The organism is Kitasatospora hibisci (assembly GCF_043950205.1).
Taxonomy (GTDB): domain Bacteria; phylum Actinomycetota; class Actinomycetes; order Streptomycetales; family Streptomycetaceae; genus Kitasatospora; species Kitasatospora hibisci.
The window spans coordinates 1,300,005-1,357,357 of record NZ_CP171642.1; the positions used below are offsets into that span (position 1 = coordinate 1,300,005).

42 protein-coding genes, 2 tRNA genes and 1 pseudogene (1 of these 45 only partly in view) are annotated in these 57,353 nt (G+C 74.8%); 24 read left to right on the top strand and 21 right to left on the bottom strand.

The window, feature by feature from the left end; all coding sequences use genetic code 11:
• Positions 1-792, top strand: partial view of an MFS transporter gene (locus ACF9IK_RS05555; protein ID WP_395293113.1) — the 3' portion only. Its footprint begins 681 nt before the window's first position; only the last 792 of its 1,473 coding nucleotides appear in the window; its start codon lies off the left edge, out of view; it ends in the stop codon at positions 790-792.
• A gap of 85 nt (positions 793-877) precedes the next feature.
• On the opposite strand, the gene ACF9IK_RS05560 is transcribed toward ACF9IK_RS05555, so the two are convergent.
• The 3 genes from ACF9IK_RS05560 to ACF9IK_RS05570 form a co-directional block, all read right to left on the bottom strand.
• Positions 878-3,100: an NADP-dependent isocitrate dehydrogenase gene (locus tag ACF9IK_RS05560; RefSeq protein ID WP_395293114.1), complete on the bottom strand. Its 2,223-nt coding sequence runs from the start codon at positions 3,098-3,100 to the stop codon at positions 878-880.
• A gap of 172 nt (positions 3,101-3,272) precedes the next feature.
• Complete coding sequence (locus ACF9IK_RS05565) at positions 3,273-3,677, bottom strand: DUF4180 domain-containing protein (RefSeq protein ID WP_395293115.1); 405 nt, start codon at positions 3,675-3,677, stop codon at positions 3,273-3,275.
• A complete protein-coding gene (locus ACF9IK_RS05570) occupies positions 3,670-4,104 on the bottom strand; it encodes a helix-turn-helix domain-containing protein (protein ID WP_395293116.1) in 435 nt (144 codons plus the stop codon). Before ACF9IK_RS05570 ends, ACF9IK_RS05565 begins: the two co-directional genes overlap by 8 nt.
• Positions 4,105-4,365: 261 nt before the next feature.
• Between ACF9IK_RS05570 and ACF9IK_RS05575 the strand changes: the two genes are divergently transcribed.
• Together ACF9IK_RS05575 and ACF9IK_RS05580 are read left to right on the top strand one after the other, a co-directional pair.
• Positions 4,366-4,665: an SAV_915 family protein gene (locus ACF9IK_RS05575; RefSeq protein ID WP_395293117.1), complete on the top strand. Its 300-nt coding sequence runs from the start codon at positions 4,366-4,368 to the stop codon at positions 4,663-4,665.
• Between the two features lie 243 nt (positions 4,666-4,908).
• On the top strand, positions 4,909-5,847 hold the full coding sequence (locus ACF9IK_RS05580) for a serine/threonine dehydratase (RefSeq protein WP_395293118.1): 939 nt from the start codon (positions 4,909-4,911) through the stop codon (positions 5,845-5,847).
• Positions 5,848-6,090: 243 nt separating this feature from the next.
• On the opposite strand, the gene ACF9IK_RS05585 is transcribed toward ACF9IK_RS05580, so the two are convergent.
• Positions 6,091-6,175 (bottom strand) — tRNA-Ser (locus ACF9IK_RS05585).
• Between the two features lie 10 nt (positions 6,176-6,185).
• A tRNA-Gln gene (locus ACF9IK_RS05590) sits at positions 6,186-6,258 on the bottom strand.
• A gap of 429 nt (positions 6,259-6,687) precedes the next feature.
• Between ACF9IK_RS05590 and ACF9IK_RS05595 the strand changes: the two genes are divergently transcribed.
• Entirely contained in the window at positions 6,688-8,403 is a 1,716-nt protein-coding gene (locus tag ACF9IK_RS05595) for a serine/threonine-protein kinase (RefSeq protein ID WP_395293119.1), read from the top strand.
• A 295-nt stretch (positions 8,404-8,698) separates the two neighbouring features.
• On the opposite strand, the gene ACF9IK_RS05600 is transcribed toward ACF9IK_RS05595, so the two are convergent.
• Positions 8,699-8,950, bottom strand: coding sequence for a hypothetical protein (locus ACF9IK_RS05600; RefSeq protein WP_395293120.1), 252 nt, complete (start codon positions 8,948-8,950; stop codon positions 8,699-8,701).
• Between the two features lie 122 nt (positions 8,951-9,072).
• Positions 9,073-10,398 carry a DUF2254 domain-containing protein gene (locus ACF9IK_RS05605; protein ID WP_395293121.1) on the bottom strand — a complete coding sequence of 442 codons (1,326 nt, stop codon included), beginning with the start codon at positions 10,396-10,398 and terminating at the stop codon, positions 9,073-9,075.
• A gap of 398 nt (positions 10,399-10,796) precedes the next feature.
• Between ACF9IK_RS05605 and ACF9IK_RS05610 the strand changes: the two genes are divergently transcribed.
• Positions 10,797-12,452 carry an APC family permease gene (locus tag ACF9IK_RS05610; protein WP_395293122.1) on the top strand — a complete coding sequence of 552 codons (1,656 nt, stop codon included), beginning with the start codon at positions 10,797-10,799 and terminating at the stop codon, positions 12,450-12,452.
• A 119-nt stretch (positions 12,453-12,571) separates the two neighbouring features.
• Here ACF9IK_RS05610 and ACF9IK_RS05615 read toward each other — a convergent pair whose 3' ends face one another.
• Entirely contained in the window at positions 12,572-14,197 is a 1,626-nt protein-coding gene (locus ACF9IK_RS05615) for an FAD-dependent oxidoreductase (protein WP_395293123.1), read from the bottom strand.
• A gap of 306 nt (positions 14,198-14,503) precedes the next feature.
• Here ACF9IK_RS05615 and ACF9IK_RS05620 point away from each other — a divergent pair, with 306 nt between their 5' ends.
• The 7 genes from ACF9IK_RS05620 to ACF9IK_RS05650 all read left to right on the top strand — a co-directional run bounded on the left by ACF9IK_RS05620 (position 14,504) and on the right by ACF9IK_RS05650 (position 19,793).
• Positions 14,504-15,670 carry a SchA/CurD-like domain-containing protein gene (locus ACF9IK_RS05620; protein WP_395293124.1) on the top strand — a complete coding sequence of 389 codons (1,167 nt, stop codon included), beginning with the start codon at positions 14,504-14,506 and terminating at the stop codon, positions 15,668-15,670.
• A 59-nt stretch (positions 15,671-15,729) separates the two neighbouring features.
• Complete coding sequence (locus ACF9IK_RS05625) at positions 15,730-16,164, top strand: cupin domain-containing protein (protein ID WP_395293125.1); 435 nt, start codon at positions 15,730-15,732, stop codon at positions 16,162-16,164.
• Entirely contained in the window at positions 16,161-17,417 is a 1,257-nt protein-coding gene (locus ACF9IK_RS05630) for a beta-ketoacyl-[acyl-carrier-protein] synthase family protein (RefSeq protein ID WP_395293126.1), read from the top strand. Before ACF9IK_RS05625 ends, ACF9IK_RS05630 begins: the two co-directional genes overlap by 4 nt.
• Before the next feature lie 5 nt (positions 17,418-17,422).
• Positions 17,423-18,664, top strand: a complete 1,242-nt coding sequence (locus ACF9IK_RS05635) for a beta-ketoacyl synthase N-terminal-like domain-containing protein (RefSeq protein WP_395293127.1) — start codon at positions 17,423-17,425, stop codon at positions 18,662-18,664.
• A gap of 70 nt (positions 18,665-18,734) precedes the next feature.
• Entirely contained in the window at positions 18,735-18,995 is a 261-nt protein-coding gene (locus ACF9IK_RS05640) for an acyl carrier protein (RefSeq protein WP_395293128.1), read from the top strand.
• A gap of 1 nt (position 18,996) precedes the next feature.
• Entirely contained in the window at positions 18,997-19,452 is a 456-nt protein-coding gene (locus ACF9IK_RS05645) for an SRPBCC family protein (protein ID WP_395293129.1), read from the top strand.
• Between the two features lie 5 nt (positions 19,453-19,457).
• Positions 19,458-19,793 carry a TcmI family type II polyketide cyclase gene (locus tag ACF9IK_RS05650; protein WP_395293130.1) on the top strand — a complete coding sequence of 112 codons (336 nt, stop codon included), beginning with the start codon at positions 19,458-19,460 and terminating at the stop codon, positions 19,791-19,793.
• Positions 19,794-19,936: 143 nt separating this feature from the next.
• Here ACF9IK_RS05650 and ACF9IK_RS05655 read toward each other — a convergent pair whose 3' ends face one another.
• From ACF9IK_RS05655 to ACF9IK_RS05690, 8 genes are all read right to left on the bottom strand, one after another.
• The gene (locus tag ACF9IK_RS05655) at positions 19,937-22,921 is read right to left on the bottom strand and encodes a condensation domain-containing protein (RefSeq protein WP_395293131.1); all 2,985 of its coding nucleotides are present in this window, start codon (positions 22,919-22,921) and stop codon (positions 19,937-19,939) included.
• Positions 22,918-24,882, bottom strand: a complete 1,965-nt coding sequence (locus ACF9IK_RS05660; RefSeq protein ID WP_395293132.1) for a non-ribosomal peptide synthetase — start codon at positions 24,880-24,882, stop codon at positions 22,918-22,920. The genes ACF9IK_RS05655 and ACF9IK_RS05660 overlap by 4 nt, the downstream gene beginning before the upstream one ends.
• 90 nt (positions 24,883-24,972) lie before the next feature.
• Positions 24,973-26,826: a non-ribosomal peptide synthetase gene (locus ACF9IK_RS05665; protein ID WP_395293133.1), complete on the bottom strand. Its 1,854-nt coding sequence runs from the start codon at positions 26,824-26,826 to the stop codon at positions 24,973-24,975.
• A 48-nt stretch (positions 26,827-26,874) separates the two neighbouring features.
• Positions 26,875-28,065 (bottom strand): acyl-CoA dehydrogenase family protein, encoded by a 1,191-nt coding sequence (locus tag ACF9IK_RS05670; protein WP_395293134.1) that lies wholly within the window; start codon positions 28,063-28,065, stop codon positions 26,875-26,877.
• Positions 28,062-31,241, bottom strand: a complete 3,180-nt coding sequence (locus ACF9IK_RS05675; protein WP_395293135.1) for a non-ribosomal peptide synthetase — start codon at positions 31,239-31,241, stop codon at positions 28,062-28,064. The genes ACF9IK_RS05670 and ACF9IK_RS05675 overlap by 4 nt, the downstream gene beginning before the upstream one ends.
• Positions 31,242-31,449: 208 nt before the next feature.
• On the bottom strand, positions 31,450-32,754 hold the full coding sequence (locus ACF9IK_RS05680; protein WP_395293136.1) for a condensation domain-containing protein: 1,305 nt from the start codon (positions 32,752-32,754) through the stop codon (positions 31,450-31,452).
• A 157-nt stretch (positions 32,755-32,911) separates the two neighbouring features.
• The gene (locus ACF9IK_RS05685; protein ID WP_395293137.1) at positions 32,912-34,297 is read right to left on the bottom strand and encodes an MFS transporter; all 1,386 of its coding nucleotides are present in this window, start codon (positions 34,295-34,297) and stop codon (positions 32,912-32,914) included.
• A gap of 469 nt (positions 34,298-34,766) precedes the next feature.
• Entirely contained in the window at positions 34,767-35,645 is an 879-nt protein-coding gene (locus ACF9IK_RS05690; RefSeq protein WP_395293138.1) for a hypothetical protein, read from the bottom strand.
• 427 nt (positions 35,646-36,072) lie between these two features.
• Between ACF9IK_RS05690 and ACF9IK_RS05695 the strand changes: the two genes are divergently transcribed.
• Together ACF9IK_RS05695 and ACF9IK_RS05700 are read left to right on the top strand one after the other, a co-directional pair.
• On the top strand, positions 36,073-36,468 hold the full coding sequence (locus tag ACF9IK_RS05695) for a hypothetical protein (RefSeq protein WP_395293139.1): 396 nt from the start codon (positions 36,073-36,075) through the stop codon (positions 36,466-36,468).
• Positions 36,469-36,730: 262 nt separating this feature from the next.
• Positions 36,731-37,432 carry a class F sortase gene (locus ACF9IK_RS05700; protein WP_395293140.1) on the top strand — a complete coding sequence of 234 codons (702 nt, stop codon included), beginning with the start codon at positions 36,731-36,733 and terminating at the stop codon, positions 37,430-37,432.
• Positions 37,433-37,591: 159 nt separating this feature from the next.
• Here ACF9IK_RS05700 and ACF9IK_RS05705 read toward each other — a convergent pair whose 3' ends face one another.
• Both ACF9IK_RS05705 and ACF9IK_RS05710 read right to left on the bottom strand, forming a co-directional pair.
• The gene (locus ACF9IK_RS05705; RefSeq protein WP_395293141.1) at positions 37,592-38,623 is read right to left on the bottom strand and encodes a methyltransferase; all 1,032 of its coding nucleotides are present in this window, start codon (positions 38,621-38,623) and stop codon (positions 37,592-37,594) included.
• A gap of 46 nt (positions 38,624-38,669) precedes the next feature.
• Positions 38,670-39,761 (bottom strand): right-handed parallel beta-helix repeat-containing protein, encoded by a 1,092-nt coding sequence (locus tag ACF9IK_RS05710; RefSeq protein WP_395293142.1) that lies wholly within the window; start codon positions 39,759-39,761, stop codon positions 38,670-38,672.
• Positions 39,762-40,036: 275 nt separating this feature from the next.
• Here ACF9IK_RS05710 and ACF9IK_RS05715 point away from each other — a divergent pair, with 275 nt between their 5' ends.
• The 3 genes from ACF9IK_RS05715 (at position 40,037) to sph (ending at position 44,335) form a co-directional block, all read left to right on the top strand.
• Positions 40,037-41,011: a deoxyribonuclease IV gene (locus ACF9IK_RS05715; protein WP_395293143.1), complete on the top strand. Its 975-nt coding sequence runs from the start codon at positions 40,037-40,039 to the stop codon at positions 41,009-41,011.
• A 156-nt stretch (positions 41,012-41,167) separates the two neighbouring features.
• Complete coding sequence (locus tag ACF9IK_RS05720; protein ID WP_395293144.1) at positions 41,168-43,264, top strand: MMPL family transporter; 2,097 nt, start codon at positions 41,168-41,170, stop codon at positions 43,262-43,264.
• 72 nt (positions 43,265-43,336) lie between these two features.
• Positions 43,337-44,335, top strand: coding sequence for a sphingomyelin phosphodiesterase (gene sph / locus ACF9IK_RS05725; protein WP_395293145.1), 999 nt, complete (start codon positions 43,337-43,339; stop codon positions 44,333-44,335).
• Between the two features lie 23 nt (positions 44,336-44,358).
• On the opposite strand, the gene ACF9IK_RS05730 is transcribed toward sph, so the two are convergent.
• The 3 genes from ACF9IK_RS05730 to ACF9IK_RS05740 form a co-directional block, all read right to left on the bottom strand.
• The gene (locus ACF9IK_RS05730) at positions 44,359-44,622 is read right to left on the bottom strand and encodes a hypothetical protein (protein WP_395293146.1); all 264 of its coding nucleotides are present in this window, start codon (positions 44,620-44,622) and stop codon (positions 44,359-44,361) included.
• A complete protein-coding gene (locus ACF9IK_RS05735) occupies positions 44,619-47,774 on the bottom strand; it encodes an SNF2-related protein (protein ID WP_395293147.1) in 3,156 nt (1,051 codons plus the stop codon). The genes ACF9IK_RS05730 and ACF9IK_RS05735 overlap by 4 nt, the downstream gene beginning before the upstream one ends.
• 101 nt (positions 47,775-47,875) lie before the next feature.
• Entirely contained in the window at positions 47,876-48,805 is a 930-nt protein-coding gene (locus ACF9IK_RS05740; protein WP_395293148.1) for a LysR family transcriptional regulator, read from the bottom strand.
• Between the two features lie 193 nt (positions 48,806-48,998).
• Here ACF9IK_RS05740 and ACF9IK_RS05745 point away from each other — a divergent pair, with 193 nt between their 5' ends.
• The 7 genes and pseudogenes from ACF9IK_RS05745 (at position 48,999) to ACF9IK_RS05775 (ending at position 57,136) form a co-directional block, all read left to right on the top strand.
• Positions 48,999-50,558 (top strand): class I adenylate-forming enzyme family protein, encoded by a 1,560-nt coding sequence (locus ACF9IK_RS05745; protein WP_395293149.1) that lies wholly within the window; start codon positions 48,999-49,001, stop codon positions 50,556-50,558.
• Between the two features lie 60 nt (positions 50,559-50,618).
• The gene (locus tag ACF9IK_RS05750; protein ID WP_395293150.1) at positions 50,619-51,962 is read left to right on the top strand and encodes an MFS transporter; all 1,344 of its coding nucleotides are present in this window, start codon (positions 50,619-50,621) and stop codon (positions 51,960-51,962) included.
• 446 nt (positions 51,963-52,408) lie between these two features.
• Positions 52,409-52,777 carry a hypothetical protein gene (locus ACF9IK_RS05755; protein ID WP_395293151.1) on the top strand — a complete coding sequence of 123 codons (369 nt, stop codon included), beginning with the start codon at positions 52,409-52,411 and terminating at the stop codon, positions 52,775-52,777.
• A 226-nt stretch (positions 52,778-53,003) separates the two neighbouring features.
• Positions 53,004-53,195, top strand: a complete 192-nt coding sequence (locus tag ACF9IK_RS05760; RefSeq protein WP_395293152.1) for a YegP family protein — start codon at positions 53,004-53,006, stop codon at positions 53,193-53,195.
• A gap of 145 nt (positions 53,196-53,340) precedes the next feature.
• Positions 53,341-54,489: pseudogene (locus ACF9IK_RS05765) on the top strand (glycosyltransferase family 4 protein); the annotation flags it as partial.
• 188 nt (positions 54,490-54,677) lie between these two features.
• On the top strand, positions 54,678-55,955 hold the full coding sequence (locus ACF9IK_RS05770; protein ID WP_395293153.1) for a glycosyltransferase: 1,278 nt from the start codon (positions 54,678-54,680) through the stop codon (positions 55,953-55,955).
• Between the two features lie 242 nt (positions 55,956-56,197).
• Complete coding sequence (locus ACF9IK_RS05775) at positions 56,198-57,136, top strand: SGNH/GDSL hydrolase family protein (RefSeq protein ID WP_395293154.1); 939 nt, start codon at positions 56,198-56,200, stop codon at positions 57,134-57,136.
• Positions 57,137-57,353: the final 217 nt, after the last annotated feature.

Below are 57,353 nucleotides of genomic sequence, written 5' to 3' on the forward strand. Positions count from 1 at the left end.
AGCGCCGCCGTCCTCCTCCTCGTCTACCCGCTGGTGCAGGGCCGCGAACTGGGCTGGCCGCTCTGGACGTACGCCGCCATGGCGGCATCGCTGCCGGTGCTCCGGCTCTTCACCGTCCACCAGCGGCGGGTGCTGCACCGCGGCGGCACCCCGCTGATCGAGCCCTCACTGTTCGCCAAGCGCGCCTTCACCTCGGCGCTCGCCACCGGGCTGGTCTTCTTCGCCGCCGTCTCCGGGCTGCTGCTGGTCTTCACCCTCTACCTGCAGCTCGGCCTCGGCTGGACCCCGCTCCACTCCGGCCTGAGCATGATCCCGCTCTCGCTCGGCATCGTGCTCGGCGCCGTCCTCTCCGGCGCCGTCCTCGGCCCGCGGTACGGCCGCAAGGTGCTGCACGCCGGCATGGCGGTCGCGGCGGCGGGCGTGCTCGGGCTCTGGGCCTCGGTCGAGCACTGGGCGACCGGCCTCACCAGCTGGGAGCTGGTCCCCGCACTGGCTGCGGCCGGCCTCGGGCTCGGCCTGATCATGGCGCCGTTCTTCGACATCGCCCTGGCCGGGGTGGAGGACTCCGAGACCGGTTCGGCGGCCGGCGTGCTGAACGCGCAGCAGCAGCTCGGCGGCTCGATCGGCGTCGCGCTGCTCGGCACCGCCTTCTTCGGCTGGGCGGGTTCGGACGGATTCCGCCACGCCGCCGGCTGGACGTACGGTCTCACCGCCGGCCTGTTCGCGGTGACCTTCGTGGTCGCCTTCCTGCTCCCCCGCCACGCCCGCCCGCAGGACGCCCCGGAGGCGTGAGCCCCGGCGGGCTGTCGCCCGACGCGGGGAGGCTCCCGGGTCCGTCAGGACCCGGGAGCCTCCCCGTGCTTCACCTCGGCCGTGCTCAGCCGAGGTCGGCGAGCGCCTCGTTGAAGGTCGCGGACGGACGCATCACGGCCGCGGCCTTGGCCGGGTCGGGCTGGTAGTAGCCGCCCAGGTCGACCGACGAGCCCTGCACCGCGACGAGCTCGGCGACGATGGTCTGCTCCTGCTCGGTCAGCGCCTTGGCCAGACCGGCGAACGCCTGCGCCAGCTCGGCGTCCTCGGTCTGCGCGGCCAGCTCCTGGGCCCAGAACATGGCCAGGTAGAAGTGGCTGCCGCGGTTGTCGATGCCACCGAGGCGACGGCTCGGCGACTTGTCCTCGTTGAGGAAGGTGCCGGTGGCGCGGTCCAGCGTGTCGGCCAGTACCTTGGCGCGGGCGTTGCCGGTGGACTGGGCCAGGTGCTCGAAGCTCGCGGCCAGCGCGAAGAACTCACCGAGGCTGTCCCAGCGCAGGTAGTTCTCCTTGACCAGCTGCTGGACGTGCTTCGGGGCGGAACCGCCGGCGCCCGTCTCGAACAGGCCGCCGCCGGCCATCAGCGGGACGACCGACAGCATCTTGGCGCTGGTGCCCAGCTCCAGGATCGGGAAGAGGTCGGTCAGGTAGTCGCGCAGCACGTTGCCGGTGACCGAGATGGCGTTCTCGCCGCGGCGGATGCGCTCCAGCGAGAACTTGGTGGCCTCGACCGGGGACTTGATCTCGATCTGCAGGCCGGTGGTGTCGTGCTGCGGCAGGTACGCCTTGACCTTCTCGATCAGGACGGCGTCGTGCGCACGGTTCTCGTCCAGCCAGAACACGGCCGGGTCGCCGGTGGCACGGGCGCGGGTGACGGCCAGCTTGACCCAGTCCTGGATCGGCAGGTCCTTGGTCTGGCAGGCGCGGAAGATGTCGCCGGGCTGGACGGCCTGCTCCAGGACGACGTTGCCCTCGGCGTCGACGAGCCGGACGGTGCCGGCGACGGCGATCTCGAAGGTCTTGTCGTGGCTGCCGTACTCCTCGGCCTTCTGCGCCATCAGGCCGACGTTGGGCACCGAGCCCATCGTCGCCGGGTCGAGGGCGCCGTGGGCGCGGCAGTCGTCGATGACGGCCTGGTACACACCGGAGTAGCTGCTGTCCGGCAGCACGGCCAGGGTGTCGGCCTCGTTGCCGTCCGGGCCCCACATGTGGCCGGAGGTGCGGATCATGGCCGGCATCGACGCGTCGACGATGACGTCGCTCGGGACGTGCAGGTTGGTGATGCCCTTGTCCGAGTCGACCATGGCCAGAGCCGGGCCGGCGGCCAGCTCGGCCTCGAACGAGGCCTTGATCTCGGCACCCAGCTGCGGCACGTTGTCCAGGCCGTTCAGGATGGTGCCGAGACCGTCGTTCGGGCTCAGACCGGCGGCGACCAGCGCCTCGCCGTACTTGGCGAAGGTCTGCGGGAAGAAGGCGCGGACCACGTGGCCGAAGACGATCGGGTCGGAGACCTTCATCATGGTGGCCTTGAGGTGCACCGAGAACAGCACGCCCTCGGCCTTGGCGCGGGCGACCTGGGCGGCCAGGAACTCGCGCAGCGCGGCGACGCGCATCACCGAGGCGTCGACGACCTCGCCGGCCAGCACCGGCACCTTCTCGCGCAGCACGGTGGTGGTGCCGTCCTCGGCCACCAGCTCGATGCGCAGCGCGCCGTCCGCGGCGATCACGGTCGACTTCTCGGTGGAGCGGAAGTCGTTCTCGCCCATGGTGGCGACATTGGTCTTGGAGTCGGCCGACCAGGCGCCCATGCGGTGCGGGTGGGTCTTGGCGTAGTTCTTGACGGAGCCGGGGGCGCGGCGGTCGGAGTTGCCCTCGCGCAGGACCGGGTTGACGGCGCTGCCCTTGACCTTGTCGTAACGGGCGCGGACGTCCTTGTCCTCGTCGGTCTGCGGGTCGTCCGGGTAGTCCGGCAGCGCGTAGCCCTGCGCCTGCAGCTCGGCGATCGCGGCCTTCAGCTGCGGGATGGAGGCCGAGATGTTCGGCAGCTTGATGATGTTGGCGCCCGGGGTCTTGGCGAGCTCGCCCAGCTCGGCGAGGGCGTCCTCGATCCGCTGGCCCTCCTCCAGACGCTCCGGGAAGCTCGCGATGATCCGCCCGGCCAGGGAGATGTCGCGAGTCTCCACCTGAACGCCCGCCGTCGAGGCATAGGCCTGGACCACCGGCAGGAACGAGTACGTTGCCAGGGCCGGCGCCTCGTCGGTGTGCGTATAGATGATGGTCGAGTCAGTCATCGGTACTCCGCTTCACGTCTCCAACGTCTTGACGTCAAGATATCTCGTCGATGCCCCCTCGCTCCACCTCCCCCTGCCGTGGAATGTGCGCGGGCGTCCGCCCCGGGGCGGACGGCGGTCAGCTCCACCGTGGTCCCGGGGCGGGCGCGGGGCAAGCGGAGGGCCCTCGGATTCAGGCGGAGGGCCGTCGGGCTGCGGCGGCCGCAGCCCCGGCCAGGCGGTCGGCGAGCTCCGCCTCGTCGGCCAGGAACCAGAGCTGCCGCCCGCGGTTGCTCTCCCGGACGAAGTCGCGCAGCGCGTCGCTCGCGGCGACGTGGTGGGCGATGTCGCCGAGCACGACCAGGCCGATCCGGTAGTTGACGAACTTCTGCACGATGCCGCCGGCCACCCTGGTGCCGAGCCGGAAGAAGTCGCCGTGCAGCCGGGCGACCGGGAGGACGACCCAGGTCGCGCCGTGGCCCAGGGCCTCGCCGATCAGGTCGGTCGCGTCGCGCTCCTCGCGGATCGGCACGCCCTCGGCAGGCACCCGCATCACCGTGCCTTCGGGGGCCTCAGCCGTTCCGGGGGTCTCAGCCATGCCGGTTCTCCTTGATCAATGTGTCGACGAGGGCGAGCACGGCCGCGGTGTCGGCCAGGCCTCCCAGGACGACCAGCCGCAGGGTCTCGCGGTCCTCCTCGTGGACGGCCTCGACCCGCAGCGGCGGGCCGCCGGCGTCCCGCGGGCCGGCGATCGCCGCCAGCACGGTGTTGGCCACCCGTCCGGCCTCGACACGGCCGATCGACTCGATCCGGACCACGACGGACGCCTCGGCGTACCGCCGCTCGGTGACGGGCGGCTCGGCGACCGGCGCGCCGGTGAAGGCCTCCAGGTCCTGGCGGGCGATCCGGTACTGCTTGCCGATCCTGGCCGCCCGCAACCGGCCGTCGCGGATGTAGCCGCGCACGGTGCGGACGTGCAGGGCCAGCAGTTCGGCGACCTGCTCCACCGAGTAGTACTGCGACACGGGCTCACCTCTCGCATACTTCCCTTATTGACCGCAACGTACCAGTAGACGCGGAGTGATAGGGAACTTTGAAGACTTCACACTCCGGCGGTGTGCGCCACCGCGAGGGGGGCCGCCGGAAGCGCACGGTGCGTCAGAAGTCCGTCAACACGGCGCCTCATTCGGTCAACGCCGCGTATGGACGGCGCCCGGGCGTCCGCGGCCGCCCTAGCGTCGAGAGAGCAGTTCCGGCAGGCCCCTCCACCACTCGGGAGCACCCGCATGGCCCGCGTCGTCTGGCACGTCCCGGTCACCGTCACCGGACGCACCACCGCCCTCCGCCTCTTCCGCCTGCGCGACGGCCGCCGGTGCGCGACCGGCTTCGCCTCGGCGGAGGCCCTCACCGCCCTGCTCGGCCCGCAGCAGGCCTCCGTGCAGCTCGCCGAACCGGCGCTGCGCGCCCTCGTCGCGCCGCTCGGCGTGGACACCCTGGTCCTGGATCCGCGCCTCGTGGCCCCGCCCGTCGCCAGGCCGGCCGTCCCGCTCTCCCCCGCCCCGGCCGCCCGGCTCCAGCCCAGGTGACCGTCCTTCACCTGCTCCCCGGCGGCGCACGCCCCGGGAGGCCAGCCGGCCGCTGCACGCGCCGGCCCGGCGGAGCTACGGGCGGTCACGGCCGCCCTGCAGCGCTCGGGCGCGGGCACCCTGCCCGGGCGAGAGCGATCTTCACGCCACCGCCCGCACGACATAGGGTCGGCGGCGGCGGCACGGCCGACCGACTGACCGACCGACCGACCGACCCGCGCCTATCGACGGAGGGCAGGCAGGATGGACCAGCTGACGTACGACCAGGTCAGGGCCGCCGGCCGGCGGATCGCCGGCCGGGTGCGGCCGGTCGCGGTGGCGCCCGGGGACTCCGCCGGGCGGGTCTGGCTGGCCCTGGAGTACCTGCAGCACACCGGGAGCTTCAAGGCGCGCGGCGCGCAGAACTTCCTGCTCGCGCACGCCGAGGCCGGCAACCTGCCGACCGCCGGCGTGACCATCGCCTCCGGCGGCAACGCGGGCCTGGCCTGCGCCTGGGCGGCGGCCGAACTCGGCGTCCGGGCCACGGTGTTCGTCCCCGAGACGGCCCCCGCCGTCAAGGTGGACCGGCTGCGCTCGTACGGCGCCGAGGTGCGGCCGGTCGGCCGCGAATACGCCGAGGCGCTGGCCGCCTGCGAGGAGTTCGCGGCGTCCGCCGGGGCCCTGGCCGCGCACGCCTACGACCACCCGCTGATCGCGGCCGGGGCGGGAACGGTCCTGGACGAGATCTGCGCCCGGCTTCCGTCCCTGGACACGGTGGTGGTGTCGGTCGGCGGCGGCGGGCTGTTCGCGGGGGTGGCCGCGGCGGCGCGCGAGCACGGCGTCCGCGTGGTGGCGGTGGAGCCGGAGCACAGCCGGGCGCTGAACGCCGCACTGGCGGCGGGCGGGCCGGTCGACGTACCGGTGGCCTCGGTGGCGGCCGACGCGCTGGGAGCCCGCCGGGCCACCGCACTTGCCGTCGACGCCGCCCGACACCACGGCGTGCGTTCGGTGCTGGTGTCCGACGAGGCCATCGTCCGGGCCCGGCAGGCCCTCTGGGACGGGCACCGGATCGCCGTCGAACACGCCGCCGCCACCGCGCACGCCGCGCTGGAACTGCTGGACGAGCTGGACGGCGAGTGCATCGCCGTCCTGCTCTGCGGCGCCAACACCGACCCGTCCGACCTGGTCAACGGTCACTGGTAGGGCTTGGTCGGGTTCGTATGGGCGTGGGTATGTCGCGGTGGCAGGTCGGGCAGTGGCCGGCCCAGGTGGCGAGGACCAACTGCAGCTCGCGGACGATCTGGTGGAGGCTCAGGCCGCTGCCGTTCCTTTGGGGGCCCGGGCCAGCCTCCGGAGGGTGCAGAAGGCGTGGGCGAGGGCGACGAGGGTGACGTGGCGGTGCCAGCCGGTGTCGGCTGGCTCCTCCATGAACTGCCTTGTACTGCGCGGAGAGTGCGCGGATCGAACACGCGCCGGCTTTCACCCGACTACGGCTTAGCAAGCTGCTGCCTTACCACTCGGCCAACTCTCCGGGTACTGCGCCGCCGGACGAGGATCCGAATCCCGAGACTCCTGATTCAAAGTCAGGCGTGCTGCCAGTTACACCATCCGGCACTGCGGGGCGGCAACGCGAAGGCCGCCCGGAAGGGGTGCTCCCCCTGGGCGGCCTGGCACGTGATGGGTGCCGGTCTACCGCGTGGAGGGATGCCCCTGGCTCTGCGGGGAACCCGAAGAACGCTGATACGCGCGCCTGTTGCTCATGACGTGCGTTCCTTCCCGCGGCGATGGTTCCGGGCTAATGCGCCTACTCTGCGGCACGACCGCGAGCGTGGGCAACGGGATTCCACACGCGCTGGTCGCCGGGGAGTCGGCGGCGAGCCCGAGAAGACCATCGAGTTCATGGATCGCGCCCGAGTTCTCGGTGATCTGTACGATGAACGCGGCCTCTTCGTACACTCCCAGCGTGAACGAATCCATCGGCTACGCCAAGTGTTCGCTCGGTCAGCAAGTCCGTACGGCCCAGCACGTGAATGCGGGCGTGCGATGAGCTCACCGGTCTGGCCGGAGCCGCTCCGGCAGGGTGATCCGCACTCGGTAGGGGACTATCGGTTGGAGGGGCGGCTGGGCGGTGGCGGGATGGGGCAGGTGTTCCTGGGCCGCTCTCCCAGTGGCCGTCCGGTCGCGGTCAAGGTGGTGCGGCCCGAGCTGGCAGGCGATCCCGGATTCCGACGCCGCTTCGCTATAGAGGTCGAGGCAGCGCGCCGAGTCGGCGGGTTCTACACCGCCCAGGTGGTTGAGGCCGATCCCGATGCTGACCCGCCGTGGCTGGTCACCGCATACATTCCCGGGCCGTCGCTGCACCAAGCTGTCGAGACGAACGGCCCGCTGCCGCCGGAGGCGACCGCAGTGCTCGGCGCGGGACTGGCCGAAGGGCTCCGGGCGATCCACGCCTGCAACCTGGTGCACCGCGACCTCAAGCCCTCCAACGTGATCCTCGCCGACAACGGCCCCCACGTCATCGACTTCGGCATCACCCGCGCACTCGACGCCACCTCCCACACCCTCTCCCGCTCCGTCGTCGGCACCCCGTCTTTCATGTCCCCCGAGCAGGCGCGCGGCCACGAGATCGGCCCTCCCAGTGACGTGTTCTCCCTCGGACTTGTCCTGGCGTTCGCCGCCACCGGACGTAGTCCGTTCGGTACAGGCTCGGCCGAAGCGATCGTCTACCGCATCGTCCACGACGAACCCGACCTGACCGGCCTGCCGGCCTACCTGGCTGACCTGGTGCACCGCTGCCTGGCCAAGAGCCCTGAGCACCGCCCCGAGGTGGCCGACATCCTCAGGGAACTTGCCAGCCCCACCCAGACGACCGCCCAATGGCTTCCCGCGCCGGTCACGACAATGATCACCGAACGGCAAGTGCAGACCCTCTCGGCCCAGTTACCGTCTTCTCCTTCTGGTTCAGGTCCCCGAGAGAGGAGGACACCGGGCGGGCCCGGCAGCGGCCGTTCCGACGGATCTCCCCCTCAGCGGAAGCGATTCGGCTCCAACCTCGCATGGATCGGCGGCGCGTGCGTTGTCCTCATCCTCGGCCTGCTCGGCACCGCTGCCTTCGGCGGCCTGCCCTCCTTCTCGCACCGGCAGGCTTCCCCCACGTCGAGCGCCATGACCACGCTCAGTCCCACCCCCAGCCCCAGTCCCACCCTCACCCCGAGTCCCAGTCCCACCCCGAGTCCCAGCCCGACGCCCAAGCCCAGCCCCACCCCGGACGCCATTGGTCAGGTATTCGCAGCAGCCCGGGTCGGTGACTGCTTCCACGTAGGAGACGGACACCCGAGTGACTTCGCCCTCAGCCAGCCGGCCGACGAGTACAAGCCGGATATGGTGCCCTGCGACGCGTGGAACGCGTACTACCGAATCACGAAGGTACTGCCTACTGGCACTGAGTGCCCAGGGCCTCCCAAGGGAGGCAGTACGCAGTGGGTCCACTCTGGCGGCCCCCCTGACATCACCCTGTGCATCGACCGTCAATTCCGCGCCGGTGACTGCGTCCTTGGCTGGGGCAATGGCACTGGCAGGCTGGACACTGTCCGCCTGCTGGACGGTTGGTTCTGCGCCGACCGCCGCATTCCTTCCGGTGCTGACTATCTAGTGGAGATCTCACAGGTCCTCGGCCCAAACGAGGGCGAACAGTGCAATAACGCTAGCGCCCTCCAAGCCCTTCACGGCACCGTAACCTTGTGCCTCAGGGCGATCTGAATCGCTGTGGAGTAGGGCTGTCGGCGGTCTGGTCGGTGCCGAAGTCCGCAGCTGGATGAAGCCGTCCGATGGTAGGTCTTCTCCGGCCCGCGGGAGTAGTCGATCTCGTTCTTGATGCGGTGCCCGTCCGGTGACCGGCCCGGCACCGGCGGGAAGGTGCGCGGGATCACCGGCCCGAGCCCGTCGGCGCACACGACCGTCGCGCCGTCGGGCGGGCAGGTGTACAGGCCGGTGATCCGCGTTCCCTTCCCTCGAAGTCCCGGTCCTTCGAGCGGGTCCACGAGCGGGTACGGCGTCACCGCACGCCCTCGGCCAGACGAATCCACCGCACCTGCGAGCGGCCGACCTCGATCCCCAGCCGCCGGGCCTCCTCGGGCAGAGCGTCCGGCGTCCACTCCGGCGGCCCTGCCTCGTCGGCAGGGGCCAGTTCCCCGTCCGCCTGCCGGGTCGGCCGTCCGGGCGGCACCTGCTTGACCAGGGCGATGATCCGCGCCCGCATCACCAGATCCGCCGGCGCCTTCCGCGCCCCTGCGAGCCTGGCGATCACCCTCTCCTCGTCCGCCCCCACGGCAGGCCGAGCCCGCAACAACCCCGGCACACCCCACCCCCAGTCACCCGGAGATCCTCAACGCGCGCTCTATACACATCATTTGAGGAATCCAGCATCAGTCAGCCGATCCCCTGGCGGTCGGGCTTCAGCGCGAAGGCGCGGGCGTCCGGATCAGCCAGGTTCTCGGCCACGGCACGGTCCAACAGCTCTCGCTGATAGAGGAGTTCGCGGCGCCGCGGCTCGGGGGCGATCCGCAGCAGGTCGTCCAGGGCCGCGGCCAGCCGGCGGGTCACCTGGGGGTGGCCGGCGCCGCAGAGGCGGATCTCGGTGAACGCGAGGTCGACCACACTGCCCCAGTCCGGCACCGGTTCGACCAGCCGGACGGTGCCGGCCCTGTCGCGGTAGCAGAGGTCGCCGAGGCTCTCCTGCGCGACCATCCCGAGCAGTTGGTGGATCCGGTCGACGGCCTGGACCGCGGTGGTCGGGTCGTTGACGGCCGGTGAGAGCGCGCGGATCGCGATGTCCACCAACTGCCGGAAGCCGAAGCCGAGGTCCTGGTGCATCGTCCGCTCGACGCCCACATTGAACGCCTGGGCGATCCGGCGCGGGCGCGGCGGGCGGTCGGCGGCGCCCGCCACCCGGACGATCGGGGTGCCGGGGGTGACGAAGTCGCCGATCCGGGGCACGAGATGGAGCACCACGTCGTGCTTGCGGGCGATCCGCACCAGCCGGGCGATGTCGATGTCGCGCAGCACTCCGGACCGACCCTCGTGCAGCAGGGTGGGAGTCCCCTCCGGGACGGCCGGCGGCCGCGCCTCGGGCGGCATCAGCCGGTACTGGCGGACGACGGCCACCGACTCGTCGGCGATCCGGTCGATGACGTGCGGCACGCGCAGCAGCCGCATGGTCGCCTGCACGTAGAGCACGAACAGCCCGAGGCTGAGCAGCACCAGCAGCACCGCGGTGAGGCCGGAGAACAGCGGCACCGCGGTGACCTCGGCGGGGTCGGTGGAGTCGTCGTAGCTGAGCTGGACCAGCAGCGAGAACAGGAAGGTGGCGAGGCAGACCGAGAAGGTCGCCTTGGTCAGCCGGCTGCGCACGTAGAGCCTGAGCACGCGCGGGGAGAACTGGCTGGCGGCCATCTGGAGGGCCACCAGGGAGATCGAGAACACCACGGCGATGAAGGTGAGCATCGCCGAACTCACGGTGGAGACCACGCTCCTGGCCGCGCCGTTGAACCGCATCAGCTCGTCGGCCGAGCCGGTCTCGGCGACGGTGGCGGAGACCGCCTGCTCGTCCAGCCAGGCCGCGACCGAGGCGAGCAGCACGGCGCCGAGGCAGGACAGCAGCGGCGCGAACCAGAACGAGTCCCGCAGGTGCTCGCGCAGCGGCGAGAGCGGGCGGTAGCGGACCGGACGCGGCGGACCGGACGTGCGATCAGTCATCGCCCCAGGCTAGGGCGGGGCGGGGGCGACGGCGGGCGCGGACACGACACCGCGCGCGGTGGTGGCGCATACCGTAGCGGACGAACGACCCCGGCGGCAGTAGCCGTCACCCGTCCGGGCCAGCATCACTATGCACGGCCCACCATTCCTATAACTCGATTCGCCGTCAAGAGTGCACGATCCCGGGGCGAACCTCAATTCGCGCTCAAGTACTGAACTTACTCATCAGTTACGTAACACATGTATGAACTGAATGCCCCCTACCTGCAGCGATACAGGGGCGAAGTAGGTAAACATTCAGCAAAAGAATCTGTGCAGAGGCCTATGAATACGCCTACTGTGTGGCGACTCTCCAACGCTCCGATGGCCGGGGCCCCCACACCACAGAGAGATTTCGCATGGCATCCCTCAACCAGCTCTCCCCGCCGAGCACCGGTACCGACCCCGGTACCACCAACCACCGCTCGCTGCGCCGCGAGGTCGGACTGATCGGCCTCATGTGGGCCTCGGTCGGCTCGATCATCGGCTCCGGGTGGCTGTTCAGCGCCAAGAACGCCTCCATGGTCGCCGGCCCCGCCGCCCTCATCTCCTGGGGCATCGGCGCCATCGCGATCGCACTGCTGGCGTTCGTCCACGCCGAGCTCGGCGGCCTCTTCCCCGTCGCGGGTGGCACCGCCCGCTACCCGCACTACGCCTTCGGCGGCCTGGCGGGGATGTCCTTCGGCTGGTTCTCCTGGCTTCAGGCGGCGACCGTCGCGCCGATCGAAGTCTTCGCCATGATCAACTACGCCACGCACTGGTCGTTCGCCGAGGGCCTGCAGCGGCCCGACGAGACGCTGACCACCAGCGGCCTCATAGTCGCCGTCTTCCTGATGGCCCTGTTCGTCGCGGTCAACTTCCTCGGGGTCAAGGTGCTCGCCCGCACCAACAGCATCACCACGTGGTTCAAGATCGCCGTCCCGCTGGCGACGATCTTCGTCCTGGCCATCACCAACTTCCACCCGGGCAACTTCACCGATCACGGCTTCGCGCCGTTCGGCATCAAGGGCGTCCTCACCGCGATCAGCACCAGCGGCATCATCTTCGCCCTGCTCGGCTTCGAGCAGGCCCTGCAGATCTCCGGTGAGAGCCGCAACCCCAAGCGCGACATCCCGCGCGCCGTCATCGGCTCGGTCAGCATCGGCACCCTGATCTACGTCCTGCTCCAGGTCGTCTTCATCGCCGCGATCCCCGCCGCGAGCCTCGCCGGCGGCTGGGCCGGCCTGGACTTCGAGGGCATCAGCCGCCCCTTCGCCGGCCTGGCGATGACCGTCGGCCTCGGCTGGCTGGCCTACGTCCTCTACGTGGACGCCATCGTCTCCCCCGGCGGCGCCGGCCTGATCTACACCACCTCCACCTCGCGCATCTCCTACGGCCTGAGCAAGAACGGCTACGCGCCGCAGGCCTTCGAGAAGGTCGACAAGAACGGCGTCCCCTACTTCGGCCTGATCATGTCCTTCGTGACCGGCGTGATCTGCTTCCTGCCGTTCCCGAGCTGGCACGAGCTGGTCGGCTTCATCACCTCCGCGAGCGTGCTGATGTACGCCGGCGCCCCGCTCGCCTTCGGCGCGCTGCGCCGCCGCCTGCCCCACCGCGAGCGGTCCTACCGCCTGCCCGGTGGCGCCGTCATCTCGCCGCTGTCCTTCGTGGTCGCCAGCCTGATCATCTACTGGTCCGGCTGGGAGACCCTGTACCGCCTGGGCTTCGCCATCCTGATCGGCTACCTGCTGCTCGGCAGCTACGCGCTCTACGCGATCCGCAAGGGCCTGCCGAACGCCCCGCGCCTGGACTGGCGGGCCGCCCAGTGGCTGCCGGCCTACCTGGTGGGCCTCGGTGCGATCTCCTGGCAGGGCCCCTTCGGCGGCCAGGGCAACATCCCGATGTGGTGGGACATGCTCGTGATCGCGGTCTTCGCCCTCGGCATCTACTTCTGGGCGATCCGGGTCGCGCTGCCGGCCGACGTGATCGAGCAGAACATCGAAGACGTGGAGGTCGTCGACGCGGGCGGTCACTGACGCACCCCACCGCCCCTCGACGATCGCCCACCCGAGGCACGGGCCCGCCGGTTCACCGGCGGGCCCGTGCCCGTGTCGCCGCCCGCCCGCCTCAGGCCCCCCGGGCGGGCCTGGAAGGGCTAGATCTTCAGCACCGCACGCAGGGCCGCCGCCACCGCCGTCTCCGGGTCCGCGACCGCGCCCTCGGAGCGCCAGGCGACGAAGCCGTCCGGGCGGACCAGCACCGCGCCGTCCGGGCGCACGCCGTGCAGCTCGGCGAAGTCCGTCCCGGGCTCGGGCGCCAGGTCGTCGTCCGCGCCGGTGCCGATCCGGTAGGCGTCCAGCGGGACGGCCAGCCGGTCCGCGGCCCGCCGGGCGGCGTCCGGCCAGTCCGCTCCCTCCGAGCCGGTGAGCAGCACCATCGCCTGCTCGTAGAGGTCGAGCGTGGACAGCTTCACCCCGGCGCGCAGCAGCCACTGGTGCGGTGCCCGGCTGCCGGGCTCGCCGTTGGCCCCGAACTGCTCCGGCACCACCGGGCCGGCCGGGTCCGTCCCGACCACGGCGCCCGCGGGATAGCGGTAGCCGAGCGCCACCGCCAGCACCCCGGCCTGCCGTCCGACACCCGGCACCACCGCGTACCCGGGGTGGCTGTGCTCGGCCGACCGGGCCGAGGCCCGCTCGCTGGTGACCCGCGCCACCGGCTGCCGCTCCCGCCCGTACGACTCCAGCAGCTCCGGACCGGCCCAGCCGCAGAGCACCGCGGCCAGCTTCCAGGCCAGGTTGTGCGCGTCCTGGATGCCGGTGTTGGAGCCGAACGCGCCGGTCGGCGACATCTCGTGCGCGGAGTCCCCGGCCAGGAAGACCCGGCCGCTGGAGTAGCGCTCGGCCACCCGCTCGGCTGCGTGCCAGGGCGCCTTCCCGGTGACCTCCACCTCCAGGTCCGGGATGCCGACCGCGGCCCGGATGTGCCGGACGCACCGCTCGTCGGTGAACGCCTCCAGCGGCTCGCCGTGCTCCGGGTGCCAGGGCGCGTGGAACACCCACTCCTCGTGGTTGTCCACCGGCAGCAGCGCGCCGTCCGCCTCCGGGTTGGTCAGGTAGCAGGCGATGAAGTGCCGGTCGCCCACCGCCTCGGCCAGTCGCTTGGCCCGGAAGGTGATGCTGACGTTGTGGAACAGCTCGCCCTTCCCGGACTGGCCGATGCCCAGCCGCTCCCGGGCCGGGCTGCGCGGACCGTCCGCGGCGACCAGGTACTGCGCCCGGACGGTCCGCTCCTCACCGGTCTCCCGGCTGCGCAGCAACGCCGTGACGCCCTCGGCATCCTGCTCGAAGGAGACCAGCTCGGTGCTGAACCGCACGTCTCCGCCCAGCTCGCGGGCGGAGCGAAGCAGCACCGGCTCCAGGTCGTTCTGGCTGCACAGGCACCACGAGCTCGGGCTGAACCGGGCCAGCCGCCCGCCCGGGTCGATCTCCCGGAACAGCCACTCCTGCTCCGAGCCGGTCAGCGAGGGGGCCTGCAGGATGCCGTGGTTCGCGGCGAGCACCGAGGCCGCCTCGCGGATCGCCGGCTCGATCCCGGCGCCCCGGTAGAGCTCCATCGTACGGACGTTGTTGCCTCGGCCACGCGGGTGATGCGAGGTGTCGGAGTGCTTCTCGACCAGCAGGTGTCTGACACCCAGTCGGCCCAGGAAGAGTGAGGCCGACAGCCCGACCAGCGAGCCGCCGACGATCAGGACCGGCACCCGGTCGTCAACCTTCGGATTCATCAATTGCTCCAGCCTGTACGGGGGTTCGCGGCCCGGCTACGGGGCACGGCGCCGCCCTCGGCGGGGCCGGACGGACAGCGGCCCCGTCCTTCCATCCCCCGTGCCGGGGGCGTTCTGCCGCCTCTTCGCTCGGATGGCCCGCATATCTCGCGCAACCCGTGGGGTCCGCGCACGATCGACTTCAGGCCTGGCGCCGAACGCCGAGGCCGACCGCCACCGCACCGCCCTCCTCCCCCACCGGGCGCAGTCCACGGAACGCCGCCCGGCGCGACCCTTCGTGGGCGACCCAGAAGCAGAAAGTGGATCATGACGACTCTGTCCGAACCGCAGACGCAGCAGCACGCCGAGACCGACACCCGGCTGCGCGTGATGCTGATGCTCGAAATCAAGGACGGCGCCCAGCAGCGCTTCCTCGACGTCTACGAGAAGCTGCGCCACCAGGTGGCCTCGGTCCCCGGCCATGTGAGCGACCAGCTCTGCCAGTCGATCAACGACCCGCGACAGTGGCTGATCACCAGCGAGTGGCGGGACCAGGAGACCTTCCTGGAGTGGGTGGACAGCCCCGCGCACCGCGAGATGGTCAAGCCGATGCACGGCTGCGTCAGCGACACCTTCCGCTCGCTGCGCTACTCCATCCTCCGCGAGACCTCCGCGGCCGGCACCACCGGCACCCGCGCCCCGATGCCGGTACCGCCCGGCCTGCCCCGCACCGAGACCCCCGGGCACGTCGGCCCGCCGCAGGCCGCCCCCGGCCCGGACGGCGTGGTCCGTCACGCGCTGACCTTCACCGTCAAGCCCGGCAGCGAGCACGAGGTGGCCAGGATCCTCTCCGGCTACACCTCCCCCAAGGCCGAGGTCGACGAGACCACCCGGCTGCGCCGCACGTCGCTGTTCATGCACGGCAACCGGGTCGTCCGGGCGGTCGAGGTGATCGGCAGCCTCGGCGACGCGCTGCGCCACGTCGCGATGCAGCCCGAGGTCCGGGCCGTCGAGGAGGCGATCAACCCGCACCTGGAGGAGGCCCGTCAGCTGGGTGACCCGCAGTCCGCGCGCGCCTTCTTCGCCAAGGCCGCGCTGCCCGCGGAGCACCAGGCGATCGCCGGCTCCCCGGTGTCCGGCCGGCTCCACCGGCACGCCGTGCTGTACCCCGTGAAGCCGGGCAACGCGCGGGCGGTGACCGAACTGCTGGCCGAGCACGACAACCTCGCCACCACCGACCCGACCGGCCCGGTCGCGGCGAGCACCGTCTTCCACCGCGACGACATCGTGGTCCGCCTGGTGGACCTGCGGGTCCCCGCCGAGGCCGACCCGGCCGCCGCGCTCGGCGTCGCGGGCGAGCGGGAGGCCACCGTCCTCGGCCGGCTGCTCGACCTCGGTGCGGAGGGCGACCTGCGCACCGTCGCCGGCCTGAGCGCGTTCCTCGCCGCCCACTCGATGAGCCCGGTCACCGACCGGAGCTCGCACATGGACTGACGGATCGTCCGTCGCGTCGCAGGACCGGAAGACCAGACCCCACACTCGGAGGAACAACCATGACCAAGCAGTACCCACGGATCGTGCACGTCGACGAGGCCCCGGAGAACCGGCGGCGCGGCGGCGACCTGCGCGCCATGCTCACCCCCACCACCTGCGGCGCGACCAGCGGGTTCATGGGTCTGGCCATCGTGCAGCCCGGCGAGCGGATCGGCGAGCACTACCACCCGTACTCCGAGGAGTTCGTCTTCGTGGTGTGCGGCGACCTGGAGGTGGACCTGGACGGCGAGACCCGTCCGATCAAGCCCAACCAGGGCCTGATGATCCCGGTCAACATGCGCCACCGCTTCCGCAACGTCGGCGACACCGAGGCCCGGATGGTCTTCCACCTCGGCCCGCTCGCGCCGCGGCCGGAGCTCGGCCACGTCGACACCGAGGAGACCGAGCCGGCCGTCGCCTCCGGCCCGCCGGAACACGCCAAGGTCGCTTCGTGACACGGCGTGTCGCCGTCACCGGGATCGGTGTGGTGGCGCCCGGCGGTGTGGGCGTGCCGGCCTTCTGGCGGCTGCTCACCTCCGGGCGCACCGCCACCCGGGGCATCACGCTCTTCGACCCCACCGGGTTCCGCTCCCGGATCGCCGCCGAGTGCGACTTCGACCCGGCGGCGCACGGGCTGGGCCCGGATGAGGTTCAACGGGCTGACCGATACGTGCAGTTCGCGATGGTGGCGGCGGACGAGGCGATCGCCGACGCCGGGCTCGACCTGGCCGCGGAGGACCCGTGGCGGGTCGCCGTCTCCCTCGGGACGGCGGTCGGCGGCACCACCCGGCTGGAGCACGACTACGCCCTGGTGAGCGCCGGCGGCGACCGCTGGGACGTCGACCACCGGCAGGCCGAGCCCCAGCTGCACCGGGCGTTCGCGCCCAGCACGCTGGCCTCCGCGGTCGCCGAGCGCACCGGCGCGCACGGCCCGGTGCAGACCGTCTCCACCGGCTGCACCTCCGGGCTGGACGCGATCGGTTACGCCTTCCAGGCCGTCGAGGAGGGCCGCGCCGACATCTGCATCGCCGGTGCCTCCGACTCCCCGATCTCGCCGATCACCGTTGCCTGCTTCGACGCCATCAAGGCCACCAGCGAGCGCAACGACGATCCGGAGCACGCCTCCCGCCCCTTCGACGCCCACCGGGACGGCTTCGTGCTCGGCGAGGGCGGCGCCGTCCTGGTGCTGGAGGAGCTGGAACACGCCCGCCGGCGCGGCGCCCGGATCTACGGCGAGATCGGCGGGTTCGCCACCTTCGGCAACGCCTACCACATGACCGGCCTCACCCAGGAGGGGCTGGAGATGTCCCGGGCGATCGACGAAGCGCTCGGCCACGCCCGGGTCGACCGCACCGACGTCGACTACGTCAATGCGCACGGCTCGGGCACCAAGCAGAACGACCGGCACGAGACGGCGGCCGTGAAGCGCTCGCTCGGCGGGCACGCCTACGAGACGCCGATGAGCTCGATCAAGTCGATGGTCGGGCACTCGCTCGGCGCGATCGGCGCGATCGAGGTGGTCGCGTGCACCCTCGCCCTCGCCCACGGCGTGGTACCGCCGACCGCCAACTACGAGACTCCGGACCCGGAGTGCGACCTCGACTACGTGCCGCGCACCGCGCGCGAGCTGCCGCTCCGTCACATCCTGTCGGTCGGCAGCGGATTCGGCGGATTCCAGTCCGCCGTCGTGTTGAACAGAACGGGGTGATCTCCATGACGTCACGTCAACAGGGCCGCCGGGCGGTGGTCACCGGCCTCGGCGTGGTGGCGCCGAACGGCGTCGGGACCGACGCCTTCTGGAAGGCCACCACGCAGGGCGTGAGCGTCCTCGACCGGATATCCCGGGAGGGCTGCGCGCACCTTCCCCTGCGCATCGCGGGCCAGGTAAGGGACTTCGACCCGGCTTCGGTGATCGACAGCCGTTTCCTGGTGCAGACCGACCGCTTCACCCACTACGCGATGGCCGCCGCCGACCTCGCGGTCGCGGACGCCGGGTTCACCCCCGACCCGGAGCAGCCCTTCGGCGTCGGCGTGGTGACCGCGGCCGGCTCCGGCGGCGGCGAGTTCGGCCAGCGCGAGCTCCAGCAGCTCTGGGGCCAGGGGCCGCAGTTCGTCGGCCCGTACCAGTCCATCGCCTGGTTCTACGCGGCCAGCACCGGCCAGGTCTCGATCCGCGGCGGCTACAAGGGCCCGTGCGGGGTGGTGGCCAGCGACGAGGCCGGCGGCCTGGACGCCCTCGCCCACGCCGCCCGTGCCATCGAGCGCGGCACCGACGCCGTGGTGGCCGGCGCCGCCGAGGCGCCGCTGGCGCCGTACTCGATGGTCTGCCAGCTCGGCTACCCCGAGCTGAGCCTCGCCCAGCAGGCCGACCGGGCCTACCTCCCGTTCTCCTCCGCGGCGGTCGGCTTCTCGCCCGCCGAGGGCGGCGCGATGCTGCTGATGGAGGACGAGGAGTCGGCCCGCCGCCGGGGCGCCGCCGTCCGGGCCCACCTGGCCGGACACGGCGCGACCTTCACCGGTGCCTCCCGCTGGGAGGAGTCCCGGGAGGGCCTGGCCGCGGCGATCCGGATCGCGCTCGACCAGGCCCGGATCTCCGCGGAGGACGTCGACGTGGTCTTCGCCGATGCCCTCGGCGTCCCGGCCGCGGACCGCGCCGAGGCACTCGCACTGGCCGACGCCCTCGGCCCGTACGCCGAACGCGTGCCGGTCACCGCGCCCAAGGCCGGCACCGGGCGGGCCTACTGCGGCGCGCCGCTGCTGGACACGGCCGCCGCCGTCCTGGCCATGGAGGACGGCGTGGTGCCGCCGACCCCCAACGTCACCGAGGTCTGCCACGACCTCGCCCTGGTGACCGGCCGCGCCCGCCCGGCCGAGCTGCGCACCGCCCTGGTGCTCAGCCGCGGGCTGATGGGTTCCAACTCCGCGCTGGTGCTCCGGCGCGGCGAGCAGGCCTGACCGCACCCCGTCTGGCCCACCCGGCTCACCCGGCAGACCCGGTGAGCCCACCTACGGAAGGGAACAACCCGTGAGCAACACCCTCACCCATCCCGAACTCGCCACGCTGATCCGGGCCCGAGCCGGCGTCGTGATCGACCCCATGGACCTGGAGCGCCCGGGAGCCAGCTTCGACGAGTTCGGCGTGGACTCCCTCGGTCTGCTCGGCGTGGTCGGCGAACTCGAGAACCGGTACGGCGTGAAGGTCACCAACGGCGCCGAGTCGGCCAAGACCCCGGCCGAGTTCCTGGAGCTGGTCAACTCCGCCTTCACCGCGAAGGCCGGTGCCTGAGATGCCCGGACACACCGACAACGAGATCGTCATCGCCGCGCCGCTCGACCTGGTCTGGGAGATCACCAACGACCTGGAGAACTGGCCGCAGCTGTTCAGCGAGTACGCCTCCGTGGAGGTGCTGGAGCGCGACGGCGACCGCGTGCGCTTCCGGCTCACCATGCACCCCGACGAGAACGGCCAGGTGTGGAGCTGGGTCTCCGAGCGCACCACCGACCGGTCCTCGCTCGCGGTGAACGCGCGCCGGGTCGAACCCGGTCCGTTCGAGTTCATGGACATCCGCTGGGAGTACGCGGAGGTCCCGGCCGGCACCCGGATGCGCTGGGTGCAGGACTTCTCGATGAAGCCGACCGCGCCGGTGGACGACGACGGCATGGTGAACCACATCAACCGCAACTCGCGCATCCAGATGCAGCTGATCCGCGAGAAGGTCGAGAAGAAGGCCGCGGAGGTGTGAGCCCGATGACCCACCGCGCACTGATCGTCGCCCGGATGAAGCCCGGGGCGGCCGACGGCATCGCCGAGGTGTTCGCCGAGTCCGACCGCGGCGAACTGCCGCACCTGATCGGCGTCACCGGGCGGAGCCTGTTCCAGTTCGGCGACGTCTACCTGCACCTGATCGAGGCCGACCGCCCGCCCGGCCCGGCCGTCGCCAAGGTGATCGGCCACCCGGAGTTCCGGGCCGTCAGCAACGCCCTCACCGCCTACGTCCAGGCCTACGACCCGGCCACCTGGCGGGAGCCCGAGGACGCCATGGCGCGCGAGTTCTACCGCTGGGAGCGTCCCGGCCTCAACTGACCGGGGCCGGACGGCCAGGTCTCGGACGGCCGGGTGCCGCCCGGACGGGCCCGCACACGCCGGTGTCCCGCAGGATCTCCTGCGGGACACCGGCGTGCCGTGCGTCGGGGCCGGGGCCGGGGCACGGCGGGTCCGGGGCCGGCTCAGCCGGTCATGGCGGCGAGGACGGTGCGCCAGTCCTCGCCCGGCTCCGGCCGCAGCAGGTCGGCGAGCGCGTCCGAGCGGTAGCGCCAGGGCCGCAGCAGCTCGGGGTCCGCGTCCGCCGCCTCCTCCAGCTGGCTGGACGAGCCCAGCAGCCGGACCAGCTCGGCGGTGAACTCGGGCCAGGGGACGTGCCCGGAGACCGCGTTGACGATCCGGCCGGCCGCGCGGGCCGTCCCCGCCGCGCCGTCCGCACATCCCGCGACCGCCCGGGCGAGGGCCGCCGCGTGCACCCAGCAGGCCACGTGGTGGTCCGGGCCGGCGCCCGGCGGCGGCGCCGGCAGCGCGATCGGCCGGCCGGCCAGGGCGGCCTGGTAGAGCGCACCGGTCGCACCCCACCGGAGCTGGTCGCGCAACCGCTGGTGCGGTCCCCAGACCAGCGGGGAGCGGACCACCGCCCCCGGGCCGCGGCCACCGGTGCCGGCCGCGGCCAGCAGGATCCGCTCGCACTCCGCCTTGGCCCGCCCGTACGGGCTGACCGGCTCGGAGGCCGGCGCGCCCTCGGGGACCTCGTGCACCGCCGGGCGGCCGTAGGCGTCGATGCTGCTGACGAAGACGAAGGGGCCGCTGCCCCGCCAGCCGTCCACCAGGACGCGCATCGCGGCGACGTCGACCGCGTGCTCCGTGAAGGTGCAGGCGGCGTGGATCACCGCGTCTACGCCCTCCACCGCACGGCGCAGGCTGTCCGGGTCGCCGAGGTCCCCCTCGGCGACCTCGGCACCGCTGCGGGCCACCAGGTGCGCCGACTCCGGCCGGACCAGTGCCCGCACCGGTCGGCCCTGCGCCGTGAGCTCCTGCAGCACCGCCGCGCCGACCCCGCCCGTGGCTCCGGTGAGCAGCACCGTCCCGACCCGGGTGGTACCGGCCGTCGGCCCGGTCCGCAGGACCGAAGCCGCCCGGCGCTCGGTGGCGCGCTCGTCGAGCAGCGCGGCCAGCGCCCGAGGGGTGCGCTGCTCCAGCACGTCCAGGCCGGTCAGCGGAAGTCCGGCCCTGGTCCGCAGGCGCTCGGCCAGCTGGACGGCGACCAGTGAGTGGCCGCCCAGCTGGAAGAAGTCGCCGTCCGCCGGCGGCCTGCCGCCCAACAGCTCGGCGAAGGCGTCCCGGACCGCCTCCAGCCGCGGCGTGGGGGCCGGCGGCTCCGCCGGGGCGGGCGCTGCGGGGAGTCGGGCGGGATCGAGCCCGCCGTCGGCGGTGCGCGGCATCGCGTCCAGCAGGGTCACGGCGGCCGGGAGCCGGTCCGCCGGGAGCCGGCGGCGCAGGGCGGCGCGCAGATCGGCGCCGCTCGGTGCACCGGGGCCGCGGACGACGGCATAGGCGACGGCCCGGCCGGCCGCGGGGTGCACCACGGCGGCGTCGGCGACCCGGGGGTCGGCCAGCAGCGCGGCGACGGCGGGGTGCGGCGGCTCCGACGCGGCGCCGGGCTCGGTGCCGGCGGGCGCGGCGGCGGGGTCGGCTTCGGGCGCCGCTGAGGCGGGCTCGGCCGCGGACTGCGGCGCCGCGGGTGCCGCCGGGGCGAGCCGGGCGCCCGGCAGCGCCGAGAGGCGGTGGGTCGGGTCGGCCGCGACGGCGGCGAGCAGCTCGGCGAAACCGGCGAGCAGTCGGCCGGCCGGCTCGGCGTCGAGGGCGGCCGGGTCGTGCTGGAGCAGGCAGCGCGGCCGGGGGCCGTCCTCGACCAGCAGCGTGAGGCCGAACTTGGCGAGCCCGAGGTCGATCTCGACCGCCTCCCCCGTCAGGCCGGGCAGCGCCAGGGGCTCGGCCGGGCGGACGACGTCGCAGCTCACCGCGAGCGGCGGGGTGCCGTCGGCTCCGCGGGCGGTGGCGTCGAGCCGGGCGACGACCAGGTCGAACGGGACGTGCTGGTGCTGCTGCGCGTCCAGCTGGGCCGCCCGGACGCCCGCCAGGACCTCGGTGAACCGCGGATCGCCGGAGAGGTCGGCGCGGACCGGCAGGGTGTTGACCTGGAGGCCCACCAGGCGGCGCAGTTCGGGCCTGGCGCGGTGGCCGCCGGCGCAGCCGACGGTGAGGTCGGGCTCGCCGGTGGCGATCCGCAGGGTGGCGAAGGCCGCCGCGAGGACGACGGTGAAGAGGGTGGCGCCGTGGCGGGCGCCGAGCTGCCGCAGGCCGTCGAGGGTGGCGGCCGGGAGCGGGGCGGTGTGCAGGGCGGCCCGTCGCTCGGGGGTGCCGGGCGGTACCGGGCGTAGCAGTGGGAGCGGCCGGGTGCCGGCCAGCCGGGCGGCCCGCTCGTCGGCGGCGGCCGCCAGCTCGGCGTCCCGGCCGCGCTCCCAGCGGGCGTAGTCGGCGTACTGCGGCCCGGGGTCGGGCAGGTCCGCCGGCCGGCCCTCGACCGCCGCCGCGTACAGGACCCGCAGGTCGGCGGTGAGCACGGGCAGGGAGCCGCCGTCGACGGCGATGTGGTGGACGGTCAGCAGCAGGGTGTGGTCGTCCGGGGCGTGCCGGAGGGCGAGTGCACGCAGGACCGGGCCGGTGGCGAGCTCGAACGGGTGCGCCGCCTCCTCGTGCAGCAGAGCCGGGGCGTCCTGCTCGGCGGCGGGGACGACGGCGACCGGCACCCGGACGACCGGGCCGATCTCCTGGCAGGGCCGGCCGTCCCGCTGCCCGTACCGCGTGCGGAGCACGGCGTGGCGGGCGGTGAGCGCGGTCAGCGCGGTGGCGAGGGCCTCGGGGTCGAGCGGGCCGCGCAGCCGGGTGGCGAGCGGGACGTGGTACCGGGCGCCGCCCTGGCCGAGGCTGTCCATCAGCCACATCCGCTGCTGGGCGTGGGAGAGCGGGGCGGGTTCGGCGGTGGCAGCGCGGGCGAGCGGCCGTGCCGTCCGGGCGCGTTCGGCGCCGGAGCGGCGGCGGGCGCGGGCCAGCAGGTCGGCCTGGCGGGCGGCGTGGTCGCCGGGGTGGCCGGTGGCGGAGGTCATCGGGTCGGCTCCAGGGGGTGCACGGCGGGCGCGGTCGCGGGCTCGCCCGCCGCTGGAGCACCCGCCTCGGGGTCGTCGGGCGCTGCGTCGCCGGCCGCTGCGTCGTCGGCCGCGAGCAGGGCGCGCTCGATCAGGGCGGCCTGGCCGGCCACCGTGGGGTGGTCGAGGAAGTCGCCGAGCGGGAGCTCGACGCCGAGGTCCTCTCGCAGGTCGTCGACGACCCACATGGCCAGCAGCGAGTGGCCGCCCTCGGCGAAGAAGTCCGCGTCGGATGCGGTCACCGGGCGCTCCAGCGCCCGCGACCAGGCCTCGGCGACGACCTGCTGGATCGGCGTCAGGGACCCGGCCGCCGTGGCCGGCTCGGCCTCGCCCGCCGGGACCGGTGCGGTGTCGTCCGCGGCGAGCGCCCGGCGGTCGACCTTGCCGGTCCCGGTGAGCGGCAGAGCGTCCAGGACGATCCAGGCGGTCGGCACCAGGTGGGCCGGCAACCGCTCGGCCAGTCGGCGGCGGAGCGCCTCGGGTGCCGGCCGGGTGCCCTCGGCCGGCACCAGGCAGGCGGTCAGCGCCGCGTCCTCCCGGCCGGCCCGGCGGACCACCACGGCGGCCTCGGCCAGCTCGGGGAAGGCCCTCAGCGCGTGCTCGATCTCGCCGGGCTCGATGCGGAAGCCGCGCACCTTCACCTGGTCGTCGAGACGCCCGTGGAACTCCAGGGTGCCGTCGGGCCGCCGGACGGCGAGGTCGCCGGTGCGGTAGGCGCGGCCGATGCCGGGCAGGTCCCGGAACCGCTCGGCCGTCAGCTCCGGCCGGCCCAGGTAGCCGAGGGCCAGCCGGGTGCCGGCGATCCAGAGCTCGCCGCGGGTGCCGTCCGGCACCGGCGCCTGCCCGTCGTCCAGGACGTGGGTGCGGGCGCCGCCGAACGGACGGCCGATCGGCACGGGGCCCGCGCAGTCGGCCGGCTCCACCCGGTGCAGGGTGGCGAAGGTGGTGGCCTCGGTGGGGCCGTAGCCGTTGACCAGGGTCAGCCAGGGGAACGCCCGGAGCACCGCGCCGGCGTGCTCGGCGGCCAGCGCCTCGCCGCCCGCCACGACGGTGCGGAGCACGCCGAAGATCCGGGACCGGCGGGCGGCCAGCTGGTGGAAGAGCGCGGTGGTGAGGAACGCCGTGGTGACGCCGAACCGCTCGACGTCCCGGGCGAGCTCCTCGGCGGTGGGCCGCTCGGCGGGCGAGACGGCGACGGCGGCGCCGCGGGCCAGCGGCGCCCAGAGCTCGAAGGTGGCGGCGTCGAAGGTGGCGGGCGAGTGGAAGAGCATGCGGTCGCCGGGACCGAGCACCACCGAGTCCGGCGCGGTGGCCAGGTCGGCGACGGCGGCGTGCGGCACCTGGACGCCCTTCGGACGGCCGGTGGAGCCGGAGGTGTAGTGCACCAGGGCGACCGCCTCCGGGGTGGCGGCGGGACGGTCGGCGAGGACGGCGGCGGGCGACCCGGCGGCCGGGCCGCTCTCGGTCGGGCCGGTCTCGGTCAGGACGAGGACCTGATCGTCGGCCAGTCCGGCGTCCGCGAGCAGCGCCTTGTCGCCCAGGGTTATCCGGACGCCGGCGTCCCCGGTCATCTCGGCGATGCGCGGCCGGGGGTAGGCCGGGTCGAGCGGGACGACCTGGCCGCCCGCCCACCAGACGGCGAGTTCGGCGACGACCAGCCGGGTGGAGCGGGCGCAGAGCAGCCCGACGGCACTGCCGGGGCGGACGCCCCGGTGGGCCAGCTCGGCGGCCAACCGGCGCGCCGCGTCGACGAGTTCGCGGTAGGTCAGGCTGATGGAGCCGTCGGTCACGGCCAGCGCGTGCGGCTGCTGTCCGGCGTGCCGGGCGATCAGCGCGGGGACGGTGGCGGCGGGCTCGGCGGCGGCGGTGGCCGCGGCCGGGCGCTCCGGCGCGGGTCCGCCCAGGGGGGTGGGAGCAGTCATGGGTGTCTTCCCTTCCGGGCGCCCCCGGTCGCTGCCGGGGGCGCCCTGCTACGGGGTACGGACGGGGCCTACGGGAGGGCGGCCGGGCCGTCAGCCGACGGCGCTGGGCAACCGCTCCTCGACCAGCCGCCCGAGGGCGCGCAGGTCGGGCTGGCGCAGCAGCTGCGGGGCGCGCAGCCGGACGCCGCACTCCTCCTCCAGGGCGGCCAGCAGGCGCGCGGCGACGATCGAAGTCCCGCCCGCGTCCAGGAAGTTGTCGGCGAGCGCGAGGTCCGGCCGGCCGAGCAGCTCACGGCAGATCCGCAGGACGACCCGCTCGGCGGGACTCGCGTCCTCCTCCGGGGCGGTCGGGTGGACCGGCTCCGCGGCGGCGAGCAGGGCCGGACGGTCGACCTTGCCGTTGGCGTCCAGCGGGAAGGCCTCGACCAGCCGGACCGCCGTGGGCACGGCCTGCTCAGGCAGCCAGGGCCGGACGGCGTCCAGCAGCTCGGCGGCCGTGGGCGCCTCGCCGGCCGGTGCCTCCCCGCTCGGCGCGGGCTGGACGAAGGCGGTCAGCTGTACGCCGCCCGCCGGTCCGGGCCGGGCCGCCACGACCGCCCGCCGCACCCACGGGTCGCGCTCGAACGCCGCCTCGACCTCCGCGGGCTCGATCCGCACGCCGCTCACCTTGACCTGGTCGTCCAGCCGCCCGAGGAACTCCAGCACGCCGTCCGGGCGCATCAGCACCCGGTCACCGGTGCGGTAGACCCGGTCGGCGCCCTCGATCCCGGCCGGTGCCTCGACGAAGCGGCGGGCGGTGAGCTCCGCATCCAGGTAGCCGATGGCCAACCCCCTTCCGCCCACGCGAAGTTCGCCGGCCTGCCCGCGCGGCACCGGGCGGCCGTCCGGGTCGGCCACCAGCACCACCGCGCCGGGGATCGGCAGGCCGATCGGCGGCGCGTCGGCGCCGTGGCCGCCGCCCGGGGACATGGTGTGGACGCTGGTGACGACGGTGGCCTCGGCCGGCCCGTACGCGTTGTGGACGGTGGCGGTGACGTCCGGCCCGGGGGCGCGGCGCAGCCGGTCGCCGCCGATGCAGAGGTGACGCAGGGCCAGCCCGGTCGGCCACGGGCGGTCCAGCACCGGCTCGGCGAGCGGGGTCGGCAGGACGGCGACGGTGATGCCGGCCTCGCGCCACCAGTCGGTGAGCGCGGAGCGGTCCCACCGGACGGCGTCGGGGGCGACGCTGAGGGCGGCGCCCGAGGTGAGGGTGGCCCAGAGCTCCATCAGGTGCGGGTCGAAGGCGACGCCGATCAGCAGGCTGTGCCGGTCGCCGGGCCCGAGGCCGGTCAGCTGCCGGTACCACTGCAGCAGCGCGCCGAGCGCGGACTCGCCGACGGCCACGGCCTTGGGGGTGCCGGTGGAGCCGGAGGTGAGGACGGCGTAGTGGGTGCCGGCCGGCGCGCGGACGGCGGCCTCGCCGCCCCCGGTCTCGGCGGCGAAGGCGGCGACCACGGTGGCGGCGGCGTTCGCCCCCTCCACCGGGAGCGCCAGCGGCAGCTGCTCGCCGGCCCGGTGGGCGGGCGGCAGCAGCGCCGGGTCGCCGATCAGGCAGGCCGGCCGGAGCTGTTCGGCGACGGCCTGCAGCCGCCGCTCGCCGGGGCGCGGCCCGAGCGGCAGGTGGACGGCGCCGAGCCGGGCCACGGCCAGAGTCGCGGCGACCAGCGCGGCCGAGTGGTCCAGGCAGACGCCGACCAGGTCGCCGCGGGCCACCCGGCCCTTCAGGCTCTCGGCCGACTCCGCGGCGAGCCGGTCGAGTTCGGCATAGGTCCAGCTGCGCTCGCCGTCGACCAGCGCGGGGGCATCCGGGGTCCGGTGGACCCAGTGGGTGAAGAGGTCGAGCACCGCACCCTCCTGGTGCGGCCGGCCGTAGCCGATACTGAGCTCGGACTGACGGTCAGTCATGAGTGTTTCTCCGAAGGTCGCGTGGCGGATTTCGCAGGCGGGAGCGGCTCAGCCCAGGCCCATCGCCCGGGCGACGATCACCTTCTGGACCTCGGAGGTCCCCTCGATGATCGTCGTCATCCGGACGTAGCGGTACAGGAACTCCAGCGGGTGCCCGCGCACCCAGCCGGTCGCGCCGTGCACCTGGAGCGAGCGGTCCACCGCCCGGACGGCGGTCTCGGAGGCGGTCAGTTTGGCCAGCGCGGCGTTCTCGGGGGCCTCGGTGCCCTCGTCCACCAGCCGGGCGCAGGCCAGGGTGAGCAGCTTGGAGGCCTCCACCTCCGCCCGGGTGGCCACCAGGTGTTCCTGGACGTGCTGGTAGTTGCCGATCGGCTCGCCGAAGGCCTGCCGCTCCCGGGCGTACTCGACGCCCAGGCGGAGCGCGTACTCGGCGACGCCGTTGCACATCGCGGCGACCACCAGGCGACCGCGCGAGAGGCTGTCCATGGCGAGCGCGGTGGCGGCTCCGACGCCCTCCTCGCCGCCGATCACCGCGTCCATCGGCGCCCGCACCTGGTCCAGGGTGAGCTCGAACAGCGGCTCGCCGGACATGCCCTCGTAGCGCTGGCCGATCCGCAGGCCCGGGTGGTCCATCCGGAGGACGAAGGCGGTCGCTCCGCCGGTCGGGCCGGCGCCCTCGCCGAGGTCGGTGGCGGTGACGACCAGGGCGATGTCGGCCCGGTCGGCGTTGCTGACGAAGGTCTTGCGGCCGTTCAGCACCCAGCCGTCGCCGTCGCGGACGGCGGTGGTGGTGAGCCGGAAGGCGTCGGAGCCGGCCTGCGGCTCGGTGAGCGCGAGGCAGCGCGCCTGCTCGCCGCGGACCAGCGGAACGAGGTGGCGCTCGATCTGCTCGGGGGTGCCGTGTCGCAGCAGCGGACTGGGCCCGTCCGAACCGGCCAGCGCGTACGGCGCCAGCGGGCAGCCGCTGCGCCCGGCGGCGTGGTGGAGCAGCACGACGGCGGTGAACGGCATGTCCGCGCCGCCGAGTTCCTCGGGGTAGTCGCCGGCGTAGAAGCCGAGCGCGGCGGAGCGCTTGCGGACGTAGGCCCGCAGGTCGGCCGGCGGCTGGTCGGCGGTCTCGGGCAACTCGGCTGCGAGCGGCACGAGTTCGCGGCGGATGAAGCTCTCGAAGGCGTCGACGAGCTCACGGTGGCCGGCTTCGAGGACGCTGGAGGGGGTGGACAGCGCGGAGGTGCTCACTGGTTCGCTCCGGTCAGGGCGCGGGCCTGGTCGGCCAGGACGGGGTGCTGGAAGAGGGTGCGCAACTGCGGGCGGCTGCCCAGGCGCGGCTCCAGCCAGGCCGCGAGCCGGGCGGCGAGCAGCGAGTGCCCGCCCACCTCGAAGAAGTGCGAGTCCGCGGTGAAGCGGTCGTGGCCCAGCACCTCCTGCCAGGCCTCGGCGATCAGGGCCTGCCCGGGGTCGGTGAAGGCCTGCTGCTGCGCCTGCGCCGGCTCGCCGGCCGGCCCCGCCTCGGCGGCGATCCGGGCCAGGGCCGCGCGGTCGGGCTTGCCGCCGGGCAGCAGCGGCATGGTGTCCAGCGCCGTCCAGGCGGCCGGGACCAGCCCGCCGGGCAGCCGGCGGCCGAGGGCCTGGTGCAGGGCGGCCTGGTCGGGCTGCTCGGCACCCTCCAGGAACCCGAGCAGCCGGGGACCGGACGCCTCGTCGTGGTGGAGGACGACGGCGCAGGAGCGGCCACCGAGCTCCGCGGAGGCGGCGGCCTCGATCTCCTCCAGCTCGATCCGGTAGCCGCGCAGCTTCACCTGGTTGTCCTGCCGGCCGAGGAACCAGAGCCGGCCCTTCAGGTCGCGGTAGCCGCGGTCGCCGGTGCGGTAGACCCGCTCGCCGCCGAGCGCGGGCACCGGTACGAAGCGGGCCCCGGTGACCTCGGGGAGGCCGAGGTAGCCCTCGGCGAGCAGCGCGCCGCCGATCGCCAGCTCCCCGACCGCGCCGGCCGGCAGCGGGTGGAGGCCGTCGTCCAGAACGTGCACCCGCACGCCGGGCAGCTCGGTGCCGAGCGGGATCTCGGCGGCGTCCTCGGCCAGGTCGGCCTCGGTGACCTCGTGCACGGTGGAGGTGACGGTCGCCTCGGTGACGCCGTAGGCGTTCAGCACGGTGGCGGTGGTGGCGCCGGCCAGGCCGCGCAGGGCGCGGGCCGGCAGCCGCTCGCCGCCGAGCACCAGCAGGCGCGGCGACCAGCGGCCGTCGCGCAGCGCCTCGGCCAGGTCCTCCCGGACGGCGAGGAAGTAGCTGGTCGGCAGGTTGGCGACGGTGACGCCGCGGGCGGCGAGGACGGCGACCAGCTCCGGCCCGGTCGGCACCTCGCGCTGCGGCACCACCAGGGCGGCGCCGGCGGCCAGCGCGGGCAGCACCTCCTCCAGCGACACGTCGAAGGACGGGCGGGCGAAGAGCAGCACCCGGTCGGCGGGGCCCAGTCCGTACCGTCCGGCAACGGCGGCCGCATAGCCGACCAGCGCCTCCCGGCCGACCAGGACCGGCTTGGGCACGCCGGTGGAGCCCGAGGTGTGGATGAGGTAGGCGGCGCCGTCGAGGACCGCGGCCGGCTCCGCCTTGGGGAACGCCGGGCCGTCCAGCAGGGCCGGGGTGACGCCCTCGGCGGGCAGCGCGAGCGCGCTCTGCCGGGTGGCGAGGACCAGCGCGGGGCTCAGCCGCTCCAGCAGCAGGCCCAGACGGGCCGCCGGGTCCTCGGCGGAGAGCGGGGCGTACACCGCGCCGTGGCGCAGGCAGGCGAGCAGCGCGACCACGCTGTCGACCCCGCGCGGCAGGACGGCGGCCACCGGCTGGCCCGGCGTCACCCCGGCGGCCCGCAGACGGTCGACCAGCTCGCCGACCCGGCGGTCGAGGTCGCCGTAGCTGAGCCGTTCGGTACCGGCGAGCACGGCCAGGGCGGCCGGGTCGTGGGCGGCGGCGGGGTCGAGGACAGCGGCCGCGTCCAGGGCGTGTCCGGTGGCTGCCTGCTCGGTGGCAGTCTCCTCGGGGGCGGCCTGCTCGGGGGCGGCCTGCTCGGGGGCGGCCTGCTCGGGGGCGGTCGAGGCGAGCGCGGCGAGCGGAGCCTGCGGCCGGTCGAGGTAGCGGCGCAGCAGCTCCAGCAGGCGCCCGGCGAGCAGTTCGGCGATCTCCTCGCCGAACAGGTCCGCGTCGTAGTCCCAGACCAGAGTCATTCCGGCCGCGCCGTGCTTCTCGCCCACCACCCGGCGGTCGTCGGGCAGCAGCACCACGTCGAGGTCGAATCGGGTGGTGCCGGTGTTGAATCCCTCGTAGAGCGAGACCTCCAGGCCGGGCGCCTGGATGTCCGGCAGCGGCGCGTCGTGCGCACTGAACATCACGTCGAACAGCGGGTTGTCGGCGCCGCTGGTGTGCCGGCCCAGTGCTCGGGTCAGCTCCTGGACGGGGACGTCCTGGTGGGGCAGCGCGCGGAAGAGGACGTCGGTCACCTCGTCGACCGCCTCGATGCCCGGGGCGGCCGGGTCCAGCCGCAGCCGCAGCGGCACCGTGTTGACGAACATGCCCACGGCGCTCTCGAAGCCCTGCGGCCGGTTGCCGACCGCAGTGCCGACCACCAGCTCCGGGTGCCCGCTGTGGCGGCGCAGCAGTTCGGCGAAGAGCGTGAGCAGGGTGGAGAACGGGGTGTGGCCGTCCTCCCGGCTCCGCTCGCGCAGCCGTTCGGCCAGGTCGGCGCCGATCGACTGGCGCAGCTGCCCGCCCCGGTGGCGGCGCGCGACGCCCGGACGGGCCAGCCCGGGTAGCGTGAGGTCGAGCGGGGCGTCCTGCAACTCACGCTTCCAGAAGGCGAGTCCGCGCTCCCGGGCGTCCGCGGCGGCGGACTCGGCCGTGCGCACGTGCTCCTCGTACGAGCGGGCCGCAGGCAGCTCGGCGGGCTCGCCGAGGACGTGCCCGCGGTAGACCGTGAAGAGGTCGCGGAGCAGGATCGCGAAGGAGTGCCCGTCGTGGATCAGGTGGTGCTCGACGTGGATCAGCCGGTGGTGGTCCTCGGCGAGCCGCACGAGGTGCCAGCGGAGCAACGGCGCCGCCGAAGTGTCCAGCGGCTCCTCGGCCTCGGCCCGGAGCAGTGCCTGGAAGGCGGCCTCGGGGTCGGCCTCGCCGGCCAGGTCGCCGATGCGCAGCCGGGGCTCGGTCCGGGAGCCGACCCGCTGGGCGGGCAGCCCCTCCGGTCGGGCCACCAACTCCAGCCGCAGGCCCGGGTGGTGGGCGAGCACCGCGGCCATTCCGGCGCGCAGCGCGTCCGTGTCGAGCGGGCCCCAGAGATCGAGGGCGGCGGTGAAGTTGTAGGCGCGACTGCCGGGCAGCATCTGCTCGTGCAGCCAGACGATCTCCTGCGAGGAGGAGAGGGCGAACATGACGAACTCCCTTTTGGTGGTGGGTTGTTGTTCGGTTGTGCAGCCGAACGGCGGTGGCCGTCCTGCTCGGTTCGCGGCCGGCGCCGGGGGTGGGGGCGTGGCCGGCCGACCGCCGGGCGGGTGCGCCCGGATCGGGCGGCCCGGCGGGCGCGAGGGGGTGACTGTGGGGTGGTGACGGGACCGCGGTGCGGGGTCGGCCGGGCCGGGCTCAGGCCGCCGGCCCGCCCAGGTGCCGGCTCAGGGCCGACAGCATCGCCTCGAAGGCGTCCTCGGCGGCGGCGTCCGGGTAGCGGTCGCGGTCCCAGGCGAGCCGGACCAGCAGGTCGTCGCCGTGCGAGGCGGAGACGGCCAGCGGCGCGGCCAGCGGGCGTCCGGCCAGGTGGGTCTCGCGGCCCGCCGTTCCGGCGAGCACCAGCGGCGGGCGGCGCTGCAGGTCCTCGAAGGTGAGCAGCCCGTCCAGGGCGCCGGACCAGCGCGCCCCGGCGGAGCGGGCGGCCCGGACCACGTCGTCGAACGGGGTGTCGGCGTGGTCGAGGTCGTCCCACCAGGCCGCGCTCAGCTCGTCGAGGCCGGCGCGGTCAGCCTGTCCCGTGGCGGGCCTCGCCGGCGCGGGGTGGACCAGGGTGTTGAGGAAGCAGCCGACCACCGGTGCGGCACCGGGCGGCCGCCCGCCCCAGGGGTAGCCCAGCGCGAGCGCCCGGTCCCCTTCGCCGAGCCGGTGGGCGGCGACACCTACGGCGTCCAGCAGCGCGGGGAAGAGCGCGCCCCGGGCCGCCCCGGTGGCGGCCGGCAGCCGGTGGGTGACCATCCCGGTGGACCGGGCCGCCGGGCCGGCGTCGCCGGCCCCGCCGAGTCCGCCCAGCCGGGCGGCCCAGTACGCGTGCGCGGTGGCGCTCGCGGCCGCGTCCTCGGACGCCAACTGCATTTCCACCGCCTCCCGGTAGGCCGCCGACCCGTCGTCCCCCGCCGGCCCGGCGGACCCGTCCTCCGCGTAGGCGGCGGCGAGCCCGGCCGTGACCAGACCGAGCGACTGCTCGTCGCAGGCCGCGTGGTCGAGGGCGACGGCGAGCAGCTCCTCCTCGTCGTCCGGGGCGGCCGCCAGCAGCAGGCGCAGGGCCGGGCCGTCGGCCGGCCAGTCGAGCAGAGCGCGGCGCAGCGCCCCGTCGGCCGTGCCGTCCGGGCCGGTCTCCGCCCGCTCGACCGCGACCGACGGTCCGGCGAGGCGCAGCACGGGAGTGCCGCGCACGGTGGCGAAGGAACCGCGCAGGGCGGGGTGGGAGGCGGCCAGCCGGACGGCGGCGCGGTGCAGCCGCGGCAGGTCGACGGTGCCCCGGGGATAGGCGAAGAAGAGCGGCACGATGTCCGTCCGGCTCTGCGGGTCGCGCCGCCGGGCGATCAGGAAGCGGCGCTGGGCACCGGTGAGCGGGAGCAGCCCGCCCCCGGAGTCGGCGACGGAGTCGGCGGCGACGGAGCGGAACCGGGTGAGGTAGGCGGCCGTGATGCTGGAGTGCACGGAAGGATCTCCGCTTTCGGTTCGGCGGATCGGATCGGCGGATCGGGAGGAGAGGAGGCTGGCGGGGCGGGACTCGGGGGCGGGGCCGCCCCCCGTCCGGGCAGGACGGCCCCGCCGGACGACCGGTGCGGTCACCGGCGCGTGCGGGCCGGGCGGGTCAGCGGGCGGGTCTGGCATCCTCCGGGGAGGGCGCGGCCTCCCCGGCCGTGGCGCTGCCGGGCCCGCCCGGGGCGTGCTCCCGGCCCGCCTCGGCGGAGCCGGCGTCCGCAGGAGCGTGCGCCTCGGCCGGGCCGGCGCCGGTCGGCAGCTCCCGCATGCCGCGCAGCGGCGAGAGCAGTAGGGGAAGCGGCACCACCAGGAACCCGGCCCCGCAGACCCAGAGCGCGGCGCGCGCTCCGGCGGCGTCGGCCACGGCGCCGCCGAGCAGCGCACCCAGCGGCAGGGTGCCCCAGACCAGGAAGCGCATCGTCGCGTTCATCCGGCCGAGCAGCCCGGGCGGACAGACGCTCTGCCGGAAGCTCACCTGGGCGACGTTGTAGACCACCGCGCCGAACAGGACCGTGCCCGAGGCCAGCCCGAACAACGCCACGCCGGCTCCGTCGCCGGTCAGCGGCCAGAGCAGCGCGAACGGTCCGGTGAGAACCGGGGCGAGCCAGATCAGCCGGGCCTGGCCGATCCGGCGGGCCAGCGGGCCAGCGCAGAGCGCCCCGGCCAGTCCCCCGACCGCCGAGACGGAGAGCAGCACCCCGATGGCGGCCGGCGAGAGGTCCAGCACCCGGACCCAGAACACCGTCTGGACGGCCATCAGGACGGCGGCGAACAGGTTGGAGACGGCGGTGGCGGCGGCGATCGACCGCAGCAGCGGGTGCCGGAGCACGAACCCGACGCCTTCGGCGATCTCCGTGCGCAGCGAGCGCCCGGGGTCCGGCGGGGGCGGCGGCTCCTCCTCGGCGCGGATGCGGGCGAGCAGCACCGCGGAGGTCAGGTAGCCCACCGCGTCGGCCGCGATCGCCAGCGGCGCGCCGAGCAGCTGGACCAGCCCGCCGCCCAGCCCCGGGCCGGCGACCTGGGCCGAGGAGCGGACGGTCTCGATCGCGCCGTTGCCGGCAACCAGGCGCTCCCGCGGCAGCAGTGCCGGCAGGAAGGACTGGTGGGCCACGTCGAAGAAGACCGTCGCCACGCCGGTGACCAGGGCGACCAGGTAGAGCTGGGCCATCGTCAGCACGCCGAGGGCGGCGGCCGGCGGGATCGACCCGACGGCGAGGCAGCGCACCACGTCGGCGCGGATCAGTACGGGCAGCTTGCGCATCCGGTCCAGCCAGGCACCCGCGGGCAGCCCGACCAGCAGGAAGGCCGCGGTCTCCGCCGCCGTCAGCAGACCGACCTGGAACGGCGCGGCGTCGAGCTCCACCACCGCGACCAGCGGCAGTGCCACCAGGGTGACCTGACTGCCCACTTGGGCCGCGACGGCCCCCGACAGGAGGAGGCGGAAATCGCGCAGACCCAGCAGGCGGGCGGGGTTCGGACGAGGCATGTCGTTCATCAGTACGACTCTCGGTTACCGATTCGACACCGGGCAACCGGTCGGTTCGTTTCCGGCCTTCCGCCACAACGGCCGGATTCCGCCCCTTCCCCGGCCCGGTCGCGCTCCATCCCGGCCCACCGCCCGCCGGGCCGGGCCACCGCCGGGAGTCCGACCAGCGACATCCCGACCGGACGGAATCCAAACCAGGATCCGCGCCACATCGTCCGAATACCGGACAGGCATGATCTGGCCATCGGACAGCCGCCGCCAACATGGCCGGAACCTGCAAAGTCTTGACCATTCGTCACTCTGGCGTGGCCTCGCCGTGCTATCGGGCACCCGGCCGCACCCGGGTCCGGGCCGCCGCGCCCGTTCCCCATGCCGTCACACCCGTACGCCGACGCCCGGCCCCCGACGTCGGGCGGACGTCGGAGGCCGGGCGTCGGGCGCCGAAGGCGGCCGGGGGCCGGCGGCGGGGGGTGCGGGCTCAGGCCGCGCCGAGTGCGGCGTCCGGGGTCTTGCCCGCCTGGGCCTGCTCGATCCGCTGGACCAGCATCACGGCCAGCTTCCGCGTCGCCGCCGGGTCGGCCGGTCCGCCCTCGGTGGTCACCGCGGCGACCAGCGTGCCGGAGCGCAGGACGATGCTCACCCCGTCCCGGCCGGCCAGCTGGCCCTGGAACGCGCGGTACTCGCTCCCCAGCGGCACGATGTCCACCGCCCGGTACGTGCTCGCGTCCCCGTACGACGCGTACACCTCGGCGAGCTTCTCCTTGGCGGCGGCCTTGGTCGGCAGCGTGTCGATCGCGAAGCGCGCGGTCACCTCGCCGAGCGAGAAGCGGGCCGTCCCGCTGAGCGGCTTGCCGCTGCACGCCCCGCTGCCGGAGCAGGTGATGGCGTGGTCGGCGGAGTCGACCCGGCGCTTCTCCTCCTCCCAGCCGGTCATGGCCTTGCCGTCGGGCAGCAGTTGCAGGAGGAGCTTCTCGTCGAGCACCAGCGCGTCCGAGTCCGCGGTGGGCGCCGGCAGGGCGCCGCCGCCGGACGCGCCGCCGCCGGAACCGCCACCCGCCCCCGGCGTCGACGCGCCGCCCGTGGGCGCCCCGGCCGTCCCGGAAGCGCCCGGCGTACCGGCCGCGGCGGACGCGCCGCCGCCGGCGGCGGCCCCGCCCGTGGGGGCCGGCGCCGAGGCCGAGACCGAGGCCGAGGCGGCGGCCGAGGCCTGGCCCGACGCCGCACCCGCGGTGGCGGACGCACCGCCCTGCGCCGCGTCCCGGGAGGTCGCCGACCCCCCCGAGCTGCACCCCGTCAGCACGCCCAGCAGCACCCCTGCGGCCGCCGCGGCAGCCACCTTCCGACCGACCGTGCCCATCGCCCGCTCCCTCTCGTGTCAGTGGCCCCTCAAGATAGACGCGGGCAGGCGCCCCCGGTTCCCCGGGGTCCGGTAAGGCCCGCCCCGGACGGCGGCGGCCGGCCTTCGAGGACGACCGCGGCACCGGGGCGGGCCGGGCTCCGGAGCAGCAGACCGCGGTCCGACCACCCGTGTCCGGAGCACAGCCGTGGGTGCGAGGCGGGCGACGCGCGCAAGGGCCCGGCCCGGATTCACCCGGACCGCCCGTGCACTCGGGTGAACACGCCCGGGAGACCACCCGAAGGGGCGCACCGCCGCGGCCACCGCCGCCGTCCTCCGGTGGCAGCGGCGCCGAAGGTGGTTGACGGTGGATCAGGCGCAGCACCGCGAGTCCCCTTGGCCGACGACGTGTCGGCAGTCGCGGCTCCGCGCCGGAAGGATCAACATCATGCGTTCTGCACGCACGCTGCTCGCCGGGGCGGTCATCGCCGCCGCCGCCGCGACCATCAGCGCCCCTGCCGCCTTCGCCGACGGCGGCGACAAGAACCTGACCTGGCAGGAGAAGCAGGAGAAGGCCGCCAGCCCCGACGGCCAGAAGACCTGGGACGAGAAGCAGGAGAAGGGAGCCTCCTCCGGCTCGTCCGGCTCCTCCTCCTACGGCGAGAAGGGCGACAAGGGCGAGAAGGGCGAGGAGAAGGCCCCGCACGGTGGTGTGCACACCGGTGGCGGCGGCCTGGTGTCCGGCGGCGGCCTCGCCTCCGGCGCCGTCCTGCTGCTCGGCGGTCTCGGGGCCGGTGCCATCGCGCTGCGCAAGGGCCGTCGCTCGGCCGGCGCCGCGATCTGAGCCGGGCGCCGTCCGACGCCTCCCCGCCGTGGCCGCCGCCCCTGCGCGCAGGCCGCGGCGGGGGCGCGCGGGTCCACCGGGCCCGCCGAGCGGCCACGAGCGGTTTCGCCGCAACGGCCGGCGCAAGATCACCGACTCGTCGTGGCCGACGCGTGCCGGCCGGCTCGTCCTCGGCGAGTCGCCGCGGCCGGATCGTGACGACCGGGTCGTGGTGACCGACTCGTGGTGACAGAACAGTCCCGCACGGCCGAGGAGTGGAACGATGGCCGGTCTGGTTCCTGGTACGTCCCGGCTGCTGCGCGCGGGTATGGGCGCGGCGGCGGCCGGTCTGCTGCTGATCTACAACTCGGTGGACTCCGGGTCCCCGGCGGAGCCCGCCTCGGGCCAGGCCGCGCCCCCGGCGGCCAGCGCCGGCCCGACGCCCGGTGCTGCGGCCCCCGCGCCCACCGCGCCCGCCGCGCCGAAGGCCGCCGCCCAGGGCGCCGCGGCGCCCCCGCTGAAGCGGGCCGCGCCGACCCGGCTGCGGATCCCGCAGATCGGTGTGGACGCCCCGTTCACGGAGCTGACACTCGATCCGGCCGGCCAGCTCAACGCACCGCCGCCGGACGACAAGAACCTGGTCGGCTGGTACCGGGACGGTGTGACCCCCGGCGAGCGCGGCAGTGCGGTGGTGGCCGGGCACGTGGACACCACCAAGGGCCCGGCGGTCTTCCTGCTGCTGAGCCTGCTGCTGCCCGGCAACAAGGTCGAGGTGCAGCGGGCGGACGGTACGGTCGCCGTCTTCTCGGTGGACTCGGTGGAGACCTTCTCCAAGAGCGCCTTCCCCGACCAGAAGGTCTACGGGAAGACGCCCGACGCCCAGCTGCGGCTGATCACCTGTGGCGGCACCTACGACAGGAAGCGCAAGGACTACCTCGACAACGTGGTGGTCTTCGCGCACCTGGAGTCCTCGCGGCGGGCCTGAGCCCGCCGCCGCGGGGCCCCGGTCGGCGACCTCGCCGACCGGGGCCCCGCCGTTCCCGGCACCGGTTGCCGGTCGCCGGTGCGGGCGAAGCGCGGAACCGCCCGCACCGTTCGCCGGTGCGGGCGGTTCGCTGGGCGCCGGCTGCCCGGCGCGGGTGGCTCAGCCGCGGACGGTGGCCTCGAAGGCGTGCAGGTAGGGGTTGACCTCGCGGACGCCGGCGACGGACAGACCGGCCTCCTCCATCAGCCGCACCATGCTCTCCTTGGAGTGCTTTGCACCGCCGACGTTGAGCAGCAGCATCAGGTCCATCGCCGTGGTGAAGCGCATCGAGGGGCTGTCGTCGACCAGGTTCTCGACCACCACGACGCGGGCGCCCGGCTTGGCGGCCCGAACCACGTTGGCCAGGGTGCGACGGGTGCTCTCGTCGTCCCACTCCAGGATGTTCTTGATGATGTAGAGGTCGGCGCGCACCGGGATGTCGACCCGGCAGTCGCCGGGCACCAGCCGCGCCCGGGCGGCGAAGGCACCGCCGTCGCGGAGCCGGGGGTCGGCGCCGGCGACCACCTTGGGGAGGTCCAGCAGGGTGCCGTGCAGCGCGGGGTGCTTCTCCAGCAGGCTGGCCAGCACGTGGCCCTGGCCGCCACCGATGTCGACCACCGAGTCGATGCCCGTCAGGTCGAGGTAGGCGGCGAAGTCGGCCGCGGACTGCCGGCTGGAGGTGGTCATCGCCCGGTCGAAGACCCGCGCGGAGTCGCCGCCCTCGCTGTGCAGGTAGTCGAAGAACTCCTTGCCGAAGATCTCGGGGAAGACGTTGCGGCCCGAGCGGACGGCTTCGTCCAGCATCGGCCAGGCCTCCCACGTCCACGGCTCGGTGCACCAGAGGGAGATGTAGCGCAGGCTGTTGGGGGCGTCCTCGCGCAGCAGCCGGGACATCTCGGTGTGCTCGAACCGGTCGTCGCCGACCTCGTGGAAGATGCCGTAGCAGGTGAGGGCGCGCATCAGGCGGCGCAGCGGCTTGGGCTCGGTACCGAGCTCGGCCGCCAGGTCGGTGACGGCGGTCGGGGTGTCGCCGAGCGCGTCGGCGACGCCGAGCCGGGCGGCCGCGCGGACGGCGGCGGCGCAAGCGGCGCCGAAGACGAGTTCCCGCAGGCGCATCGCGGCCTGCGGGGTGGTGGCGGGTGCGGTGGTCATGTGCCGTCTTTCTGCAGGTGGGAAGGGTGGCGTTGGGCGTGCGGGGTCAGCAGCGGCCGGCCGGCACGGACACCGCGCAGTGGTTGCCGACGAAGGTGTTGGTGGTGCCGGTGTCGGCGTCGACCAGGTCCGCCGGGCTGTTGCCGGTCAGGTGGTTGCCGCTGATGGTGTGGCGGGCGTTGGGCGTGCCGACCAGGCTGCGGAAGAGCACGATGCCGCCGGACATCGACGAGGCGCCGACGTTGTCGCGGACCTGGTTGTCGGTCACCCGGGTGTCCTCGGCGCCGGTGAGCAGGATGCCGGTGCCCTGGATGTAGTCGAGCCGCGGGTTGGGCGGGCAGTACTTGTTGTTGGCGAGCACCCGGTTGCGGGTGACGCTCAGCGCGCCCGCCTTGGGCACGCCCTCGTCGCCGACGATGAAGACGCCGCCGCAGTTGCCGCGGACCTCGTTCTCCTCGATGCTCAGGTCGCGCAGCCGGCGGACGGTGACGCCGATCCGGTTCTCGGAGAGCCGGTTGCCGCTGACCAGCGTCCCCTCGGTGTCGGTGGCGCCGCCCTCGTTGACCACGCTGTTCGCGAGGAAGATGCCGGACTGGCCGTTGCGGGCCGACTCGTTGCCGACGATGACGGCGCGGGTCGACTTCTCCTGGCTGATGCCCTGCTGGACGTTGTCGTGGACGTAGGTCGCACGCAGGGTCATGCCGGTGGTCGAGGCGATGTTGATGCCGTTCTTGGGGAAGCCGGTGACGGCGAGGGCCTCGACGGTGACGCCGCGCAGCGGCTCCGCGTCGGCACCGGCGACGCAGAGTCCGTGACCGGCGGCGGCGCAGACCGTGTCGCCGGCGGTGCCCTCGTCGGCGTTCCCGGGGACGATCACGCTGCTCCGGCCGACGCCGCGCAGGGTGAGGCCGGGCGTGGTGATCCGGACGCTGCCGTAGTAGGTGCCCGGCAGCAGCTGGACGGTGTCACCGGGGCTGGCCGCATCCACGGCCTGCTGAATCGATTCGCCCGGGCGGACGAGGTGCAGTCCGCCGGCTGCGTGGGCCGCGGGCGCGGCGGCGAGGGTGGCGAGGACGGTGGTGAGGGCGGTGGCGGCGGCGGTGGCCGCGGCGAGGTGGTGGACCCGTCGCGTGGGCATGAGTTGGTGACCTGCTTTCTGGCGCGCTCGCGGGACTCCGGCGCGGTGACGCGTTGTGAGTGGGAGACGACGGCCGGTGGTGGCCGGCCCGAATCGACGCTATGGGTGCACGGGTGGACCCGCCACCAGGGCTGGGCTGTGGGGCTGACGGTGCGTCGGCCGAGGCGGTGACGAGGCCGGGCTCGACGGGGCCGGGCGGCTGCGGAGGCCGGCGCGACGGCGGTGGCCGCCACCCGCGCCGGGGGCGGGAGCGCCGCCGTGGCATGCTCGGGGCCATGAACACCGCTGCCGCCCTACCGCCCGCCGCCCTGCCCGCGGCGGCCGCCGTCCGCAACCCGATCGGCGCCCACGTGCCGGTGGCCGCCCGCGGGCTGGCCGGGACGGGCCTGGCGTACGCGCGGCGGGTGGGCGCGGAGGCGGTCCAGGTGTTCGTGGCCAACCCGCGTGGCTGGGCCACTCCCCCGGGCAACCCGATCCAGGACGCGGAGTTCCGCACCGCCTGTGCCGAGCAGGGCGTTCCGGCGTACGTGCACGCGCCGTACCTGATCAACTTCGGCTCGGACACCGCGGCGACGCGCGAGCGCTCGGCCGACTCGCTGCGGCACTCGCTGCTGCGCGGCCACGCGATCGGCGCCCTGGGCGTGGTGCTGCACACCGGGTCGGCGGTCGGGACGGCGCCGGGCGGCGGGTCGCGGCGGGCCGAGGCGATGGCCCAGGTCCGCGCGGACGTCCGCCCGCTGCTGGACGAGCTGGACGCGCTGGGCGACCACGCGCCGTGGCTGCTGCTGGAGCCCACCGCAGGCCAGGGCAGCTCGCTCTGCTCGCGGATGGAGGACCTCGCGGAGTACGTGGACGCGCTGGACGGCCACCCGAAGGTCGGGGTCTGCCTGGACACCTGCCACGCCTTCGCGGCCGGGCACGACCTCGCGTCGCCGGGAGGCGTCCGGGAGACGTTGGACGCGCTGGTCGCGGCCGCCGGGCCGGGGCGGCTGCGGCTGATCCACGCCAACGACTCGGAGGACGCGGTCGGCGCGCGCAAGGACCGGCACGCGAACATCGGCGCCGGGATGATCGGCGCGGAGCCGTTCCGGGAGCTGTTCGAGCACCCGGAGACCGCCGGCGTCCCGCTGGTGGTCGAGACCCCGGACCGAAAGCACGGCGGGGACGGTGCGGGCCACGCGCTCGACATCGGGGTGCTGAAGGAGCTGCGGGAGCGGGCCGCCGTTCCGGGGCAGCGCTCGCGCCGCTGACGGCGGGGACGGCCGCGCGGCAGCGGCCCGCGGAGAGCGGAGACGGGAGCGACCCGCGGGGAGCGGGGCACCGACCCGGCCGCACTCCGGCTGCCGGGTCGGCGGGCCGGTGAGAGGCTGGAACGAGTTGACGCCTCAGGCCCCTGGGGGTTTCCGATGAGCCCGACCCGGAGACTGGCCGCACTCCCGTGCGGGCGCCGCAGCAAGTGGGTGGTGCTGGCCCTCTGGCTGGTGCTGCTGGTGGTCGCGGGTCCGCTCGCGGGCAAGCTCAACGGCGCCGAGGACAACCAGGCCTCCAGCTGGCTGCCCGGCAACGCCGAGTCCACCCAGGTGCTCAACGAGCAGCGCGCCTTCCAGCCGGTGGACACCGCGCAGGCCGTGGTGGTCTACCAGCGCGACGGCGGGATCACCGCGGCCGACCGGGTCGAGGCGGCCCGGGACGCCGCCGCCTTCGCCACCGCGCCGCACGTCCTGGGCCAGGTGGTGGGACCGGTGGTCTCCGCCGACGGCCAGGCGATGCAGACCATCGTGCCGATCGACATCGGTACCGGCGGCTGGGAGGCCCTGCGCCCGGCCGTGGACGACCTGCGCGCCACCGCCGCCGACGGCAGCCAGGGCATGGTCACCTACGTCACCGGCCCCGCCGGGATCGGCGCCGACCAGGCCGAGGTCTTCGCGGGCATCGACAGCACCCTGCTGGCCGCCACCATCAGCGTGGTGATCATCCTGCTGCTGCTGACCTACCGCAGCCCCGTCCTGTGGCTGCTGCCGCTGCTCTCCGCCGCCGGGGCGCTGGTCGTCTCCCAGGCAGTGATCTACCTGCTGGCCGACCACGTCGGACTGACCGTCAACGCGCAGAGCGCGGGCATCCTGATCGTGCTGGTCCTCGGTGCCGGCACCGACTACGCGCTGCTGCTCACCGCGCGCTACCGGGAGGAGCTGCGAAGGCACGAGGACCGGCACGAGGCGATGGCGTTCGCCCTGCACCGGGCCGGCCCGGCGATCCTGGCGTCCTCGGCCACGGTGGTCGCGTCGATGCTCTGCCTGCTGGTCGCCGAGATGAACTCCACCAGCGGCCTCGGGCCGGTCTGTGCGATCGGTGTGCTGGTGGCACTGGTCGCGATGCTCACCCTGCTGCCGGCACTGCTGGTGGTCTTCGGCCGGTGGGTGTTCTGGCCGGTCAAGCCTGCGTACGGGACGCCGGAGCCGACCCGGACGGGCCGCTGGGCGCACGTCGGTGCCTGGATCGGCCGCCGTCCGCGCAAGGTGTGGATCGGCACCACGCTGGCCCTGGCCGCCTGCTGCGTCGGCCTGGTCTCGCTGAACGCCTCCGGCCTCAGTACGGCCGGCACCTTCACCGGCAAGCCGGACTCGGTGGTCGGCCAGGAGGTGCTGCAGGACCACTTCCCGGGCGGGACGGGCGCGCCGCTGACCGTGATCAGCACAGAGGCCGGGGCCGTCGCCGTTCGGGCGGCGGCGACCTCGACGCCCGGGGTCGCGGGGACGTCGGCGCCCGAGGTGCACGAGGGCAAGGCGCTGTTCAAGGCCACCCTCACCGATCCGCCGGACAGCCAGGCCGCCGAGGACACCGTGGACCGGGTGCGGACGGCCGTCCACGCGGTGCCGGACGCGGACGCCAAGGTCGGCGGCAGCACGGCGGTGATCCTGGACGCCGGGCGCGCCGCGACGAACGACAACCGGACGATCATCCCGCTGGTGCTCGGCGTGGTGCTGGTGATCCTGGCACTGCTGCTGCGCGCGATCACCGCTCCGCTGGTGCTGATCGCGACCGTCGTGCTGTCGTACGCGTCGGCGCTCGGGATCAGCGCGTTCTTCTTCGAACACGCCTTCCACTTCGAGGGCCAGGACAACGCCTTCCCGCTGTTCGTCTTCGTCTTCCTGGTGGCGCTCGGCATCGACTACAACATCTTCCTGATGACCCGGGTACGGGAGGAGTCCGTCCACCAGGGCACCCGGATGGGGGCGATCACCGGGCTGGCGGCGACCGGCGGGGTGATCACCTCGGCTGGGCTGATCCTGGCGAGCACCTTCGCGGTGCTCGGCACCCTGCCCCTGGTCGGTTTCGCCGAGATCGGCTTCGCGGTGGCCCTCGGCGTCCTGCTGGACACCCTGGTGGTGCGGTCGGTCCTGGTCACCGCGCTCACCATGGACCTGGACCGGCGCATGTGGTGGCCAAGCAAGTTGTCCAAGCAAGTCGCCGATTCGGAGGGCGAGTTGGCCAGACAGCTTTAAGTTACCGTCGAGTTCATACGGTGATCGTCCGATGTCTTGCCAGGCGTGGCCGGAGGCGCGTTCACTGCGGGCATGCCAACTCCCACCACGCTTCGCCGCGGCACGCGCCTGGCCGCCGCCGCTGCCGTCGCCGCGGGCCTGATCGCCCCGCTGACCGTCACCCCGACCGCCTCGGCCGCCACCGTGCCCGCAGGATCGGTGCCCGCGCTCAAGGTACTGACGTACAACGTCTTCCTGATGAGCAAGAGCCTCTACCCCAACTGGGGCCAGGACTACCGCGCGAAGGCCATCGCCGCCGCGGACTTCTTCCAGGGGCAGGACGTCGTCGTCCTCCAGGAGGCCTTCGACAACGCCGCCTCCGACCTGCTCACCTCGCAGGCCTCGGCCGCCTACCCGTACCACACCCCGGTCGTCGGCCGGTCGACCAGCGGCTGGGACGCCACCGGCGGCAGCTACAGCTCCACCACGCCGGAGGACGGCGGGGTCACGCTGCTCAGCAAGTGGCCGATCCTGCGCAAGGAACAGTACGTCTTCAAGGACGCCTGCGGGGCGGACTGGTGGTCGAACAAGGGCTTCGTCTACGCCGTGCTGAACGTCAACGGCCTGCGCACCCACGTGGTCGGCACCCACCTCCAGTCCACCGACACCGGGTGCTCCGCCGGTGAGCCGGCGGCCGTGCGGGCGGCGCAGCTCAAGGCGATGAAGTCGTTCATCGACGGCAAGGACATCCCGGCCGCCGAGCCGGTGGTCATCGCGGGCGACCTCAACATCAACTCGCACGACACCGAGTACCCGTCGCTGCTCGCCAACGCGGGCGTCGCACCGGCCGACACCCGCAACGGCTGGGTCGACTCCTTCGACACCGTCGACAACTCGATCGCCGCCTACCGGTACCCCGGCGAGCCCAAGGAGGACCTGGACTACGTCCTCTACCGGACCGACCACGCCCGGCCGGCGAACTACACCAACACCGTGGTCCGCTTCCACAGCGCACCGTGGACGGTGAGCAGCTGGGGCAGGAGCTACACCTACAACGACCTCTCCGACCACTACCCGGTGACGGCCGGCTAGAGCCGGAAGGCGGGGCGGCGCCGCTACCCGCCGCCCGTGAAGAGCCGGTACGCCGGTCCGAGGGCGGCTTCCAGGGGCCGCCCTCGGACGGTGATCCCGGAGGCGCCGAGCTCGGCGAGCACAGTGCCGGGTACGGGGCTGCCGGCGGCTACCCGCGCGTCGGCCCCGGTGGCAGGCTCGGCGTGAGCCGCCGGGATGCGGGCCTGCCAGAAGGTGTCGAGGCAGTCCGCGAGCGGCCGGTCGCCCGGTACGGGCCGGCGGTCGGGGGCGGGCATCTTGCGGGTCACTCTCCGATCGCGTCGGCGGACAGGACGAGCAGCTCGCGCAGCCGCTCGGCGGACAGTTCGGCCAGCCACTCCTCGCCACCGCCGATCACGGCGTCGGCCAGACCGCGCTTGGCCGCCAGCAGGTCGTCGATCCGCTCCTCCACCGTGCCGACGCAGACCAGCCGCCGCACCTGCACGTCGCGGCGCTGCCCGATCCGGTGCGCCCGGTCGGTCGCCTGGTCCTCGACGGCCGGGTTCCACCAGCGGTCGAGATGGATCACCTGGTTGGCGGCGGAGAGGTTGAGACCGGTTCCGCCCGCCCGCAACGAGAGAAGGAACACCCCTGCCCCGTCTGGACGTTGGAATCGGTCGACCAGCTCGTCCCGGCGCCCCTTGGGCACCCCGCCGTGCAGGTACGGCACGTCCTCGCCCAGCCGCTCGCGCAGGTGGGGCTGCAGCATGGCGCCGAACTCGGCGTACTGGGTGAAGACCAGCGCCCGGTCGCCCTCGGCCAGCGCTTCCTCCAGCACCTCCACCAGCCGCTCGACCTTGCCCGAGCGGCCGGCCACCGCCGTTCCGTCGTGCAGCAGTTGGGCCGGGTGGTTGCAGACCTGCTTCAGCCGGCCGATCGCCGCGAGGACGGCGCCCTTGCGCTCCACGCCGCGCATGCCGCGCAGCCGCTCCAACAGATCGGCCACCACCGCCCGGTAGAGACCGGCCTGTTCGGCGGTGAGACTGCAGTGGACGGTGAACTCCTGCTTGGCGGGCAGGTCCCGGGCGATCTGCGGGTCGCTCTTGCTGCGGCGCAGCAGGAAGGGCCCGGACAGCCGGCGCAGCCGGGCCGCGGCCTCGGCGCTCCCGGCCTGCTCCACCGGGATCGAGAACCGCTCCCTGAACGACTCCGCGCTGCCGAACAGCCCCGGGTTGGCGAAGTCCAGCACCGCGTGCAGCTCGGCGAGCCGGTTCTCCACCGGTGTGCCGGTGAGCGCGATCCGCGGCCCGGAGCGCAACGAGCGGATCGCCCGCGACTGACGGGCCGCCGGGTTCTTGATGTGCTGCGCCTCGTCCGCGACGATCCGCCGCCAGCGGATCGCGCGCAGCTCGGCGGCGTCGCGCTGGACGAGCCCGTAGGTGGTGATCACCAGGTCGGCGGACCGGTCGGGTGCGGAGCGGTCGGCCCCGTGGTGGACGTGGACGCGCAGCCCCGGCGCGAACCGGGCCACCTCCCGCTGCCAGTTGCCCACCAGCGACATCGGGCAGACCAGCAGGGTGGGGCCGGTGGCGCCGCGCTGCTGCTCCAGCGCGAGCAGGGCGAGGGTCTGGACCGTCTTGCCGAGGCCCATGTCGTCGGCCAGCACGGCGCCGAGTCCGAGCCGGCCGAGGGCGTCCAGCCAGGCCAACCCCCTTCGCTGGTAGGGGCGGAGGGTTCCGGTGAAGCCGTCCGGCAGTTCGGGGACGCGGTCGGCCGGGCCGGGCCGGCCGGCCAGCAGGTCCCCGATCGGCCCGGCGGCGCGAACGGCCGTCACCGGTAGTCCGTCCACCACCGCGCCGTCGTCCAGGGCCAGCCGGAGCAGCTCGACCGGCTCCATCACTCCGCCGCCCTGCGCGGCCAGGAAGCTCACGGCGGCGGCGAGTTGGGCCTGGTCCACCTCGATCCAGCGGCCGCGCAGCCGGACCAGCCCCTGCTGGGCCGCCACCAGCTCGTCCAACTCCTCCTCGGTGATGGTCAGTTCGCCGATGGAGAGCTGCCACTGGAAGTCCAGCACGGCGTCCCGGTCCACCCGGGCGGTGCGCCGCACCGACCCCGGGGCGGTGGTCGGTGCCGCGGTGAGGGCTAGGCCGAGCCGGGGGCGACGCTGCCACCAGGCGGGGAGCAGCACGCCGAAGCCGGCCCGGGTGAGGGCGGGGGCTGCCTCGCGCAGGAAGCGCAGGGCGCCCGCACGGTCCAGGTCGACGCCGGTGGGGCGGGGGGCCAGCAGCACGCTGCGCAGCGGCGGGTGGACGCGGGCGGCGCGCTCCAGCTCGGCGAGGAGGGCGGTGGCCGGGTCCGCGACGGTGCGCGTCAGGGCGGCGGCCCCCGCGCCCCCGGTCCAGAGGTCGGCCGCGGGGACGACCAGGGAGGGGTGGTCCGCGGCCTGGAGCAGCAGGTCGAGCCGCCAGGTCTCGGGGGACGCGTCCGGGCCGTCCTCCCGGGACGCCCGCCCGGGGCGGTCGTCCTCGGCGCGGTCGTCCTCGGCGCGGCCGCGGCCGTCCGGGAGGCCGTCCGGGCCGAGGGGTTCGGTGAGGCGGAGGTTGAGCCGGACCGGGCTGTCGGCGGGGCGGGCGGCCCCCCAGGCGGTCAGGCGCTCCGGCAGGTCGGCGGCAGGGGGCCGGTGGAGGCGGCCGTCGGTGGCGTGGAGCGCGGCGAGCCAGGGCTCGGCGGGCGGTTCGAGGTCGACGAGGGCGGCGCGGGCCTCCTGGTCGACGAGGGCGTCGAGCAGGCCGGTCGCCAGCTCGGTGCCGGTCGGGGTGGTGGCAGGGGCGTCCGGCCGGCCCGCGCCCGGGCGGTGCTCGGCCCGGCAGACCGGCGGGCAGCCCTCGGCCAGCGCGGCCAGCTCCCGCCGGGCCGGTGCGTCCGGGGCGGGCCGCCAGCGCGCGTACCACACGCCCGGCCGCTCCTCGGCGAGGACGGGGAGCAGCCGCCCCCGCCCGACCAGCCGCCAGGCGAGATCGTGCACGGCGGACAGCCAGCGCAGCGAGGCGCCGTAGGTGAGCTCGACGGACTCGCCACCGGGCAGTTCCACCGTCGCACCGGGCCAGCGCGGGTCGTACAGCGCCCCCAGCAACTGGGCCGCCCCGGCCGGATCGAACAGCAGTGTCGGGACCCGCCACGCACCGAGCGCGACGCCGCGCGGTGCGCTGCCCACCGGCAGGTCCGGCGACGGGACGGGCCGCTCGCCGAGGGTCGGCAGCAGCAGGCCGGTCCAGCGTTCGTCCGCCTGGCCGGCCAGCCAGCCGAGGCCGGGCCCGACCGCCCCCAGCAGCCGGGCGACCTCCCCCGCCGCGCAGGCGTACGGATGCGCGCCCGCGCCCGGCCGTGCCGTGCCGGGCCGCCCGGTGCGGTAGGCCGCCGCGTCCTCCGCCCAGAGCGCGAGGCGGCCGTCGGCTCGCCAGAGCGCGTGCAGGGCGTACATCGGGGCAGGCCTCCGGGGCGGTGGGACGGTGAGTCTCCCAGCCTAACCACGGCCTCCGACGACCGAGCGGGGCGAGGCGCCGGGGGCCGGCGGCCCCCGGCTCAGGCGGTCGCGCCGGCCCCGGCCGCGTCCTCCGCCGTCGCCGTCGCCGTCGCGCCCACCGTGCGGAAGTGGTCGAGCGCGAACGCGGCGAAGAGGCGGGCGGCGGCCGAGCGGGGGGCGCCGCCGTCGCGGACGAGGCGCAGCTCGCGGTGGCAGTCGGGCTCGGCGATCCGCACCCAGGAGAGCGGCCCGCGGACCTCCGAGGCCCGAGCCATCGCCGGGAGCAGGGCCACCCCGAGGCCCGCCGCGACCAGGCTGACGACGGCACCGGGCTCGTCGCCCTCGCAGGCGACCACCGGCTCGACGCCGGCCCGGGCGAAGAGCCGGTCCGCGAGGACCCGCTGCCAGTGCCCCCTGCTCGGGGTGACCAGCGGTTCGCCCTCCAGCTCGGACAGCAGGACCGCCTCGCGGCCGGCCAGCCGATGGCCGGCCGGCACGGCGAGCAGCACCGCCTCCCGCAGCAACAGCTCCGAGACGAGGCCGGGTCCGACGAGCGGCTGGGACGCGACGCAGAGGTCCACTTCCCGGGTCCGGAGCCGGCGCGCCATGGCGTCGGCGGCCGACTGGCGCAGCCGCACCTCGATGCCCGGGTGGGCGGCCCGGAAGCGGACCAGCAGGCCGGTGACGGTCAGCAGCGTCTCGGCGGCCAGCGTCACCCGGCGGTTGCGTTCGGCAGCGTCGGTCAACTCGCTTGCCCCGTCGTCGAGCTCTCGAAGCGCGCGATCGACGCGGCGCAGGAAGGCCGCACCGTGCCCGTTGAGGTGGATCCGGCGGCCCCGGCGGTCGAAGAGCCGGACCCCGAGCTCCGCCTCCAGTCGGGAGATCGTCCGGCTCACCGAGGGCTGGGCCACCCTCAGCTCCTCGGCCGCCCGGCTGATGTGCTCGTACCGGGCCACCACCTGGAAGCACCGCAGTGCCGGCAGGTCCATCCGCTCATTCCCCTCGGGCCCGCGTCGTCCATGACATCGATGCCGCCCGCACCTTCCGCACCGTCCGCTCATAACACCTGAGGCATCGTCTCATGCCGATTTCGGTCGTGGAGTCGATGAGCAGGTCCCGCCTAGCCTCCGAGAGGGGGCGCCGCCCCGCCGCACACCCGTCCCGTTCGAGGAGTTGTCCCGCATGACCGCCAAACCGGCACCCCTGTTCGAGAGTTACGTCGACGGCATCCTCGCCGCCCTGGACCGCGGACCCGACCGGCCCGCGCTGGTCGCCGCCGACGGCCGCACGGTCACGGCCCGCGCGCTCGCCGACGAGGTCCTTGCGACCGCCGCCGTCCTGGCCGCCCACGGCGTCCGGCGCGGGGACAGCGTGGCCTTCCTCACCGGCAACCGGCCGGAGGCCGTCTCGGCCCGCTACGCGGTGAACCTCCTCGGCGCCCGGGCGGCCTTCCTCGGTACGGGCATGTCCGCCGCGGTGCAGGCGGACGTCGCCGCGAGCACGGGCGCCGGCGCCCTGCTGGTCGACCCCGCCGGGCAGCCCGCGGCCGACGCCCTGCTCGAACGCCTGCCGTTCCCGACCGTGCTCACCCTCGACGCCCTGCCCGCCCCCTCCCCGACCGGCGCGCCGTTCCGGACGCCGGAGCCGGTCCGGGCCGAGGACGACTGGTGCCTGCGCTTCACCGGCGGCACCACCGGAACCCCGAAGGGCGTCCCGATGGCCCACGGCCCCTACCGGCGGATGCTCGACGGGCTGGCGAACCGTCTGCGGTCCGACCCCCCGCCCCGCGTACTGGTCTGCACCCCGCTCGCCCACATGGCCGGCATCCTCGCCGACGCGGCGCTGCTCGCCGGGGGCGCCGTCGTGCTGCAACACGGCTTCGACCCCGCGGACGTCCTCACCGCGCTGGAGCGGGAGCACATCACCGATCTCTGGCTGCTCCCCCCGCTGCTGTACGGGCTGCTGGACCACCCGGCCGCGGCGAGCACCGAACTCCCCGCCCTGCGGAGGCTGTTCTACGGCGGCACCGCTGCCTCCGCCGCACGGCTGCGCCGGGCCGCCGAGCTGTTCGGGCCCGTGCTGCACGGCTGGTACGGGCAGACCGAGGCCGGTGCGATCGCCGAGGTCGGACCGGAGGAGCACTCCGTCACCGGGCCGGGCGGCCGGATCACCGCCGGACGCCCGGTACCCGGGGTGGCGATCGAGATCCGGGACCCGTCCGGCGCCGTACTGCCCCCGGACGAGAACGGGGAGGTCCTCGTCCGCACCCCGACGACGATGACGGGCTACTGGCACCGCCCGGACCTCACCGCCGAGGTGCTGCAACAGGGCTGGGTCCGCACCGGGGACGTCGGCCACCTCGACACGGCGGGCTACCTCCACCTGGTCGACCGGCTGAAGGACATGGTCGTCGTGGTCGGCGGCCACGTGTACCCGGCGGATGTCGAGCAGGTGCTGCTCTCCCACCCGGCCATCGCCCAGTGCGCCGCCTTCGGCACCCGGGGAGCGGACGGGACGGAGGAGTTGCACGTCGCGGTCGTGCCCGCGGCCGGCGATCGCCCCGACGGCGCGTCGGTCCGGGCGCTCGTCACCGAGCGACTGGGCCGGATGTACGTGCCGAACGCCGTCCACCTCCTGGACCGCCTCCCGCTCACCGAGGCCGGCAAGCCCGACCGCAAGCTGCTCCGCGCCACGCTCGCCCCGACCACCCCCGGCCAGGTCTGTCGACATCAAGTATCTTGACGTCGAGATTCATGTCCGGCAGGCTGCTCCCCGGGCGAACGGAACGGGGAGGGGCGGACCATGGGCAACCGCGGGGACGGACTGCTGGCGCAGCTGCGCCGGCCGCCGGGCGGACGGGACGGGCGGATCATGCTCCTCGCCCAGTTCCTGGACCGGGCCGGCACCGGGGTGTGGGCGGCGTCCTCGGCGCTCTACTTCACCTTCGTGACCCGGCTCGACGCGCAGGAGATCGGCCTGCTGCTGGGCATCGCCGCACTGGCCGGCATCGCCGGCTCCCCGCTGGCCGGGCAACTGGCCGAGCGGTTCCCGGTGCGGTCGCTGCTGATCGGCTGCCACCTGCTGCGCCTGGGCACGATGGGCCTGCTCCTGGCCTGTGACGGCTTCGCCGCGCTACTGCCGGTGATGGCGGTCACCTGCCTGGCCGAGCGGGCCGCCAAGACGCTGGAGATGCTGTTCGCCACCCGGGCTGCCGGCGAGCGGCGGGCCACGTACCAGGCTCTCACCCGCAGCGCGGCCAACGCCGGGTACGCCCTGGGTGCCGGGGTCGCGGCGCTCGGCCTGGCCGTCGGGACGGTCGGCGCCTATCAGCTGCTGGTGCTGGCCAACGCGTTCTCCTTCGCGGTGACCGCCGCACTGGTCTCGCGCACCCGGCAGCCGCGGTCCGCCCCCGGTCGGGTCGCCGCGGGCGCCCCGCCAGCCGCACCCGCACCCCCACCCGCCGCACCCGCCGGGCCGGCGCCGCGTCCCTGGCGCGACCGCGGCTACCTGCGCTTCGTCCTCCTCGACATCCCGATGAACCTCGACGACTCCGTGCTCGCCGTCGGCCTGCCGCTCTGGCTGGTCGAGCACACCACCGCCCCGCACGCCCTGGTGCCGGCCTTCCTGGTGCTCAACACGGTGCTGGTGGTCCTCCTCCAACTGCGCTTCTCCGCACGGGCCGAGGGCCCCCACCGGGCGACCGGGGCGGTGGCGCTCGCCGGCCTGGCGATGTTCATCGGCTGCGCCCTCGTGGCCCTCGGCACCGGCGGCGGAGCCTGGTCGGCCTCGGCCGCCCTGCTGGCGGCGGCGACGGTGGTGACCGCAGCCGAGCTGATGCGCTCGGTCAGCTCCTGGGAGCTGGCCGTCTCCCTCGCCCCCGACCGCTCCCGCGCCTCCTACCTGGGCGTCGCCGGCATGTCCCAGTCCGTCCAGAAGTCCGCCGGTCCGCTGCTCCTCACCGGCGCCGTGATGACCGCCGGTCCGGCGGGCTGGCTCGCCCTCGGCACCGCGGTCGCCGGCCTCTCCCTTCTCCAGCGCCGTTCCTGCCTCCGCCGTCTGGCCGCCATGCGGCCGGTCGACGGGCCGGCGGCGGCCGCAGCCCCCGACGGTGCGGCGGACACCCACCCGGCCCCGGCCCGGAACTGATCCGCCACCCGGGCGACAGCAGGGCCTGTACCAGGGGGCACGGTTCAAGCCACCGGCCACGGGTAACGGTCAGCCGGGGGGTGATCGGCGTGACGACTGCGGGAAGCGGCGGATCCGGAACATCCGGCACAGGTGGCGCGGCCGGTTCGGGCGGCGGGGGCGGCGGTGCGTCCGGCCCCGGCCCGAGCACGGGCGGCGTCCCGGGAGCGCCGCCCGGCGCGCCCGGCGGACCTCGTCGGCGGCCGTTCGGCGCGCGGCTCCGCCCGTGGGCAGGCTTCATCGCGGGCCTCGGGACGTTGCTCGCGGGCACCGCCGCCATCCTCACCTGGTGGCACCCGACGGGCTCCGGGAGCTCCGCCGGCCCCGGCCCCGTGACACCACAGACCGCAACACCGACCGCGACGGTGACACCGCCGGTGGCACCTCCTCCCGCCACCCCGTCGACCGTGACGACCCCGACGACCCCGACGACCATCGCAGCGACTCCGCCCACCGCCGTGCCCGGCGCGGCGTGGGTCGGCGCGTGGCGCGGGACGGTCACCCAGGGACGCGAGAAGTACGTCGCCCTGGTGCACATCCACGCGGCGAAGCTCGGTGAGGAGTTCGCGACCGCCGAGTACGCACCGCTGGGCTGCTCGACGGCCTGGACCCTCACCGAGGCCACCCCCGAGCACCTGGCCGGCCGGGAGAGGGTCACCCGCAACACCTCGACGACCTGCATCAACGGCGACTTCACCGTCGACCTCCGCGAAGACGGCACGATCCTCTTCGACTGGGGTCGCTCGGTGGCCACGGGCATCCTGACCCGCGAGTGACCCCTTCCCCCCGACCCTGTCCGGGGGCCGGGGGCCACGGCGGTCACGGGCCCCGTGAAGCCTGACGGCGTGGCGGTCGGCCGCTCGGGCGGATCGGCGACCTCACCTGCGGATCGGCCCCGGCCGGGTCCGGTTGCCCCGGATGGATCATCTGGCGTGCAGCGGAAGGGACTTGGCCCTAGGTTGCGTTGCGAGGGGGCTACTCGACCGAGAGGTGTCTACTGCCATGGCAGGCAAGTTCGAGCTGTACACCGACGAGAGCGGCATGCACCGGTTCCGGCTGAAGGCCAGCAACGGCTCCATCGTCGTGACGGGCGACCCGCAGGAGAGCCGGGACGACTGCATCAGGAGCATCGAGTCGATCCGGAAGCTCGCGCCCTACGCGGAGCTCAAGGAGGCGGCCGCCGGTACGGCCTGACCGGACGCGCGCGCAGCCCCGCCGGCGGCGGGTGCGGGCGCGCGTGGCGCGGGGTCGGCGAAGCGAGGGAATTCGCCGACCCCCGTTCGTTTGTACGACAGATCCCTTTGGCCGGGTGCACGCCGGATGCGGACAGAACACAGGCATGCGCGTCGTCATCGTCACCGAATCCTTTCCGCCCGAGGTCAACGGAGTCGCCCACAGCGTGCTGCGGACGGCCGAACACCTGGTCCGCCGGGGCCACCAGCCCCTCGTCGTCACTCCGGCACCCGCGCGCGGCGCCGGGTGCCCGCCGCACACCTTCGGGGCCGGGCCCACGCCCACCGAGCTGCCGGTGGTCCGCATCCCCTCCGTCCCGCTGCCCGGCTATCCGCAGGTCCGGATCGCCCTGCCGAGCCGGCAGCTCACCGTCGCGATCGCCGGGCACCGGCCCGACGTGGTCCACCTGGCCAGCCCGTTCGTGCTCGGCGCGCGCGGCATGCAGGCCGCCGCCCGGCTCCGTGTCCCGGCCGTCGCCGTGTACCAGACCGACCTCGCCGGGTACGCGCACGCCTACCGCGCCGGGCGCGGGCTCGGCGAGGCCGCCGCCTGGCACCGCATCCGCGCCGTCCACGGCGCCGCCGCCCGGACGCTCGCGCCCTCCACCCCGGCCGCGCAGGACCTCACCGCGCACGGTGTCCCCCGGGTCCAGCTCTGGCCGCGCGGGGTCGACTCGGTGCGGTTCCACCCGCGCCACCGCGACGAGGCGCTGCACCGGGCGCTCGCCCCCGGCGGGGAGGTGCTGGTCGGGTACGTCGGACGGCTCGCGCCCGAGAAGCGCGTCGACCTGCTGGCCGCGGCCTCGGCGCTGCCCGGCGTGCGGGTGGTGGTGATCGGCGACGGACCGTCCGCGCCCGGCCTCAGGGCCGCGATGCCCGGCGCCGTCTTCCTCGGCCGCCGCACCGGCGACGAGCTCGCACGCTGCTTCGCCACCCTGGACGTGTTCGTGCACACCGGTCCGCTGGAGACCTTCTGCCAGACCATCCAGGAGGCGATGGCCAGCGGTGTCCCGGTGATCGGGCCGGCCGCCGGCGGCCCGCTCGACCTGGTCGCCCACCGCCGGACCGGCCTGCTCGTACCGCCCCGGGACTGCGCGGCGGTCGCCCGGGCGGTGGAGACCCTGGCCGCCGACCCCGAGCTGCGGGCCGCCTACGGCCGGGCCGGACGGGCGGAGGTGACCGCCCGCACCTGGGAGGCGGTCGGGGACATGCTGCTGCGGCACTACACGGAGGTGCTGGCGGAGCACCACGGCGCAGCCCTCCCGGGGACGGTCGTGACCGGGGCAGCCCTCCCGGGGACGGTCGTGACCGGGGCAGCCCTCCCGGGGACGGTCGTGACCGGGGCCGGCGCCGCCGGCGCAGTCGCCCCGGGGGCCGGCCGGGCCGCGCCTGCCGTCGGCACGCCCGTTCCGGGTGCCCCCGCGGTGGCCGGGGGCCTGCCGGCATGACCGGCCGAGGCGACTCCCTGCGGATCGTCCGGGTGGCGAACTTCGTCACCCCGGTCTCGGGCGGACTGCGCACCGCCCTGCGGCACCTCGGCGCGGGCTACCGGGCCGCCGGGCACACGCCCGTCCTCCTCGTCCCCGGCGAGCGGCGGACGGAGCAGGAGACCGAGCAGGGCCTGGTCGTCACCCTGCCCGGGCCGGTCCTGCCCGGCAGTGGCGGCTACCGGCTGCTCACCGACCGGCGGGCCGTCGCGCACGAGCTGACCCGGCTCGCGCCCGACCGGCTGGAGGTCTCCGACCGCACCACCCTGCGCTGGACCGGCGCGTGGGCCCGCCGACACGGCCTCCGCTCGGCGATGGTCTCGCACGAGAGCGCCGCCGGACTGCTCCGCACCTGGGGGCTGCCCGCCCCGCTCGCCGGCTCGGCCGCCGACCGGCTCAACATCCGCACCGCGCGGGCGTACGACACCGTGGTCTGCACGACCGACTGGGCCGCAGCCGAGTTCCGCCGGCTGGGCGTACGGAACCTGGCGCGGGCGCCGCTGGGCGTGGACCTCGCCGCACTGCGCCCGATGACCGCACCCGAGCGCGCGTACGAGCGGGCCCGGTACGCCGATCCGGACCAGGTGCTGCTGGTGCTCTGCTCGCGGCTCTCCACCGAGAAGCACCCCGACCGCGCCGTCGACGCCCTCGCCGAGCTGCGGGCCGGCGGGCTCCCGGCCCTGCTGGTGGTGGCCGGCACCGGACCGCTCCGGTCCCGACTCGCCGCCCGCGCCGCGCGGCTCGCGCTGCCCGTGCACCTGCTCGGTCACGTCACCGGCCGGGACACGCTGGCCCGGCTGCTGGGCTGCGCGGACGTGGTGCTCGCCCCCGGGCCGGTGGAGACCTTCGGCCTCGCCGCCATGGAGGCGCTCGCCTGCGGCACCCCGGTGGCGGTCAGCCGCTCGTCCGCCCTGCCCGGGCTGGTCGGGCCGGCGGGCGTGGCCGCGGACGACACCGGCACAGGATTCGCCGGCGCGGTCCGCGAACTGCTCGACCGCCCGGAGGAGGCCCGCCGCGCCGCGGCCCGCGCCCAGGCCGAACAGTACGGCTGGCCGGCCGCGGTCGCCGCCTTCCTCACCGCCCACGGCGCACCTGCGGGAGGCCCGGCACGGGGGCGCGCGGAGCAGGAGGGCACCGCGCGGAAGGGCGCGGAGGAGCAGGGCGCGGAACCGGCGCACCTCGCGCGGCGGCGCCGCGTGGCGGACGGTGCCCAGCAGGGGCAGGCCCAGCGGTAGTGGGAGCAGCAGGAGCGGTTGCCGGGCAGGTCCGTACCGGGCACGGCACGAGAAGCCGAACCTGCCGGCTTCCGGTGCGGGCACAGCACCGTCCCCCCGGCCACCCGGCGCGCGGGAGCACGGAAGCGCGGCACGGCAGCGGCCGCAAGTGCGGCTGCGACGGACACGGCGACGGGATTCAGGGCCCGGGGAGTCGGACAGGCCGGCTTCCTGTGCACGCAGTGACGTGTGGGAGGTACGCGGTGGAGACGGCGGTCGTGGTCGGGGACGGGCGGGTGGTGGAGCCGGTGCGGTTCGTGGCGCTCGGCGACTCGCTCACGGAGGGGGTCGGCGACCCGGTGGCCGGCGGGTGGCGGGGCTGGGCGGCGCTGCTCGCGGGCGCGTTGGCACCGCAGGAGGCGGGCGTCGAGTTCACCAACCTCGCCCGGAGCGGGGCGCTCAGCGGCGATCTGCGGACCGCGCAGCTGCCGGCCGCACTGGCACTGCGGCCGGGTGTGGCGGCCGTGGTGGCCGGGGGCAACGACACACTGCGGGCCGGGTTCGACATCGGCCGCACCGCAAGGGAGTTGGACGCGGTGCTCGGCGAACTGTCCGACGGCGGCGCCCTGCTGCTCACCGCCTGCCTGCCCGATCCGGGCACGCTGCTGCGGCTTCCCCGACCGCTCGCACGCCCGCTGGCCCGGCGGATGCGCGCGGTGAACACGGTGGTGCACGCGCTCTCCGTCCGCCACCGGGCCGTGCACCTGCACGTCACCGAGCTGCCCTGGGTGGCGCAGCGGCACCTGCTGAGCGTCGACCGGCTCCACCCCAGCGCCGAGGGGCACCACGTGATCGCCCGCGGCTTCCACGCGCTGATCGCCGAGACCGGCCGTCCGCTCAGCGACGCGCCCGCCGCCCGGCCCGCCGAGCCGCCGCCCGGCACGGCGGCCGACCTGTGGTGGCTGGCCACCCGCGGCACCAGTTGGGTCGTCGACCGCAGTACCGACCTGCTTCCGGGGCTGGTCGCGCTGGCCGTCGGGGAGACCGTCGCCCGCCTCCGCGGCGCGACGGCGCGGTACGACGAGCGGATGGCCCGCGCGGCAGAAGCAGCCCTCGCCTCGCTCGGCCCCGGTGGCACGACGGGCCAGGTCGCCCCGATCCGCCTCCCCGACCTCCCTGGCCGGGCCGTGCCCGGCCTCTGATCCGGTCACGGGCCGCCGCGTCCGGCCGGCTGCCCGCGACCGCACGGGCACCGGGTGTGCCGGCGTGGTCCGACCCGTGCGCAGGCCGTGACCGGCTCACCGAGGCCTAAGCTCCTGACAGATGGTCATGGATCGGCCGTCGGCCGGGCCACGGGAACCACGGCGGTCGACCGGGTGTCGTGATGGACGGCGGGCGGGGCGTTCCCGGTCCGACGGA

What these genes read in the sequence shown, in the direction of transcription:
- ACF9IK_RS05595 (WP_395293119.1), top strand. Translation starts at nt 6,688, where the DNA reads ATGAGCTCACCGGTCTGGCCGGAGCCGCTCCGGCAGGGTGATCCGCAC.
- ACF9IK_RS05720 (WP_395293144.1), top strand. Translation starts at nt 41,168, where the DNA reads ATGAGCCCGACCCGGAGACTGGCCGCACTCCCGTGCGGGCGCCGCAGC.
- ACF9IK_RS05665 (WP_395293133.1), bottom strand. Translation starts at nt 26,826, where the DNA reads ATGACTGACCGTCAGTCCGAGCTCAGTATCGGCTACGGCCGGCCGCAC.
- ACF9IK_RS05705 (WP_395293141.1), bottom strand. Translation starts at nt 38,623, where the DNA reads ATGACCACCGCACCCGCCACCACCCCGCAGGCCGCGATGCGCCTGCGG.
- ACF9IK_RS05650 (WP_395293130.1), top strand. Translation starts at nt 19,458, where the DNA reads ATGACCCACCGCGCACTGATCGTCGCCCGGATGAAGCCCGGGGCGGCC.
- ACF9IK_RS05575 (WP_395293117.1), top strand. Translation starts at nt 4,366, where the DNA reads ATGGCCCGCGTCGTCTGGCACGTCCCGGTCACCGTCACCGGACGCACC.
- ACF9IK_RS05750 (WP_395293150.1), top strand. Translation starts at nt 50,619, where the DNA reads ATGGGCAACCGCGGGGACGGACTGCTGGCGCAGCTGCGCCGGCCGCCG.
- ACF9IK_RS05715 (WP_395293143.1), top strand. Translation starts at nt 40,037, where the DNA reads ATGAACACCGCTGCCGCCCTACCGCCCGCCGCCCTGCCCGCGGCGGCC.
- ACF9IK_RS05560 (WP_395293114.1), bottom strand. Translation starts at nt 3,100, where the DNA reads ATGACTGACTCGACCATCATCTATACGCACACCGACGAGGCGCCGGCC.
- ACF9IK_RS05655 (WP_395293131.1), bottom strand. Translation starts at nt 22,921, where the DNA reads ATGACCTCCGCCACCGGCCACCCCGGCGACCACGCCGCCCGCCAGGCC.
- ACF9IK_RS05700 (WP_395293140.1), top strand. Translation starts at nt 36,731, where the DNA reads ATGGCCGGTCTGGTTCCTGGTACGTCCCGGCTGCTGCGCGCGGGTATG.
- ACF9IK_RS05735 (WP_395293147.1), bottom strand. Translation starts at nt 47,774, where the DNA reads ATGTACGCCCTGCACGCGCTCTGGCGAGCCGACGGCCGCCTCGCGCTC.
- ACF9IK_RS05635 (WP_395293127.1), top strand. Translation starts at nt 17,423, where the DNA reads ATGACGTCACGTCAACAGGGCCGCCGGGCGGTGGTCACCGGCCTCGGC.
- ACF9IK_RS05760 (WP_395293152.1), top strand. Translation starts at nt 53,004, where the DNA reads ATGGCAGGCAAGTTCGAGCTGTACACCGACGAGAGCGGCATGCACCGG.
- ACF9IK_RS05565 (WP_395293115.1), bottom strand. Translation starts at nt 3,677, where the DNA reads ATGGCTGAGACCCCCGGAACGGCTGAGGCCCCCGAAGGCACGGTGATG.
- ACF9IK_RS05625 (WP_395293125.1), top strand. Translation starts at nt 15,730, where the DNA reads ATGACCAAGCAGTACCCACGGATCGTGCACGTCGACGAGGCCCCGGAG.
- ACF9IK_RS05660 (WP_395293132.1), bottom strand. Translation starts at nt 24,882, where the DNA reads ATGACTGCTCCCACCCCCCTGGGCGGACCCGCGCCGGAGCGCCCGGCC.
- ACF9IK_RS05675 (WP_395293135.1), bottom strand. Translation starts at nt 31,241, where the DNA reads ATGTTCGCCCTCTCCTCCTCGCAGGAGATCGTCTGGCTGCACGAGCAG.
- ACF9IK_RS05580 (WP_395293118.1), top strand. Translation starts at nt 4,909, where the DNA reads ATGGACCAGCTGACGTACGACCAGGTCAGGGCCGCCGGCCGGCGGATC.
- ACF9IK_RS05740 (WP_395293148.1), bottom strand. Translation starts at nt 48,805, where the DNA reads ATGGACCTGCCGGCACTGCGGTGCTTCCAGGTGGTGGCCCGGTACGAG.
- ACF9IK_RS05605 (WP_395293121.1), bottom strand. Translation starts at nt 10,398, where the DNA reads ATGACTGATCGCACGTCCGGTCCGCCGCGTCCGGTCCGCTACCGCCCG.
- ACF9IK_RS05615 (WP_395293123.1), bottom strand. Translation starts at nt 14,197, where the DNA reads ATGAATCCGAAGGTTGACGACCGGGTGCCGGTCCTGATCGTCGGCGGC.
- ACF9IK_RS05645 (WP_395293129.1), top strand. Translation starts at nt 18,997, where the DNA reads ATGCCCGGACACACCGACAACGAGATCGTCATCGCCGCGCCGCTCGAC.
- ACF9IK_RS05710 (WP_395293142.1), bottom strand. Translation starts at nt 39,761, where the DNA reads ATGCCCACGCGACGGGTCCACCACCTCGCCGCGGCCACCGCCGCCGCC.
- ACF9IK_RS05610 (WP_395293122.1), top strand. Translation starts at nt 10,797, where the DNA reads ATGGCATCCCTCAACCAGCTCTCCCCGCCGAGCACCGGTACCGACCCC.
- sph (WP_395293145.1), top strand. Translation starts at nt 43,337, where the DNA reads ATGCCAACTCCCACCACGCTTCGCCGCGGCACGCGCCTGGCCGCCGCC.
- ACF9IK_RS05745 (WP_395293149.1), top strand. Translation starts at nt 48,999, where the DNA reads ATGACCGCCAAACCGGCACCCCTGTTCGAGAGTTACGTCGACGGCATC.
- ACF9IK_RS05690 (WP_395293138.1), bottom strand. Translation starts at nt 35,645, where the DNA reads ATGGGCACGGTCGGTCGGAAGGTGGCTGCCGCGGCGGCCGCAGGGGTG.
- ACF9IK_RS05695 (WP_395293139.1), top strand. Translation starts at nt 36,073, where the DNA reads ATGCGTTCTGCACGCACGCTGCTCGCCGGGGCGGTCATCGCCGCCGCC.
- ACF9IK_RS05685 (WP_395293137.1), bottom strand. Translation starts at nt 34,297, where the DNA reads ATGAACGACATGCCTCGTCCGAACCCCGCCCGCCTGCTGGGTCTGCGC.
- ACF9IK_RS05620 (WP_395293124.1), top strand. Translation starts at nt 14,504, where the DNA reads ATGACGACTCTGTCCGAACCGCAGACGCAGCAGCACGCCGAGACCGAC.
- ACF9IK_RS05770 (WP_395293153.1), top strand. Translation starts at nt 54,678, where the DNA reads ATGACCGGCCGAGGCGACTCCCTGCGGATCGTCCGGGTGGCGAACTTC.